Origin of the sequence: Halorientalis pallida, from assembly GCF_049605515.1 — an archaeon.
Lineage (GTDB): Archaea > Halobacteriota > Halobacteria > Halobacteriales > Haloarculaceae > Halorientalis > Halorientalis pallida_A.
This window is the reverse complement of the sequence record NZ_CP187158.1, coordinates 2,361,805-2,415,442: the sequence shown is the minus strand read 5'-3', so window position 1 is coordinate 2,415,442 and position 53,638 is coordinate 2,361,805. Positions and strand designations below refer to the sequence as shown.

Here is a 53,638-nt window from a genome sequence, read left to right as displayed (position 1 = left end):
GCTCGGTCGCCGGCCGGTCCCGGACGGTGAAGCTGATCGCGTACGGTGCGAGGACGGTTCCGAGGCCACCGAGGACGACGGCCACGGCGAGCCGGCCGACCGTCGACTCGGCGGCCGTGACGACCGCCGTCGCCGCCGCCAGCGCCAGCACGGTCGCGGCGTATCGGCTGGTGAACCAGCCCGTCACGTCCCGATAGGTCAGGTCGAGCCGGCGGGACGCTCGGCGGTACCGGAGCGTACCCAACCGGACCGCCAGCACCCCTGCCAGCACCGGCCCGAGCAGGAGCGTGACGGCGGCGAGGACACCGACGAGTTCGGCGGGGAGCGCCGGCGCACCGCGACGGATCGCCGCGGCGGCCAGCGGCACGGTCTCGACTGTCACCGCGAGTGCCAGCGTCACGAGCGTGGCCGCGACGTAGCCGACTTCCCGGAGCGTGCGGAGGCGTTCGGCCGCGCGTGCGGGCCCGGCCGTGATCCGGTGAACGTAGCCGGCCGCGGTCCGCACGGTCAGGAAGACGACCGCCGCCAGCCAGCAGTGGGCGACGACCGTGATCGAAGGGGAGGGCATCGACGCGGACTGCGTTCCTGTCAGTGAAAAATGTTGGCTGCTGCGTCGCCACACTCAAGCCCGCGTCGGCCGAAGGCTCGGCCATGCGCGTCGAATTCGACCGCGACACCTGTATCGGGATGTTCCAGTGTACCGCCGAGTGGGACGGGTTCGAGGAGGACAACGACGCCGGCAAGGCCATCCTCGTCGACGGCGAGGAAGTCGACGCGGACCTGTTCGCCCGCGAGATCCCCGACGACGCCGAACTGGACGCGAAGTTCGCGGCGCGGTCCTGTCCCGTCGATGCCATCGCTATCTACGACGACGACGGCGAGCAGATCATCCCCTGACCGAAACGCCGCTTGTCCGAAACTTTTGTCCGACGGCCGCGAACCCGTAGCCGATGACGGATCTCACCGTCCGGGAGTACCAGCCGGAAGACCAGCGCGCCGTCCGCTCGCTCCACGAGCGGGCGATGATCGACGCCGGAACGTACGATCCGACGGTCGAGGACGCTGATCTGGACGACATCGAGGGGACGTATCTCGACGTGGACGGGACCTTTCTCGTCGGTGTCTGCGATGAGCAGGTGATCGCCATGGGTGCGCTCCGCCCGGTCGACGAATGGTACGCCGCCCAGTTCGAGTCGGTCCGCGACCCGGCCGGTGTCGTCACCCGGATGCGCGTCGACCCCCCGCACCAGCGTCAGGGATACGGCCAGCGACTGCTGGACGGGCTGATCCGTCGCGCACGGAACCTCGGGTATCGGGAACTCCTGCTCGACACCGACCCCGACCAGACGGCGGCACGGGCGTTCTACGAGGCCAACGGGTTCCAGCGCGAGGGGACCGTCGACGTGGAGGGGTTCGACGACCTGACGCTCGTCCTGTACCGGACGCGGTTGGACTAACTGGCGGCTCCGGCGCTGTTGTCCCGACTCCTGGGTCGAAAGCCACAGGGAACTCCGGCCCAAGATGGGTGTAGATGGGTATCCGAGACGCCGTGCGCGCCGCGTTGTTGCGGTTCCCCGCGCTCCTGGCTCGGCTCGGACTGGTCGACCGCGAGAAGGGGACCGAGGCGTTCGATCTGGCCGTCCCCGTCATGGTCACCGGCGGGCTCCGCATCCTCCTGCGGATCGCGGACTTCCTGATGGTCGGCATCGCCATCGGCGACACGGCCATCGCCGCGCTCGAACTGGGGTTTCAGTACTACTTCCTCGGCTTCGGCCTGTCGCTGGCGCTCTCCTCCGGGACGATCAGCGTCGTCTCCCGGCTACAGGGCAGCGGCGAGTCCGAACGCGCCGATCTGGCGGTCAAGCAGTCGCTGTGGCTCTCCCTCTCGATCTCGATCCCGCTCACGGTTCTCACGTGGGTCTACGCCGGGCCGATGCTGGACGTGCTGACCGACGACCCCCGGACCATCGAACTCGGGGCGGTCTACCTCCGGATCGTGATGCTCTCGCTGGCCTTCCGGTTCTGGAGCATGATCGCCGCGCGGGCGCTGGCGGGCAGTGCCGACACGCGAACGCCGATGTACGTCCGCCTGCTGACCCTGCCGACGAACGTCGTCCTCAACGCCGTCCTCATCTTCGGGTGGGGTCCGTTCCCCGAACTCGGGATCGCAGGGGCGGCCTGGGGGACGGCCGCCGCCAACACGCTCGCGGCGGTGGTCTTTCTCGGCCTGCTGGCCTCGGGCCGGTACGCCGTGCGACTCCCGCTCCGCGGTCGGCAACTTGACCTCTCGCTGTGTCGCGAGATCGTCCGCGTCGGCCTGCCGCTGGCCGGCATGCGCCTCCTCCAGACGTTCGGTCGGTTCCCCTTCCTGTTCGTGCTGGGCGTGCTGGGGACGCCCGTCGTCGCGGCCTACGCCATCGGCCGCCGGGTGATGTTGCTGGCGCTGATGCCCGCGTGGGGGTACGCGACGGCCGCCAGCACGCTCGTCGGGCAGTCCGTCGGCGCGGGCGAGGACGCCGACGCGACCGCCTACGGCTGGCAGACGATGCGCATCGCGCTGATCACGCAACTGCTGTTCGGCGCGGTGCTGGTGGCCTTCGCCCGCCCTATCGCGCTCGCGTTCGGGACCGCCTACCCCGACCTGGCGGTGCAGTTCATCCGCGTGTTCGGCGTGATCGTCGCCGGGTTCTCGATCTCGCGGACGATGCGGGGCAGTCTCCGGGGTGCGGGCGACACGCGCTGGCCGCTCTACGGTACCTTCGCGGGGTCGTACCTCGTCCGGTTGCCCATCGCGGCGCTGGCGTTGCCGGCGGGCTACGCGGTCTCGGTCGCCGGGTTCTCGGTCGCGCCGGGGCTGGGCTGGGGCCTGCCGGCCATCTTCGTCGCGCTGATCGCCGACTTCTACGTGAAGGCGGCGGTCAACACCGCGCGCTTCTGGACGGGGAAGTGGCAGGGGGTCGCCCGGAGCGCGGACGTGGGGGCGACCGGGGACGATTGACGGTCGCCCGACCGGAGGGAGGGCGACGAACGTACGAACGGCGACATCGGAGCCGTGAGTCCGCTCGTGCCCGGCCCGTCCGTGTCTTCGGGCCGGGCACGAACTGAAGGTTTTAAACCGTCGCTGGCAGTACTCGCGGGTATGAGCCAGGCAACCAAGATCGTCCTGTTGACACTGGGCCTCACGGCCGTGCTCGCCGTCGCACAGATTCTCGGCGCCGCGCTGGCGTAGATGTTCGAGACGCGTGCGCTCTCCGGGGCCCTCGCGGCCGTCCGCGAGGCTCACGCCCCGGACGCGCTCGTCCTGCAGACCGAACGGGACTTCGAGACGCTGGACCCGGCCGTCGCCGAGGAACTCGGCCTGCTGGTCGACGGCCTCGACCCCGTCTCTTTCCCCGACGAGTGGCTCCCGGCAGACGTACCCGACCCGCTCGCCCAGTACGCCGGCAGTGACTTCACCGTCGGCCTGCCCGGCGACGGCGGCGTCACCTGGACCCGCCAGACCGAGCCACCCGTGGTGTTCGTCAAGCCGCGCCTCCGCACCTCGCCCGACCCCTTCGTGGACTTCCTGCTCGCCGAGGCACTCGTCGAGGTCGGCCTCGACCTGCCCGAGTCCTTCCTCGCCTTCTTCGGGGAGCGCTACGGTGAACTCGCGGCGGCGACGCCGCTGGACCCCGCGGGGGTCTACCAGCTGGCCGCGGCGCTGTACGTCGCGTACTGCGGCCTGCACACCCGCGAAACCTTCGCCGACTGGGAGGACGACTTCCCGGACCTGTTCGACGCGTGGGTCGACGCCGGAGAGCGCCTCGAACCGCGACTCGGCGACCTCTCGACGGAGGTGGCCCGGGGCCAGACGGAGTTCCCGGCCGCGGCGGAACTGGCCTGTAGCGCGATCAAGCACGCCGAAGGCGGGCGGATCGAGATTCCGACGCCGTTCGCCGCGCTGGATTCGAGCGCCTACGCCCGGACGGGTCCCGAGTACGCCGTCGAGTGGGCGCGGAAAACGTTCGAGAAGTTGGACCGCTGACCTTTTTCCAGCTGGCGCGGCACGAGCCGGTATGGTCGCCGCTGTCCCTGCCCTCACGGGTCCGTTCGAGCCCACGTTGAGCCTGACGTTCACTCTCGGACTGGTGTTTCCGATCGCCCTCGCCATCGTGGTTGCGCTCCTCTACGACATCAGGAACGAGACGCGACGCACTGCCGAAGCGGTCGAACGGCTGGCCGAACAGCGCGAAACCGGCGAGTCCGATCCCTGACTCAGAACTCGCTGGTCACGGTGCCGTCCGCGGAGAGTTCGACGACGCCGTCGAACAGCTCGCGGTAGCCGTCGACGATGGCCTCGTCGTGGACCTCCGGCGAGAGGTGAAAGAGGCCGACGGCGTCGTGGTCGGCGAGCAGGGTGAGCAGGTCCTCGACGGCCTCGCGGGTGCGCTCGTCGTCGGCGTAGTAGGCCATCTCGGTGATGGAGTCGACGGTGATGCGGAGTTTCCCGTCGTGGGACTCGATCCACTCGCGGGCGTCCTCGACGATGCCGTCGAGGTCGTCGGGCGAGGAGACGTAGCGGACGTTGTCCGAACGGCGGCGGGTGTAGCCCCGTTCGATGGAGAGGGTGTCGAGGATGGTGGCGCGGGTCTCGTCGACCTCGTAGTACTCCAGTTTCTGCTCGACCTCGCGGGCGGTGGTGCGGGTCGAGATGATGAGCATGTGGTCGGTGTCGGTCGCGAGGAAGTCGGTGTCGATGCGGTCGGTTTCGCCGGTACTCGGGTGCAAGAGGAGTACGCCCGTCCCCCCGGGGATCGTGTCCGGCGTGTTCTCGATGGCGAGTTCGTAGTCCATGCGGGCAACACGGAGAGGGCCGGCGTTAAATTTGCGGGTCCGGGTCCGGGTCAGAACACGCTGTCGGCGGTGGCCGCGCCGACGACGCTGAAGATCGCGCCGACGGCGACGGCCTTGACGGTCGTCAGGGCGACCGCGGTTTCGGTCGGCGCGGACAGAATCCCGCCCTCGACGAGGAACGTGGTGGGTGCGGTCAGCGCGACGGCCAGCACCGCGACCGAGCCGTAGGCCACGCCCATCAGCGAGACGAACCGGACGGGAATCCCGGCGACTTCGGCCTCCTGGTCGGGGTCCCGGTCGTCGTCGGCCTTGTACAGTGCGCCGTACCCGATCCCGAAGACGATGGCCACGACGGCCAGCGTGTGGACCCACGACATCTGCGAGGCCAGCACCCACACCTCCTCGGTCACGACGAACGGACCGGCGAGCAGGAACCCGCCGACCAGCTGCTGGGCGGTGTCAGCGATCTGGTACCGGCGGCGTCGGCGTCCCATACTCCCGAGGGGACACCGAGCCCGAAAAGCCTCCCGGCTTCCACGGACCGAACCCGTTATGCCCGCGCCGCCGCTTCGCCCGGCAATGAGCGTCCGCGAGGAGTTCGACCGGTGGGCCAGCGAGGGCCGCGACAGGGGCATGGAGGAGCGCCACTGGCACACCGCGAAACACGCGCTGGCGCGGATGCCGGTCGAATCCGGGGAGACGGTCCTCGACCTGGGCTGTGGGAGCGGCTACGCCGGTCGCGCGCTCCGGGACACCGCCGACGCCGGCCGGGTCTACGGCCTCGACGCCTCGCCCGAGATGGCCGCCAACGCCCGCTCCTACACCGACGACCCCCGGGTCACGTACCTCGTCGGCGACTTCGAACACCTCCCCGTCGCCGACGGTTCCATCGACCACTGTTTCTCGATGGAAGCGTTCTACTACGCGAGCGACCCCCACGCCGTGCTCTCGGAACTCCGTCGGGTCCTCCGGTCCGGCGGCACGTTCTACTGCGCCGTGAACTTCTACGAGGAGAACGTCCACTCCCACCACTGGCCCGAGATGGTCGGCGTCGAGATGACCCGCTGGTCGGAACGCGAGTACCGGCAGGCGTTCCGCGACGCGGGCCTGCACGTCGCCGGTCAGGACCGCATTCCGGACCGGGAGATCACCATCCCGCCCGCAGACGAATTTCCAACCGAAGACTGGGAGTCACGCGATGCCATGGTCGAGCGCTACCGCACCTACGGCACGCTCCTGACGGTCGGAGTCGCTCCCTGACTCGCCAACCGAACCCCTCTGTTTCACCTGCAAGTACCGACTATTGCGGTGTGATACCGCCTGCCGTGACGTGGTTTTGGACAGTTGACGTGTTCGGTCACGAAAGGTTTAGTCGGGCCGGCCGGAAGTGGGTGCCATGGCGGTAGATCGGCGTCGGCGTCGCGTGTTGCTGGGGGCGTTCGTCGTGCTGGCGATCATGGCGACGCTGGTCCTGTCTCAGGTACTCGCGACGGTGTTTTTCGCGGTGACGGTGGCGTACGTCCTCTATCCGGTGCGGCAGATGGTCCGCCGTCGGGGTCGGGGGCGGCGGGTGTCGGCCGGTGTGGCGACGCTGGTGGGCTTTCTCGCGGCCGTGATCGCGGCGCTACCGATCATCGGCGCGCTGTACGCTCGTCGACTGGCGTTCATCTCGTTCGTCAGTGACCTCCCCGCGGAGATTCCCGTCTCGGCCTTCGGCTTCGAGTTCGCGGTCGACGTGAGCGTGGTGCGCACGCGGGTCCAGTCGGTGCTGACGGACGTGGCGGTCGATCTGGCCGCCGCCGCCCCCGTCATCGCCCTGAAGACGACGCTGTTCGTCCTCCTGGTCTACGCCCTGCTGTGGCGACCACACGAGATCCGGGCGACGACCTTCGAACTCGTCCCATCGGTCTACCACGACATCGTCGAGGGGTTCCACCGCCGGGTGCGGGACACGCTGTACGCGATCTACGTCCTGCAGGCGGCGACGGCCTTTGGCACCTTCTGCATCGCCTACGTCGTCTTCGCGGTGCTGGGCTACGAATCGACGCTCGTGCTGGCCGTCCTGGCCGGTATCCTCCAGTTCATCCCGATTATCGGCCCGAGCGTGCTGGTGGTCGTGCTGGGGGCGTACCAGGTGACGCTGGGCAACCCCGGCGGGGCGGTGCTGGTGGTCGCCTTCGGGCTGGTGCTGATCGGGTTCCTCCCCGACGCGCTGATCCGTCCGCAGCTGGCGTCGTACACCGCCGGGATGCCCGGGAGCCTCTACTTCGTCGGGTTCGTCGGCGGCGTCCTCACCATCGGGGTCGTCGGTTTCATCGCCGGCCCGTTGGCCGTCGCCGTCCTGCTGGAAGCCGGCCAGCAACTCTCGACGGAGATGGGCGTCGATCCCGCGCCGCCGGACGATTAGGCCCCGGTCTCCAGTGGCCGCCCCTCCCGTTCCCACTCGGTGAGGCTCCCCTCGTAGAACTGCAGGCTCGGGTACCCGAGGTGCCGGAGGACGGTGTAGGTGTGGCTGATCCGCCGGGCGGTGTTGCAGTAGAGGACGATCCGTTTCTCGGCCGTGACGCCGCGTGCGTCGAGGATTTCCTCCATCTCCTCGCGCGGTTTCAGCCCGCGGGTCTCGTCGTCGACGAGTTCCCGCCAGTCCAGTCGGACCGCACCGGGGATGTGACCCTCCTCGTACTCCCACTCCTCGCGCGTGTCGACGAGGACGGCCTCGGAGTCGTCGGCGGCCGCGGCCACCGCGTCGGCGTCGACCAGCGGCGTCTCGATCTCGGCCGGGTCGGCGACCTCGTAGGTCGTCGGTTCCACGTCGGCCGCCTCGCTCGTGGTCTCGCGCTCGCGCTGCCAGGCCGAGAAGTCCCCGTCCAGCAGGTGGAGCTTCGCGGGGTCGTGCCCGTACAGTTCGGCGGTCACGAGCAGGCGCGCGGCGAAGACGCCGTGGTGGTCGTCGTAGGCGACCACGTGGTCCTCGCGGGCGATGCCGGCCTCGCCCAGCAGGTCGGCGAAGACCTCGCCGCCGGGGAGCATCCCGGCCTCGCCGCCCTCGCCGTCCGCGGCGTGTTCGCCGGCCCGGAACGAGTCGAACGGGACGTTCACCGCGCCCGGGATGTGGCCGATGCCGTCGAACTCCCAGGCGTCTCGCACGTCGACGAGAGCGATCTCGTCGCGTCGGTCGGCCACCCACGCCGCTGGAACCACAGCCTCGCTCATATGCACAGATACGCGAGCGGCCGTTTCAAGCCTTCTCTCTCGCTCTCTCTCAGATAGGGGCAACACTGGCCGACACTCTCACGCACCGGTCAGCCGCCGACGTGGACGGTGGGCTGTTGACTCCGCTGCGCGTCTCGTGCTGTGTGACCACTAGTCACGGTCTGCAGGGGTCGAAGGGGTAAATACTGCCGGGAGGGGGGAGGAGGGGCCGAATGTGCCGTGAGGTGCAGTACTATATGAGTCGTGGGCGTACAGGGGGACGCATATGAGCGAATACGCCAAAGACGTTCTCGTCTCTGCGGACTGGGTCGAGGACCATCTCGAGGAGTTCCAGAGCGACGATCCCGAGTATCGACTCGCGGAGGTCGACGTGGACACGGAACTGTACGAGGAGGAGGGCCACGCGCCCGGTGCCATCGGCTTCAACTGGGAGACGGACCTGCAGGACCAGACCACCCGTGACATCCTCTCGAAGGAGGACTTCGAGGACCTGCTGGGCAGTCACGGCATCACCGAGGACTCGACGGTCGTCCTCTACGGTGACAACTCCAACTGGTTCGCCGCCTACACCTACTGGCAGTTCAAGTACTACGGCCACGACGACGTGCGCCTGATGGACGGCGGCCGTGACTACTGGGTCGAGAACGACTACCCGCTCACCGACGAGGAGCCGGACTTCTCCGCACAGGACTACGACGCCTCCGGCCCGCGCGAGTCCATCCGCGCCTACCGCGAGGACGTCGAGAACGCCATCGAACGCGGCGTGCCCCTCGTGGACGTTCGCTCGCCCGAGGAGTTCTCCGGCGAGATCCTCGCACCCCCGGGCCTGCAGGAGACCGCCCAGCGCGGCGGCCACATCCCCGGTGCCAGCAACATCTCCTGGGCCGCCGTCACGAACGACGACGGCACGTTCAAGGACGCAGACGAGATCGAGGAACTCTACGCCGAGGAAGGCATCGACGGCGACAGCACGACCGTCGCCTACTGCCGCATCGGCGAGCGTTCGTCCGTGGCGTGGTTCGCGCTTCACGAACTGCTCGGCTACGAGGACACCATCAACTACGACGGGTCCTGGACCGAGTGGGGCAACCTGGTCGGCGCGCCCATCGAGAAAGGCGACTGACGGGAGCGCCGCCGTCTCGTCCGACGGAATCTCCGATTTTTGCGATCACGTTCAGAGGACGACGGCGATGCCGAGACCGACCGCAGCGACGACGCCGAGGACGGCGGTGACGAGTTTTCCGAGTCGACGCGTCCCGATGATCCAGGCCAGCCCGGCCTTGACGAGCGTGTTCGCGGCCGCGGCGATGACGATGCCGGTCGTGGCGACCTCGGGTTCGACCGCCCCCTCGGCGGCGAGTTTGCTCAGCGTGAGCGTCATCGCGTCCACGTCGGCCAGTCCGGAGACGAAGGCGGTCGCGTAGACGCCGGACGTGCCCAGCCACGCGTTCGCGTAGTCAGAGAGGAGCAGGACGGCGGCGAACAGCGCGCCGAAAAACAGAGCGGTCCGCAACTGGAACGGGTTCTCGATGTCGGCATCGACGCTCGTCTCGACGGCGGACCGCCAGTAGACCACGACGGCGACGACGGCGCCGACGGCGGTCATCGCCCCGAGCGGGACGGCGACGAACGGCAGGAGTGCGGGGTTGACGACCGCCACCTCGACGAGCGCGCGCGGGAACATCACGACGGCCGCGACCACTGTCGAGAACGCACACAACTGGTAGAGGTCGGGGGCGTCCCGGGTCTGTTCGGCCATCGAGACCGTCGTCGCCGTCGAGGAGACGAACCCGCCGAGGATGCCGGTGAGCGCGATGCCGCGTTCGGTCCCGACGACGCGGCTCAGCACGTACGCGACGAAACTGAGGCCGGTGACGAACACGACCATCAGCCAGACGAAGCGGGGGTTGAGACCGTACAGGGCGTCCAACTCCCGGTCGGGCAGGACCGGCAGGACGACGAACACGACGAGGACGAACTTCACCGTCGCGCGCTGTTCGGCGTCGTCGATACGGTCCGCGAACCGATGGAGGTCCCCTTTCGCCGAGAGCAGGGCGGTGGCTGCCCCGCCGACGACGATGGTGACGACGGCACCACGGCCCGAGTGGGTGGCCAGCGCACCCAGCAGGACCGTCAGCAACGCCGCCGTCAGCGTGGTGAGACCAATGTCCCCTTCGATCCACACCTTGGCCCCGTACGCGACGGTCAGGGGCACGACGATGGCGGCGATAGCGACCGGGAGCGCATCCGGATAGAACGCGCCGACCAGCGCCCCGTACAGCGCGAACAGCGGGAAAGTGCGACTGCCGGCGAAAGTCCCGCCGGACTCGCTTTGCTCGCGCTCCAGCCCGATCAGGGCCCCCACACCGAAGGCGATTCCCAGCCGGAGGACGAGCGTCGGCAGCGATTCGACGGGTGGCAGGGCCATCTCTCGGACATCTACTCCCGACGCCGAAGTGAAACTTCTGGACGGGGCGTGACAGGGCGGTCGTCCCTGCCAGTGTCGATGCTTACAAGCGCCCGCCTGCCGAACCGCTGACCATGAACGCGGCAGACTTCCTCGACGGCGTCCGCCAGGCACAGCAGACCGAACTCTCCCGACTGGGCTCCTCGAAGTCGCTGTACGCCGACACGGAGGGCGAGATGGACGAAGACACCGTCCTCGCGGCCGTCGCCGACGTGTTCTATCACGCACACGCCACATTCGACATTTGGACCGACGCCGAAGTCGGCGGTCCCGCGGGTGACCTCTTTTACGAGACAGCAGGACTGATCGGCGAGCAGTACGGCACCGTCGCCAGTGAATTCGAAGATCACGATCCAGACGCTCCTTCACCGGTGATCGAGTACCTTCAGGGCCTCGACACCACGCCAGAGCGCGTCGCCGGCGTCATCGGCTGGGCGCTCGTCGTCGAGAACAAGATCTCTCAGGCCGTCGGTTTCTTCGTCGGGCAGGCCTCCCCGCAGACGGCCAGCACCTTCCGCGACGTGCGCGACGCCGTCGAATCGCTCGTCGACGACGCCGCCGACACCCTCGTCGACGTGTGTGACTCCGACGCCGACGAGGATCTGGCCCACGAGGCCGCCGTCGACACCATCCAGGCCGCCTACGACGACTACTTCGACACCCTCGAAGAACTCGGCGTGAACCCGAAACCCGTCTGCTAAACCACCTTTTTACTTCGACGGGTTCGCCGCCGGCGAACCCGTCTCGCAAAAAGCTGGACCAAAAACTCTCTGCTGGCTCCCGTCGGTCGCCAGCAGTGAACCGCGCGCCTGTGGCGCGCGGATGCTGGTGCCCTTCCGTCCCGCGACCGCACCGTTCGACCGCCCTCCCCTGCCAGAGACTACCAAACAATGTTTCGCAACCGCGCCGTAGACTGAACGCTGACTGTCGCTCGACTACGAATGCTTAACAATCAGCGGGGCGGACCGGGACGTGTGCGCATCTGGTCGGACCCGACGAAGCGGCGCTGGATCGCCTGGACAGCGCTCGCGGCGGCGTATGCCCTGGTTAGCGTCCACCGGCTCTCGACGGCCGTGCTGGCCGAGCAGTTGGCGACGGCCTTCGACACGACCGGGGCGGCGCTTGGCACCCTGCACGCCTCGTTTTTCTACATCTACGCGGCGATGCAACTCCCCGCGGGGTTCGTGGCGGATCGGGTGGGGAGTCGCCGCGCCGTCACCGCCGGCACCCTCGTGATGAGCGTCGGCGCGCTCGCCTTCTCGGCCGCGGACTCCTATCCGGTGGCCTTCCTCGCCCGGGCGCTGATCGGCCTCGGCGGGAGCCTGCTCTTTATCGCCATCCTGCGCTTCTGTGCGAACTGGTACCGACCGACCGAATTCGCCCGCATGAGCGGGCTGACCATCGCCGCCGCGGGCTTTGGCGGCGTCCTCGCGACCACACCGCTCGCCGTGGTCGTCGCGGCGACCGACTGGCGGACGACACTGTTCGGGCTCGGCCTCGCCGGGTTCGCACTCGCGACGGTCGCGTACCTGCTCGCCCGCGACTCGCCGGCCGCCGCCGGCCTCGCCGAGATCGAGGGCGTCCCGCTGGCGAAGACGCCATCCCTGTCGGCGGTGGCCGCCAACGCCGCGGACGTCCTCCGCGAACGGGAGACCTGGCTCGTCGGCACCGTCCTGTTCTGTGGCACCGGCGTCAACATCACCGTCTTCGGGCTCTGGGGCGTCCCCTACGTCGTCCAGACCTACGATGGCGTCTCCGTCACCGGCGCGTCGGTGTACACGCTGGCCGGGAGCGCCGGCCTCCTGCTCGGCCCGCCGCTGGTCGGCTGGCTCTCGGATCGGCTGGGCCGCCGGCTGGGTCTGATGATCACCGCCCAGGCCGCCTTCGCCGGGTCGTTCGCCCTGCTCGCGATCACGGGCAAACCGCCCCTCCCCGTCGTCGCCGTCGCCTTCTTCGCCGCGGGCTTTCTCGCCGGCGGGTACGCGCTGGGCTATACGGTCATCAAGGAGCGCCACGAGAGCGGGGCCAGCGGCGTCGCCACCGGGACGGTCAACACGCTGGGTTTCACCGGCGCGGCGCTGTTCCCGACGCTGATGGGCCTCATTCTCGACGCCTACAAAACCGGTGAGACGATCAACGGCGCGCAGGTCTACTCGACGCTTGGCTACCGGATCGCCTTCGGGCTGGCGGCCGCCGCCGGTGTCGTCGCCCTGCTGGCGTCGGTCGCGCTCTACCGGTCTCAGGAGAACCAGTAGTCGGCCACGCGGTCGAGCCAGTCGTCGGCGGCGTCCCTGACCTCGCGAGCCTCGTCACCCGCCGCCGCCTCCAGGGTCGAACGAATCCGCGGGTCCGGCCGTTCGTCGGGTCGTCGGGCTGTCACCGCTAGCCGCCCGAGTGCCGTCACGACCGCCCGGCGGACGCCGGGGTCACCCTCCGCGCGGAACTGGGCCACCAGCCGGTCGACTGCACACTCCCGCCCGCGGTGGCCGAGGTGTGTCGCCGCCTCTCGACGCGCGGCCGGGTCGTCGCTGTCGAGCTGGGACAGGTACGCCTCGTAGGACTTGCCCGTCGGTGACATCCCGGTGACGTGGACGACCGGGTCGGCGAGTTCGAGGAAATCGCCGACGTAGAGCCGCCGGTCGACCGAACTCGTGTCGAACCGGACCGTCCCCGAACCCACGTCGAGTAGCGCCTCCGTCCCCGCCTCGTCGAAAGTGACGACGATGCCGTAGAACGTCACGGCGTCGCCGCCCGCCCGGGAGACGATGCCGACCTCACCCGTGGGACAGGGTTCGACCGAGGGGACCTCCGCCGAGAGTACCACCTCCCGCTCGGTCCCCACCGCGTCGGGTGTGACCACTGTCTGGGGATCGTAGACGGCGATGGTCGCGTCGTCGACCCGTAGACGGACGTGGCGACTGCGTCGCGGCCGACGACGAACCGTTCCCGGTTCGATGGCCTCGATCTGGACGGGGAGGGCGGCGTCCATGTCACCCAGCATGGAACCCACTCAAAAAACTACTGGCCCCGTTTCCGGCGATGACCTCCGCCGAATCCCCCGCTGCGGGACGCCTCGGGCCGCAGTACAGTTTCCCGAATCGACACAACGTTTTTTGAACTGGTGTCGGTGGCTCCAGTGATGGGCGTCTGGTCTGATCCCGTTCGACGGCGCTGGATCGTGTGGACGGCACTGGCGACGGCGTTCCTCCTGGTGAACGTCCACCGGCTCTCGACGGCGGTCCTCTCGGCCGACCTCATGCGAGCGTTCGACACCACCGGGACCGCCCTCGGAACCCTCCACTCGGCGTTTTTCTACGTCTACGCGCCGATGCAGGTGATCGCGGGCGTCCTCGCCGACCGGCTGGGCATCCGCCGGACCGCGACCGCCGGCACCGTCGTGATGAGCGTCGGCGGCCTCGCCTTCGGCCTCGCGGACTCCTACGCCGTCGCCTTCCTCGCGCGCCTCTGTATCGGACTCGGCGGGAGCGTCGTCTTCATCGCCATCCTGCGGTTCTGTGCCAACTGGTTCCGCCCCGGCGAGTTCGCCACCATGAACGGCCTCACCGTCGGCGTCGCCGGTCTCGGCGGCATCCTCGCGACGACGCCGCTGGCCGTGACCGTCGCCGCGCTGGGCGTCCGGACCACCCTGCTGGGTATCGGTCTCGTCGGCCTGCTGATCGCCACCCTCGTCTGGGTGCTGGCCCGGGACACCCCCGAGGACGCCGGCCTCCGGTCGCTGGACAACGTCCCGTCCGCGCCGACGCTCTCGCTCCGCCAGGTCGGCCGGAACGTCCGGGCCGTCTTCGGCCAGCGCGAGACCTGGCTGGCCGGCCTCGCCCTCTTTACCTCGACGGGCATCAACATCACCGTCCTCGGCCTCTGGGGTGTCCCCTACGTCTCGCAGGTGTACGAAGTGTCGATCACGACCGCCTCCACGCTGACCCTGCTGGGCAGCGTCGGCCTGCTCGTCGGCCCGCCCGTCGTCGGCCGCATCTCCGACGGTCTGGGGCGGCGCACGGGCCTGATGATCGTCGGCGCGGGCCTGTACACCGCGACGTTCGCGACCCTCTCGCTGGTCGGCAAACCCCCGTTTCTGGTCGTCGGGCTCCTCTTTTTCACGGTGAGTTTCCTCGCCGGCTCGTACGCGCTGGGCTACACCGTCGTCAAGAACCGCCACGGCGCGGGTGCCTCCGGCGTCGCGACGGGGGCGGTCAACGCCGTCGCCTTCGCCGGTGCCGCCGTCTTCCCGACCGTGATGGGCGCGATCCTGGACGCCTACTGGACCGGCGAGACCCTCGCCGGCGCGCGCGTGTACACCATGTTCGGCTACCGGGTCATGTTCGGCCTCGCCGCCGCGGGCGGCCTCGTCTCCCTGCTCTGTGTGAGCTACCTCCACCTCCGCACTGGCGGGGCGGGGACGGGAGCCGAGGGCGGGGCCGTGGAGGGGTGACCGGGAGCGAGCCACCCAAGTCCTTCCAGCCCTACCACTCCGACAATGAGCGACACCTCCGGGAGCCCTCTCTCGCCCGACCGTCCGGACGTGGACCGCGAGTTCCGCGTCGACGCGCCGTTCGACCCCGCGGGTGACCAGCCCGAGGCCATCGAGCAACTGGCCGACGGCTTCCGGCAGGGCATGGACACGCAGACCCTGCTGGGCGTCACCGGCTCGGGCAAAACAAACACGGTCTCGTGGGTGATCGAGGAGATCCAGAAACCCACGCTGGTGATCGCCCACAACAAGACGCTCGCGGCCCAGCTGTACGAGGAGTTCCGGGAACTGTTCCCCGACAACGCCGTCGAGTACTTCGTCAGCTACTACGACTACTACCAGCCCGAGGCCTACGTCGAGCAGACGGACACCTTCATCGACAAGGACGCCTCGATCAACGACGAGATCGACCGCCTGCGCCACTCCGCCACCCGCTCGCTTTTGACGCGGGACGACGTGATCGTCGTCGCCTCCGTCTCGGCCATCTACGGCCTCGGTGACCCGCGCAACTACGTCGACATGTCCCTCGAACTCCGGCAGGGCCAGGAGATCGAACGCGACGAGTTGCTGGGCCGGCTGGTCGATCTGAACTACGAACGCAACGACGTGGACTTCACGCAGGGCACCTTCCGCGTGCGTGGCGACACCCTCGAAATATACCCGATGTACGGTCGCTACGCCGTCCGCGTCGAGTTCTGGGGTGACGAGATCGACAGGCTGGTCAAGATCGACCCGCTCGAAGGCGAAGTCAAGAGCCGCGAGCCCGCCGTCTTGCTCCACCCCGCAGAGCACTACTCCATCCCCGAACAGCGCCTGGAGGAGGCCATCGCGGAGATCGAGGAGCTGATGGACCAGCGCGTGCGCTACTTCGAGCGCAACGGCGACGCCGTCGCCGCCCAGCGCATCGAGGAACGCACCACCTTCGATCTGGAGATGCTGCGAGAGACCGGCTACTGCTCGGGCATCGAGAACTACTCCGTCCACCTCTCGGACCGCGAGTCCGGGGAAGCGCCCTACACCCTGCTGGATTACTTCCCCGACGACTTCCTGACCGTGATCGACGAGTCCCACCAGACCGTCCCCCAGATCCGCGGGCAGTACGAAGGGGACAAGAGCCGGAAGGAGAGCCTGGTCGAGAACGGCTTCCGCTTGCCGACCGCCTTCGACAACCGCCCGCTGACCTTCGCGGAGTTCACCGAGAAGACCGGGCAGACGCTGTTCGTGAGCGCGACGCCGGGCGACTACGAGCGCGAGGAGAGCCAGCAGGTCGTCGAACAGATCGTCCGGCCCACCCACCTCGTCGACCCCGCCGTCGAGGTCGCCGACGCGACGGGGCAGGTCGACGACCTCATGGACCGGATCGACGAGCGCGTCGCACGCGACGAACGGGTTCTGGTGACGACGCTCACCAAGCGCATGGCCGAGGACCTCACCGAGTACCTCGAAGAAGCCGGCGTCGACGTGGCCTACATGCACGACGAGACCGACACGCTCGAACGCCACGAGCTGATCCGCTCCCTCCGCCTCGGCGAGATCGACGTACTCGTCGGCATCAACCTGCTCCGGGAGGGGCTGGACATCCCGGAGGTCTCGCTGGTCGCCATCCTCGACGCCGACCAGGAGGGCTTTCTCAGGAGCGAGACGACGCTCGTCCAGACGATGGGGCGGGCCGCGCGCAACGTCAACGGCGAGGTGGTGCTGTACGCCGACGAGGTGAGTTCGGCCATGGAGTCGGCCATCGAGGAGACCAACCGTCGCCGCGAGATTCAGCAGGAGTACAACGAGAAACACGGCTTCGAGCCGACGACCATCGACAAGCCCGTCGGCGAGACGAATCTCCCCGGTGCGAAGACCGACACCGGCGGCGTCTCCGGGATGGACCCCAGCGACGAGAGCGAGGCCGAGCAGTTGATCGCCGACCTGCAGGAACGGATGGAAGAAGCCGCCGACAACCTGGAGTTCGAACTGGCGGCGGACATCCGCGACCGCATCCGCGAACTCAGACAGGAGTACGAGCTACAGGGCGAGGAGGACGGGGTCGTCCCGGAGCCGGCCGAGGAGTTCTGAGGCCGGCGGGTGCCGGGGACGGAGTAGCGACTCACGGACGAACGAACGGGAAAAACCGCAAACTGCGACTGCGCCGTGTGGTTATCTCCGAGCCTCGACCCGCATCTCGACGTAGCGGCGCGACCACTCCCGGCTGAACCGCGCCAGCTTTCCGCGGAGCCCGGTCGCCGGGGGCTCCGCTGTCGGGGGGAGAGACTCCGAGTCCATGCGGCGCTGCTCGTTCGCGGACTGCTCGGCCTCCTCCAGAAGTCCCTCCTTAAGGCTCATTACACACGTTAGTTTATTCGGGTCTGTAATAAATATTCGGGGACCTAGGCCATCGGTGGACGTGTCGGCAGTCGTTGCCGCAAATGGTGGCAACGAAATTAACGGTTCGGCACTGTCGCCGGAAGAATTGCCGGTTGTGTCCGGTTCTCGTGGCTCACTGTCCGAGCAAACGACAAGGCCTTTGTAAGGCAATTCCCAAACCGGGAGTCAAGACTCAATGACCGCGCCGACAGCCTCCAGCAGGCTCCAGAAGACGTTCCTGAGGTACCAGCATATCTTCGTGTTCACCGCCCCAGTAGTCTTCGTGGCCGCTGTGCTTCTGTTCGCGCCGACAGAGGGGAGTGGAACGAGCTACTGGCTGGAGTACTGGTGGCTGTTCCCCTTCTTCCTGCTGGGTGCGACCATCGTGAACACGGTCGGAATCAGCGGATCGGCCCTGTTCGTGCCGTTTTTCATCTTCATCTTCCCGCTGTTGGCGTATCCGATCGGTCCCGAAACGCTCGTGAAGGTCGGGCTGATCAGCGAGTCGTTCGGCCTGTCCAGTTCGGCCATCGCGTTCATCCGGTACGGGCTCGTCGACCGTCGACTGGCGCTCACACTCGTCGGCGGCAGCGTCCCGTTCGTCATCGGCGGCGCACTCCTGTCGTTTTTCATCCCGGAGTGGCTCTTCCACGCGGCGCTGGGGGCCGCGCTCATGACGGCCGCGTACCTCATGTTCAAGGCCGATCTGGCCCACGAGGAACCGGCCGACGACGACGCGGAGACGGAGGTGACCGCCGACGGCGGCCCCGAGCGGGACCTCCCCGACGACGCCGGGAAACTCGGGCCCGCCGGCGTCGAGGCGGCCGACGACGGGCAGATCACGCGAGTCGACACGCAGGGTGACACCTACGAGTACTCCTGGTCGGGCTATCTCGAACGCTTCGCCAACTACAGCGTCGGCGGAACCTTCCAGGGACTGGCCGGGTTCGGCATCGGCGAACTCGGTATCATCTCCCAGCTCCGGACGAACGTCCCGACGCGGGTGGCCATCGGCACCAACCACATCGTCGTCGCTACCACGGCGATCCTCGCGTCCATCGTCCACGTGTTCGCCGGGAGCGTCATCCCCGGCATCCACGCGCTGAGCATCGCGTCGACGCCCTGGAACATGGTCGTGTTCACCGTCCCCGCGACCGTCACGGGCGGTCAGATCGCGCCCTACGTCTCCAGCGCGCTCGACACGGAGACGATCCAGACCGGGGTCGGCGTCCTGTTTACCCTCATCTCGATTGCACTGTTCCTGATGGCCAGCGGGGGCTTCTGATCCACGATGTACCAGCACATCCTCCTCCCGACCGACGGCAGCGAGGGGTTCGCCGCGGCCGCCGACCACGCCGCAGCCGTCGCCGAGCGGTTCGACGCCACGGTCCACGTCCTCTCGGTCGCCGACACGCGCAACCGCTTCGAGAGCCCCAGTAGCGGGCTCTCCTCGCAAGCCTGGGACGAGGCCGAACACGAACGCGCCGAGGCCGCCGTCGAGGACGCCGTCGCCGCCCTACCCGATGGCGTGGCCGTGGAGACACACGTCGTCGAGGGCGTCCCGAAAACGGCGATCCTCGACGCTGTCGACGATATCGGGGTCGACCTCGTGATCATGGGCACCCACGGCCGCACCGGTATCGACCACTACCTCATCGGCAGCGTCGCCGAGAAAGTCGTCCGCAAATCCCCGGTCCCCGTGATGACCGTCCGACTCGACGAGTACTGACCTCAGCGTTCGGACGACTGCACGTCCCCGACCGTCACCTCGTCGCCCACCGCGATCTCGGTGCCCCACGACTCCTCGGGCACCACCGTGTTCAGCATGAGCCGGTAGGGGTGGTCGAACCGATCCGAGGGCGTCCACTCCGGGAGGGTCGCCTCCCGGCGTTCGATGAACCGCTCGCGGAAATCCTCGATGGCCTCGCCCGTGTCGGGGTCCCGCGTCGGGACGACACACCGCTGACACGGGTTGACGCCGTGGAAACGACAGTTCCCGACGGTGAACGCCACCACCTCGCCGCGGTCGGCGAACAGCCGATCCTCCCAGAACGGTTCCGGACTGCCGATCTCGATATTGGCCCGCAACCGCCGCCGGACGTTCTCGGGCGGGAGGTCGAACCAGTCCGCGACCGCCCGCACAGTGCCGGTGCTGATCACCGTCGGCCCGTGTAACTCCTCGTCGTCGGGATAGCCGCCCGCGTCGTCGCGCTCGACGGTGACGGGTTCGTCGAAGAAGTCGGTGAGCCACTCGCCACAGGCCGCCCGTCCCGACTCGTCCCCGAGGGCGAAGGTGTGGCGCGCGTCGCCGTCGTACCGGCCGACCGTCAGTTCGTGAGTCGCGGGATCGAACGACGACTGGAGCCGGTGGATTCGCGCGGTGGCCTTCCCGTTGACGTACTCGCCGTCGGCGTCGAAGATCGCGTACTCGCGGTCGAGTTCGAGCGCGCCCCGCCGGCCGACGGTGGCGCTGTCGAGCGCCAGTCCGTCCAGCGATTTGACGGGGAAGACCGTGATCCGGGAGAGTGTGGACATCCTGCCGCACGGTTCGTCGGCCCCCCGCTCAATAGTTGTGATCCCGAACGTGCGACGGCGGCCGGCGCGAATCGGTGGACGTTCGGTCAGTCGTCACCGTCGGCGGCCGCGTCGGCAGTCCCACTCTCGGTAGCCCCGGTCGGCCGTTCGACGTTCGTATCGAGTTCCTCCAGCGTCGCCGCGATGTCGTCGAGGCCGAGCATCTCCCGGGTCTCGGCGTCGAAGTCCAGACTCTCCAGGCTCCCCTCGCCGCCGGTCTGCACGTCGCTGCCGGTGAGGTGCTTGCCGTAGCGGCCGACCAGCGAGGAGAGTTCCTGGGGCAGGACGAAGGTCGTCGACTCGCCCTGGCCGATGCTCGACAGCGTCTCCATCCCCCTGTCGACGATGGCGCGCTCGCCCATCGACTCGGCGGATCGCGCGCGCAACACCGTGGAGACGGCGTCGCCCTGGGCTTCGAGGATCTGGCTCTGCTTTTCGCCCTGGGCGCGGATGATGTCGGACTGTTTGTCTCCCTGGGCGCGCTCGATGGCCGACCGGCGCTCGCCCTGGGCTTCGAGGATCATGGCGCGCCGGCGGCGCTCGGCGGCGGTCTGTTGCTCCATCGCGTCCTCCACGTCCGCGGAGGGCTTCACCTCGCGGACCTCGACGGACTCGACGCGGACGCCCCACTCGTCGGTCGGTTCGTCCAGTTCCCGGCGGATGACGGCGTTGATCTCGTTGCGTTTGCTCAGCGTGTCGTCCAGTTCCATGTCGCCCAGCACCGCCCGCAGCGTCGTCTGGGCGAGGTTCGAGACCGCGCGGTCGTAGTCCTCGACTTCGAGGAAGGCCTTCTTGGCGTCCATCACCTTCACGTAGATGACGGCGTCGGCGGTCACCGGCGAGTTGTCGCGAGTGATCGCCTCCTGCTGGGGCACGTCCAGCGTCTGGGTCCGCATGTCGAAGCTGTAGGTCGTCGAGACGAACGGCGGGACGAAGTTGATCCCCGGCTGGAGGGTCCGCCGATAACTCCCCAGCACCGTCAGCACCTGTTTCTCGTAGGCCTGCACGATGACGACCGCGCTGTTGACCGCCACGATAGCGATGGTCAACAGGAGCATCCCGACGAGTTCCGTCCCGCCGATCACGTCGAAGCCGAACAGGACGACCGCAAAGACCGCGAGCGTGGCCGCGAGGCCGCGCGGCGAGGCCGGTGAGCCGCCGCTCGCGGTCGCTCGCCCGAGCTTGTACGCGAGACTCTCCCGACCCCCGTCTGTCATAGCCGTGGCTTCGACGCCCTGCGGTTTAACTGTTGGTGGGCGTACCGATCCACCCGGATCGCGGGTCCATCGCTCGATTATCCACGGACTCGCCGGCCGTCCGTCCCCTGCTCGCCGCCACCGTCAGTCGTCCGCGGGCTCACCCGCGTCGTCGAGTTCCGCGCTCGGCCCGCCCTCGAAGACGAAGCCGGTCTCGGTCTCCTCGTCGGGGACCGAGCCGTCGCTGTCGAGCGTGATCACGTCCTCGTCGGTCTCGTTGTCGAAGACGAACCCGCCGGCGTCCCCCTCGTGGTCGTCGAAGGTGAACGCCGCGCCCGTGCCGGGCGAGTCGTCGGGGTCGAACGCGCTCTCGCCGAACACGTCGTGTGGTTCCGAACTGTTCTCCTCGGCCATCGTCGACCCGGTACCGGTCGGCTGGGGCAACCCGTCGTCGTCCGATCCGGTCCCGCCGTAGCGGCGATAGACGACCGCACCGGTGCCGGCCGCCAGCACGAGGAGCAACGCCGACCCGGCGGCGACCGGGATGCTGTCGCCGCTCCCGTCGCCACCCCCGTCGTCGCCACCCGGATCGGCGGCTGCCGCCACGTCGCCTTCGTCCTGCACGTCGGGGTCGCGGGGTGCGTAATCGTACGGGTCCGGGACGCCGTCGCCGTCCGAATCGGCGAACTGCACGCTGGCGTCGTTCGGTGCGTGGTCCCGCGCGTTGACGACACCATCACCGTCCGAGTCGAACACCTCGGACTCGGGGTCGCCCATGGGTGTCGACGAGCCGGCAGCGCTCTCCTCGGACCCGGACGACTGTGCGTCGCCGCCGCTCGCCGCGTCCCTCTCGCCCGTCAGTCCGAGTCGCTCGCGAACGTCCGGCGGGAAGCACTCGACGTATTTCTCGGGGACCATCGTCCGGAACTGCGCGGCCGACATCTTCTCGAGCGTCCTGTTCACGTCCTTGCGGACGGTCTCGGCCGGCGGACAGTCCACGCCGCCGTCGGTCGCCGTCGCTGTCTCGGTCCCGGCGTCGCTCTCCGTCGCTGTCGCGGTGTCAGTTGCCGTCGAGTCCGCGGACGCGCTGGCCCCCATGTTCAGGTCGTCTTTCACGTCTGCGGGGAGACAGTCGTCGTACTCGTCGGGGATCTTCTCCCGGACCGTCGCGGCCGACGAGCCCGCGAGCGCCGTCTCGACCGACTCTCGGATCGTCTCGTCCGACGGACAGTCGACGCCGTCCGTACCGTCGCCGGCCGTGCTGTCGGTGCCGTCGGTCGCACTCTCGCTCGCCGACCCGTCGTCCCCGATGTTCAGGTCGTCTTTCACGTCCGCGGGGAGGCAGTCGATCTCCGCGTCGGTGAGTTCCGCCCGCACCTCGGCCCTGGAGTCGTCGGCCAGCGCCGCGTCGACCTCCAGCCGGATCGTCTCCGGCGGCGGACAGTCGCCGGTCGAGTCGGCCTCATCGGACGAATCGGTACCGTCGGATTCGTTCCCGTCGCTCCCCGTGGTCGAGCCGTCCGTCTCGTTCCCGAGATTCAACGTCTCCAGCACGTCCTCGGGGAGACATCTGACGGCCTCGGACGGGATGGTCGACCGGACCTCCTCGATGCTGCGGGTCTCCAGGCCGTCGAACACTTCCTTTCGGAGCGCGTCGGCGGGCGGACACCCGGGGGCGACCGCCTCCGAACCGTTGGTCGTGTTCCAGTCGGTGTCGTTGGACTGCGTGGCGACCGCGGTACCGGCCGGTCCCGCGTTCGAGAGCGCGAGGCCGCCGAGTACGGCCACGGCGAGGAGGACGGCGACGCCGCCGATCACCGGCCAGGGCGTGCCCTCGTCAGGTATCATCACCCGGTCCCCCTCCGGACCGACTCCAGACGTGTCGGCGGCGTCCCCGCCGTGTCCCCCCGGACTGACACGCCCGTTCCTCCCGGCCGGTCCGTCGTCCCGTGGTCTCGTCTCCGAGCGCCGGACCACCCGCGACGCTCGCGCTGTTCACTCCCTCCCCCATGCTCGTGTTCACATCATTCTGCAACGCCTTAGAATTTTCCCACCGGAGAACGAACGAAACGAACCGTGCAGCAGTCCTGAACCGCCACTACCGTCGTGTTAAAATACCATCAGGTTCGTCGTTCGCTCGCGATTACAGTCGCGAGGCGATGGTCTCGGCGGTCTTCTCGCCCACGCCGTCGACCTGCCGGAGCTGGTCGGGGTCGGCCCCCCGGACGTTCTCGACGCTCCCGAACCGTCGGAGGAGTCGCCGGCGGGTCTCGGGGCCGACGCCCGGCACGTCGTCCAGCGCCGTGGACACGTCGTCACGGAGCGACTGGTGGTACTGGACGGCGAAGCGGTGGGCCTCGTCGCGGACGCGCTGACAGAGGTGGAGGTGGGGCGCGTCGTCGTCCCAGTCCAGCGTCCCGGTGGGCGTGACCACCAGTTCTTCTTCCTTGGCCAGCGCGACGGCGGGCCGGTCCCAGCCCGTCTCCGCGAGCGCGTCCCGGGCCGCGCCGAGTTGCCCGTCGCCGCCGTCGATCAGGAGCAGGTCGGGGTCGGGGCGGTCGTCGCGGCCCTCGACGGCGCGCTCGGCCCGCCAGCGAACCAGCGCCCGCATGTTCGCGTAGTCGTCGTTGCGCTCGTCGAGTTTCCGCCGCCGGTAGTCGCCTTTCTCCGGGCTCCCGTCGACGAAGGTGACGTTACTGCCGACGACGGCACTCCCCTGCGCGTGGCTCACGTCGAACCCCTCGATGCGCTCGACGGGCGCGTCCAGCCCCAGCGCCTCGGCCAGCGCCGCCCCCTCGTCGTCCCGGGCACCGGTGCCCCGCCGGGCGTTCTTCAGCGCCAGATCGACCAGCTTGGCCTCCCGGCCCGCGCCGGGCACCCTGAGGTCGACCCCCTCCGCGGCGAGCCAGGCGTCGAGTTCGGGGTCGTCGGGTCGCTCGGACAGCAGGATGGCGTCGGGCAACTCCCGCTCGGCGTAGTACTGCGGGACGAAGGCCGCGAACACCGCGCCGATCCGCGTCTCGCCGCTGTCGCCCTCCGGCGCGGCCAGCGTGTGCCGCTCGCGCTCGACGAGTTGGCCGTCGGCGGCGTGGAGGCGAGCGACCGTCGCCTCGTCGCCCTCGACGGTCGCGCCCAGCACGTCGACGGCCCGCTCGCGGTCGCTCCCCCCCGCGCTGACGGCCTCGCCGCCCTCGCCGTGGAACGCCTCGACGGCCTCCAGCCGATCCCGGAGGTTCGCGGCGCGCTCGAACGCCTCCTCCTGGGCCGCCCGCTCCATCTCCCGTCGGATGGGATCGGCCAGCACGCCCGTTTCGCCCTCGAAGAACCGCCGGACGCTCTCGACGTCCTCGGCGTAGGCCTCCGCGCCGATCTCGCCGGTGCAGGGCGCGGTACAGAGCCCGACCTCGTAGTCGAGACACGGTCGGTCGCGGTTGGCGTACTTGTGATCGGAACACCCCCGCAGGCCGTAGGTCTCCCGCAGCGCCTTGACGACCGTCTCCACGCGGCCCTTGTCCGTGAACGGGCCGTAGACGGTCGCGTCGTCGTCGGGGTCGCGGGTGATCTCGATGCGAGGCACGTCGTGGCCGGTCAACTGGACCAGCGGGTAGGACTTGTCGTCTTTCAGCCGGACGTTGTAGCGGGGCTGGTGGCGCTTGATGAGGTTGGCCTCCAGCAACAGGGCCTGGGTCTCCGTGTCGGTGACGGCCACGTCCAGGTCGGTGGCCCGCTCGACCATCCGGCGGATGCGCTCGCCCCGCGGATCACTGTAGGAGCGCACCCGGTCGCGCAGGTCGACGGCCTTCCCGACGTACAGCACGACCCCCGACTCGTCGAGGAACTGGTAGCTCCCCGGCTCGCGGGGCAGGTCGGCCGCCCGATCACGGACCTCGCTCGGGTCCATCTCGGGGGCCGTACGGGTCCGCGGGGTATGTGGATTACTCTTCGTCGTCGAAGTCGAGAATCTCGTCGGCGACCTCCTCGGCGGGGGCCTCCCGCGCTGACTCGGAGGCCTCCCTGATCTCCTCGGCGGCGTCCGTCGACTCGCCCGTCTCCACCGGGTCCGCCGCGTCGTCCTCGCTCGCCGTGCCGATGGCCGCCGAGACCTCGTCGGGGGACGCCTCCGCGCTCGTCCCGCGGGTCTCGGCGTCCGGGGTCGTGTCGTCCTCGGGCCGGTCGTCGACCGCCGGTTCGGTCGGCTCCTCGGCCGCGTCCGCGTCGTCGCCGGTGAGCGAGTCCACGATCGTCCCGAGCGTTCCGCGGTCGCTCGATTCGGCGGCCTCCGCCAGCGGTTCGCCTGCGGGCGTGCCCGAGAGGTGGCGTCGCAGTCGCGCGACCGCGTCGTCGTCACCGTCCGCGGACGGAACGTGCAGGTCCGCGTCGCCGGCGACTGTGACCTCGACGATCGCCGTCCGGCTCTCGATGTACATCCCGACCGCGCCCAGTGCCGCCGCGAAGCCGAGCAGGCCGCCCACCAGCAGGGCCTCGTCGAGCATCCCCACCGCGTTCGAGATCTGGCCGAGGAGGCCGAGCATACCGCCCATTCCGGTCCGGCCGGCGGCCTGCGGGTCGATCTTGCCGAGGTCGATCAGCGAGTCGAAGTCCACGACGAGACCGACGCCGACGCCGGCCACGCCCGCGATCAGACCCCGGAGCGCGTAGCCGAGCCAGCCGGTCTCGCCGGTGGTCTTGCGGCCGACGCGCTCGACGTTGGGCCGTTCGATGGCCCGGAAGTTCGACCCGTCGCCGTCGGGGGTGAACGCCAGCACGCGCTGGCTGGTGACGACGATCCCGTTCTCGCCGATCGGCACCGTCGTCTCGATCCGTTCGCCGTCCCTGAGGCGACGACTGGCCTGCTCGCTCCACCGCTGCATGCCCTGCCGGTTGTCGGTCGGCACACATGAACCTGACGCGCGATGAGTGGATACAAGCCGACCGGCCCGCAACCCCCGGTATGACCGACGGGACCGAACGGGTCTGGCTCGTCGAGCGCGAGTACAGCGACAAGGGACTGCTCACGCTCGTCTACGCCACGCCCGACGGCGAACGCTACATGCAGAGCAACCGCTCATCGAACATGCTCCAGGGCAGCGGCGTCACCGCCGCCAAGGAGGCCACCGCCGACCAGCTGAAACCGGTCGACGACCCGGACCTCCGGGAGCGCTACGCCAGCGAGGCCGACCGCGTCGCCGAGAACAACGACCCCGACGACGAGATCTGATGTCCGACGATACCGTTCGCGTCTGGCTGGTCGCCCGCGAGTACGAACACGAGGACATGGTGACGCTCGTCTACGCGACGCCGGACGGCCAGCGGGCGGTGTTCCAGCAACGCTCGACGCAGATGCTGTTCGACTCGACCGTCACGGCGGGGCTGGACGTGGAACCGGATCGGCTGGAAGCCGTCGACGACGAGGACCGCGAGCGCTACGCGAACGAGGCCGAGCGGATGGCCGAGCGACACGATCCCGACGACGAGGTGTGAGCCGGATGGCCCGACCGCAGGGAGGGGCAATCGAACGAGAGAGCGGCGACGGAGGGGCCGAGCCGTCTCGGACAGACTCAGGCGCTCGCTTCGTCGTCGCTCTGGTTCGCCGCCGTCCCGCCCTGTCGGCGCTTGATGACGTAGTACGCGAGCGCCGCGAGGCCGACGAAGACCGCGGTGATCCCGTCGACGCCGCCGCTGGCGAGATAGCTCTCGATGCCGGTCCCGAGGCCGACGGCGACGAGCAAGAGACCGACCGCGAGGATCCACGCCCGGCTGTCCTCGGCGGCTTCCGCGTAGGCCCCTTCCTCGATCAGCCGCATCTCCTTGCGGTGGTCCATGTAGGCGATGGCGAGGACGAGCGCCAGACCGAGGCCGACCACGGCGATTACGAACGCGAACGCGAGCAACCCCTCGAAGCCGCCGAGTTGGAGGAACATACGTTTCACTACGACGCGCCGGGACATAAACCCGACAGCGACCCGGGGTATCCCGGGTCACGGTTCGGAGCCGCCGCCGCTCTCACCCGACGTACTCCCGGTGAACCTGCGCCAGGTCGACGTTGTTCGGGAAGAAGTTCAGTGCGGGCGTCACGCCCCAGATCGACGTGGTCACCAGTTCCTCGGCCGACTGGAGTGCCTCGCGCTTGTCGTCGTCCATCCCGTCGAGCGACCCCCACTCCTCGACAGTGACCGGGAACACCAGCGTGCCGCGCCCCCGCCAGTAGGGATCGCGGAGGCCGGCCGGCGTCAGGTAGTGCGGTGACTCGGGCGTCGAGCGCGTCTGGATGATGGCGTGGAAGACGCCGCCCTCCTCGTCGGTCTCGGGCGTTTCCAGCCGCTCCCGGATATCGGGGTCGAGGTCGGGACCCGCCACGTCCGGCGCTTCGTCGGCGACGAGCGTGACGTACGCCTGTTCCTCGCCGTCCTGCTGGAGGCCGTTGTCGATGGCGCGGTCGGCGGCCGGATGGAGGTACGCGTGCCCGCCGGTCAACCGGACCGAGGGCCGGCCGAGCGCGCTGGTCGCACCGAGCGTCAGGAGACTCCCCGCGCCGGCGGCGAGCAGGTCGCGTCTGGAGAGCGAACGGAGGGCGTCGAACCTGGAGGGCATACTCGCGGGTACACGAGCCCCCGAAAAATCACTTGGGCTACAGCACGCCCCGCTCGTCCAGCAGGGCTAGGAACTCCGCCTCGTCGATCTCGGGTACGTCTTCGGCCGCGGCGTCCTCGCGTTTGTTCGTTCCCGGGTTCTCGCCGACGACCAGATAGTCCGTGTTCCCCGAGACGCTGCTGGTGGCCGACCCGCCGTGCTGTTCCACGAGGTCCTGGGCCGCCGAGCGCGTGAACTCGTCCAGCGAGCCGGTGAACACGAACGTCAGGTCCTCCAGTTCGTCGCTCCCCTCTACCTCGACCGGCTGGGGGTCGACGCCCCGCTCGCGCAACTGCTCGATCACCTCGCGGTTGCGCTCGGAGTCGAAAAACTCCCGGATCTCGCGGGCGACGGTCGGCCCCACGTCGGCGACGGACTGGAGTTCGTCGGCGTCGGCACCCAGCACGGCGTCGAGGTCGCCGAACTCCCGGGCCAGTGCCTTCGCGGTGCTGGGGCCGACCTCGGGGACGCCGATGGCCGCCAGGAAGTCCGGGAGGGGCGGTTCGCGGGCCGCCTCGATCTCGGCGAGCAGGTTCTCGGCGCTTTTCTCGCCCCACCCCTCCAGGTCGGCCACCGCCTCGCGGTCGAGGGCGTAGAGGTCGGGCAGGCGCTCGACCAGTCCGGCGTCCATGAGCTGTTCGATGCGTTCGGGGCCCAGCCCCTCGATGTCCAGCCCCGTGCGGCTGGCGTAGTGTTCGATGGCCCGCTCCAGCTGGGCGGGACAGGCCAGCCCGCCGGTGCAGTAGGCCATCGGCCCGTCGCGCTCGACGGCGCTGTCACAGGCCGGACAGTGATCCGGGAACTCGAAGTGGCTCTCGGTGCGGTCCTCGACGACTTCCTCCACGTCGGGGATCACGTCCCCGGCGCGTTTGACCCGCACCGAGTCGTCGACCCCCACGCCCAGCCGCTCGATCTCCTCGGGGTTGTGGAGACTGGCCCGCGAGACCGTCACGCCGGAGACCTCGACCGGGTCGAGCAGAGCGACGGGAGTCAGTCGCCCCGTTCGACCGACCTGGACGACGATGTCGGTGACCCGCGTCACCTCTTTTCGGGCGGGGAACTTGTATGCGAAAGCCCACCGCGGGTGGCGGCTGGTCGCCCCCAGCAGGTCGCGAGCCTCGCGGTCGTCGACCTTGATCACGACGCCGTCGATCTCGTAGGGCAGGTCCTCGCGCCGGTCGAGCATCGCGTCCCGGTAGTCGATGGCGGCCTCGATGTCGTCGACCACCTCGACCTCGTCGGCCACCCGGAGGCCCCACTCCCGGAACGCACGGAGGTCGGCCTGCTGGCTGTCCGTGTGCTCGCTGGCGTCCAGCACGCCGAAAAAGAAGATCGAGAGCGGGCGCTCGGCCGTGATCGAGGGGTCGAGTTGCCGGAGCGTGCCCGCGGCGGCGTTGCGCGGGTTGGCGAACGCGTCCTCGCCGCGCTCGACGCGTTCCTTGTTGTACTCTCGGAATGCGTCCTTGGGCATGTACACCTCGCCCCGCACGGCGAGGAAGTCGGGGTAGTCCCCGCGGAGCCGCTGGGGCACGCTCGGGATGGTCCGGACGTTCTCGGTCACGTCGTCGCCCTCCACGCCGTCGCCGCGGGTCGCCGCCCGTTCGTACTGTCCGTCCTCGTAGACGATCTCGACCGAGAGCCCGTCGAACTTGGGCTCACAGACGTACTGCAGGTCCCCTTCCCAGTCGGCGTCGTCCAGTCCGTCCCGGACGCGCTCGTCGAACGCCCGGACCGCCTCGGCCTCGCCGCTCTGGTCGATCGAGAGCATCTCCGCGACGTGTTCGACCGAATCGAGTTCGTCGACGGGTTCGCCGCCGACGCGTCGGGTCGGGCTGTCCTCGGTCGCGAGGTCGAACTCGGCTTCCAGGTCCTGCAACCGCGAGAACAGGGCGTCGTAGGTCCGGTCGCCGATCACCGGGTCGGTCTCGACGTAGTAGCGGTAGTCGTGATAGCGGATGGCCTCCCGTAGCTCGCTGGCCTGCTCGCGGGCCCGGTCCTCGTCGAGGTCCGCGACTGGCGCGAAGTCGGTGTCCGGGTCCGTGACGTAGGGGTTGTCGGCCGGTGCGTCCGCGTCCATACCGGCCCCTGGATCGGGGCCGTATAGAGTCCCGTGGTCTCCCGTCAGAGCCCGGCCACGTCTTCGATGGCGTCGGTGAGTTCCTTGATGCTCTCGGAACCGCTCTGGACGGCCACGTGGACCCACCAGCAGGTTTTTGCAAACAGCAGCACAACTGTCCTGTATGAGCCTCACGACGGATGATTTCGAGGATTTCATGGCCTCGGACCCGGCAGACGACGAGACGGTGCCGCTCGGTGATGCGCTCGAGGAACTGGCGGTCGACATCGAAGTCGATTCCGTCGAGGCGGTTCGGGACGTTCGCGAGCGGCTATGAAGTTACTTCTCGATACGAACGTCCTCGTGGCCGCAGTGACGAACGATACCGAACGATCCGATCTGGCTATCGACCTCCTCAACGAAGCCGACGAACCGTACGTCTCGGTGCTGAATCTGATGGAACTCCGGAGTGTCCTCTCGAAGAAAAAACAGTTCGAACGGGATCGGATCGACCGGATCGAGAACCGTATTACCGCTCGGACGACAGTCACGTTTCCGGACGCATCGGATATGCTCGAAGCGAACCGACTCCAGTCCGAAACGCTTCTCTACCCGATGGACGCGCTCGTCCTCGCAGCAGCCGAGGCCGTCGACGCGACGCTGGTATCGTTCGACAGCGAACTACTCGACCACGGTGCAAAACAGCCGACTGACGTAGTGTAACGATCTTCCCGCTCAGAGCCCGGCCACGTCTTCGATGGCGTCGGTGAGTTCCTTGATGCTCTCGACGGTGTGTTCGCCCATGTGGCCGATGCGGAAGCTCTCCTCGGAGATGTCGCCGTAGCCGCTGGAGAAGACCATGTCGTACTCCTCGGACACCTGTTCGACGGTCTCGGCCACGTCGATGCCCTGCGTGTTCTCGACGCAGGTCACGGTCTGGGACTCGTAGCCCTCCTCGGGGTACAGACCGAAGTGTTCGCGGGCCCACTCGCGGGTGTACTCGGCCATCTCGCGGTGGCGCTGGTCGCGGGCGTCGTGGCCCTCCTCCAGCATGTGTTTCATCTGCTTGCGGTAGGCGAGCATGATCGGGATCGCCGGGGTCGAGTGGGTCTGGCCCTTCCGGTCGTAGTAGTCCAGACAGCGCCGGAAGCCGCCGTACCACGAGGAGTCGTCCTTCTCGACCTCGCGCTCGTAGGCGGCGTCGCTGACGGTACAGACGGCCAGGCCCGGCGGCATGGCGAAGGCCTTCTGCGTGGAGGTGAAGATGCAGTCGATGTTGTGGGCCTCGATGTCGATCTGATCGCCCCCGAGACAGGAGATGGCGTCGACGACGAAGTACGTGTCCGGGTAGTCACCCAGCAGGTCGCCGATCTCCTCGACGGGGTTGCGCACGCCCGTGGAGGTCTCGTTCATGACGACGCCGACGGCGTCGTACTCGGCCCCGGATTCGAGGGCGTCGCGGATGTCCTCGGGCTTGACCGCCTGCCCCCAGTCGTACTCGATGCGGTCGACCTCCTTGCCGAGGCGCTCGGCGACGTTGGCCTGGCGCTCGCTGAAACTGCCGGAGGTCGGCACCAGCATGCGGTCCTCGACGAGGTTGAGCGTCGTGGCCTCCCAGAACTCGGTCCCCGAGGCTGTGAGGACGATCACTTCGTTGTCGGTGCCGAGGAACTCCTTGGTGTCCTCCACGATGGTCGTGTAGAGGTCCGTCATCCGGTCCATGCGGTGGCCGAACATCGGTTCCGCCATCGCCTCGATCACGTCCTCGCGGACCTCCGTCGGACCCGGGAGATACAGCGTCTTGTCGGGATAGTCGCCCGTGTATTCCTGTTTCTTGGTCACCGAAACCACCTGATACCCCCTACTCCTCGGCCGGGGGGCATGGTAGTTTTGATACCGTCGCGGTCACTCCGTCAGTCGCTCGGCCAGCGGATCGAGGTGACCCCGCCCGACGACGGCCACTACGTCGCCCTCCGCCCGCAGATCGGCGAGCCGGGCGGCCATACACTCGTCCCGCACGTCGTCGCGCACCCGGATCGGTTCGGGCGGATCGGCACAGCGCAACAGCGTCAGACTCCGGGACAGCTGTGACCGTTCCTCGGCGGCCTGCCGCTCGGGAGGGTCGGCCAGCGTCGTCCCGTGGGTCACCGGGTCGTCGACCTCCAGTTGGAGCCCGGTCGCGGCGGCCACGGTTGCGCCGAGTCGGCAGGTCGCGGCGCTGCGGACGACGCCGAGGACGCTCCCGACCAGGCGCGCGAGCGTCGCGGGGTCGGGGCGCTCGGCGAGGACGCGGCGGGCGAGCGTCCGCAGGAAGTCGCCGTCCACGCCGTCGATCCCGACGACGCGGGCGTCCTCGGCGGCGGCGATGGCGGCGCTGACCTCGCCGCCCATGGGCGGGAGGTCGCGGCCGTCGGCGGCGTAGCCCTCGAACAGCGGGAGGGCCAGCGGTGCGACCTCCACCGCGAGGACGGTCGGATCGAGCGCGCCGACGAGTTCGCCGACCCGATAGCGGCTCGCGGGGTGGTCGTGGACGACGCCGACGAGCGTGACGGCGGACTCGTCGTCGCCCGCCAGGTGGCGGACGTGGTCGGTGTGCAGGCGGGGATCGTCACCGGTGTCGACAGGTAACTCGGCGGACATCGCGACTGCACCGACACTCCCGTCGATCCGAAATCAATCTTCTCGTTTCGAGCGCGACCCCTCGACGGCACCGGTTCCATCCCGGCGGACCGTAAATTCCAAATAGGAAATGCAAGAACACAAACTCGAACGCTCCCGGCGTGACTCGCTGTGGGAGCCCTCCGACACCGATGGTCCGAAAACGTACACTCGTGATGGCGGTACTCGCCGTCCTCGCCGGGACCGGAATCGCGGTGGCGTCCGGCGCGGTCGATTCGAGCCAGTGTGAACCCGTCGACAAGACCGAGAACATCTCGAAAGAGCGGCTGCAGAACCGGACGAACGCGTCCGACTACGAGGAGTCCCGGACGAACGTGAGCGAGGACGACGGCTTCGTCCTCACCGGCCGGAAACTCGCCGAACTGGCCATCGACGAGATCCTCGAAGAGGAACCCTGTGGGAACGAGACCGCGCCGAACGGCTCGACGACCCCGACCACGCCGACCGGCAACGCGACCGCCACCCCGACCGACGACTCGGACGGCTGAGTTCCCTTTTCGGCGACGCCGGTCCCGATTTCACGGCCACTCCTACCCTGTGTGTCACGAACACTCACAGAAATATTGCCGTAACTCTCGGTTATAGATGTCTTGAGATATATGAGTGTGATACATGACCGACGACACGCGACGGTTCGGGACGCGGTGTGTCCACGCCGGCCAGGAGGAGCCTGATCCGGCGACGGGGGCACGCGCGCCGCCGATCTATCAGACCACGTCCTACGTCTTCGAGGACGCGGACCACGCGGCGGACCTGTTCGCGCTGGAGGGCGAGGGTAACATCTACTCGCGGTTTCACAACCCGACGGTCCGGATGCTGGAGGAGCGACTGGCCGCGCTGGAGAACGGGGTCGACGCCGTCGCCACGGGTGCCGGGATGGCGGCGCTGGACGCCGCCACGTCGGTGCTGGCCGAAGCCGGTGACAACGTGGTCTCCGCCGCCTCTATCTACGGCGGGACCCACACCTATCTCTCACACAACGCCCGCCGGCGCGGTGTCGAGGCCCGCTTCGTCGACACGCTGGACTACGCGGCCTACGACGACGCCATCGACGAGTCGACCGCCTACGTCCACTGCGAGACCATCGGCAACCCCGCCCTCGTCACGCCGGACTTCGACGAACTCGCGGCCGTCTGCGAGGCAAACGACGTGCCGCTGTTCGTCGACAACACCTTCGGGACGCCCGCGCTCTGTAACCCCCTCGACCACGGCGCGGACATCGTCTGGGAGTCGACGACGAAGTGGATCCACGGATCGGGCACCACCGTCGGCGGCGTCCTCGTCGACGGCGGTTCGTTCCCCTGGGGCGAGTTCCCCGAGAGGTACCCCGAGATCGGTGCGCCGAACCCTGTATTCGACGGGACGACTTTCAGCGACCGCTTCGGCGACCGCGCGTTCGCCGCCGCCGCGCGCTACCGCGCCCTCCGCGTCCTCGGCGACGGACAGAAACCCTTCGACGCCTGGCAGACCCTCCAGGGTTCGGAGACGCTCGACGTTCGGATGGAGCGCCACTGCGAGAACGCGATGGCCGTCGCGGAGTACCTCTCCGACCACCCCGAGGTCTCGTGGGTCACCTACCCCGGCCTGGAGAGTCACGAGACCCACGACAACGCCAGCGAGTATCTGGCGGGGGGCTACGGCGGCATGATCGCCTTCGGCCTGGAGGACGGTTACGAGGCCGGGCGCGACGTGTGCGAGGCCGTCGAACTCGGGCAGTTCCTCGCCAACGTCGGCGACGCCAAGACGCTGGTCGTCCACCCCGCAAGCACCACCCACGCCCAGTTGACCGAGGAAGAACAGCGCAAAAGCGGCGTCACGCCCGATCTCCTTCGGCTCTCGGTCGGTATCGAGGACGTCGAAGACATCAAGGCCGACCTGGACCAAGCCATCGGGACGGCCACGAGGACGTAGTATGGAGGTCGAACGCGACACGGTCTCGGTCGGCGAGTTCGAGTTCGAGTGCGGGGAGTCGATCCCCGAGCTGGAGATCGCCTACGAGGCCTACGGCGAGTTCACCGGCGAGAACGCGGTGCTGGTCTGTCACGCCCTGACCGGCAGTTCACACGTCGCCGGCCACCGCACCGAACAGGGAACCAGCGGCCAGGCCCGCGCGTGGTGGGACGACATCGTCGGCCCGGGGAAGGCCATCGACACCACCGAGTACTACGTGGTCTGTGCCAACGTCCCCGGCTCCTGTTACGGCACCACGGGCCCGGCCAGCGAGAACCCCGAGACCGGCGAGCCCTACGGCACCGACTTCCCCGCCGTCACGGTCGGCGACTGGACGGAAGCCCAGCGCCGCCTGCTGGACGAACTCGGGATTCCCGCGCTCCACGCCGTCGTCGGCGGGAGCGTCGGCGGCATGAACGCCCTGGACTGGGCGAAACGCCACCCCGACCACGTCGAGCGCGTGGTGTCCATCGCCGCCGCCGCCCGACTGGACCCGCAGTGTCTCGCGCTCGATGCGGTCGCCCGCCGGGCCATCACCACCGACGACGACTGGCAGGGCGGCGACTACTACGGCACCGACGCCGAACCGAACGACGGCCTGGCGCTGGCCCGCCAGATCGGCCACATCATGTACCTCTCGAAGGCCTCGATGGAGCAGAAGTTCGGTCGCCGTGCGGCGGGCCGGGACGCCATGCGGACCTTCCCCGTCGACCCCGCGGGAACGTTCTTCCCCTACCGGGACGTGGAGTCCTATCTGGACTACCAGGCCGAGAAGTTCGTCGAGCGGTTCGACGCCAACGCTTACCTCTATCTCACCCGGTCGATGGACAACTACGACCTCGCCGCCGGCTTCGAGGACGACGCCGACGCCCTCAGCGCCTTCGAGGGCGAGGCCCTGCTGATGTCCTTTACCGGCGACTGGCACTTCACGACCGAGCAGTCCGAACAGGTCGCGGAGGCCTTCCGCGACCTCGACACGCCGGTCGCCCACCACGTCATCGAGTCCGACCACGGCCACGACGCCTTCCTCGTCGAACCCGAGAAGGTGGGGCCGCCCCTCGCGGACTTCATCGATTCGGGCGTCGACGGGAAGGCGATCACCGACACCGCCGAGGACGACGAACCCGAGAGTCAGTTCGCGCCCGTCCACACGAGTCTGTTCTCCTGAGCAGGTGTGAGCCGCTCCGCTCACCGCGCGTAGACGGCGGCGACCACGCCCACCAGAAACGCCGCGACGTAGGCCGGTTGCGCGACCGCGACGGCCGGGACGGCCGCAAGGACCGTCGTCGCCTGCGCGGGATCGGTCAGCGCCGCCCCGCTCCGTTCGCTGGCCGTCGCGAGGACGATCACGGCGGCCCCGAGGGCGGCGACGAACCCCGCCACCGCCAGCGGATTGTCACTGAGCCGTTCCAGCACGACGCTTCCGGTCCGACCGACGCGACCACTCATCGCCCACCACTTCTCACCGGAGAAATATGAACCCATCCACACCGGGGAGACGGCCCCGATCCGAACGTATTCGGTCGCTGTCACCGTCGAGTGGACAGCTATTTCTCCGGGGCGTGTGAATCCCCCGCAGCCATGACGGACGAAGACGACCAGATCGAGACGAAGTCGCTCCACGTCGGCCAGGAAGACCCGGATCCGGCCACGGGGGCGCGCGCACCGCCGATCTACCAGACCACGAGCTACGTGTTCGAGGACGCCGAGGACGCGGCCGACCAGTTCGCGCTGGCGAAACCGGGGTACATCTACTCGCGGCTGATGAACCCGACCGTCGAGACCCTGCAGGAACGCATCGCCGCGCTCGAAGGCGGCGTCGGCGCGGTCGCCACGTCCTCGGGTATGGCGGCGCTCAATCTGACGGACTTCGTGCTGGCCGACGCCGGCGACAACATCGTCACCGCCTCCTCGCTGTACGGCGGGACCTACACCTACTACACCCACACGCTCCCCCGACAGGGCGTGGAAGCGCGGTTCGTCGACACCCTCGATTACGAGGCCTACGAGGAGGCCATCGACGAGAACACGAAGTACATCCACTGCGAGACCATCGGCAACCCCGCGCTGGTCACGCCCGATTTCGACCGCCTCGCGGAGATCGCCGACGACCACGGCATCCCGCTGTTCGTCGACAACACCTTCGCGACGCCGTACCTGTGCAACCCCATCGAACACGGCGCAAACCTGGTCTGGAACTCCACGACGAAGTGGATCCACGGCCACGGCACGACCGTCGGCGGCGTCGTCGTCGACGGGGGTAACTTCGACTGGAGCGCCCACGCCGACGACTACCCCGAGATCGCGAAGGACAACCCCGCCTACCACGGCGTCAACTTCGCCGAGGCCATGGGCGAGCAGGCCTTCACATACACCGCCATCGCCCGCGGCCTGCGTGACCTGGGCAACCAGCAGTCCCCCTTCGACGCCTGGCAGACCCTCCAGGGCGTCGAGACCCTGCCCCAGCGCATGAGCGCCCACTGTGAGAACGCGATGGCCGTCGCGGAGTTCCTCTCCGACCACCCCGAAGTCTCGTGGGTCACCTACCCCGGTCTCGAAGATCACGAGACTCACGACAACGCCTCGAAGTACCTCGACGGCGGCTACGGCGGCATGATCACGTTCGGCCTGGAGCAGGGCTACGACGCCGCCCGGGGCACCGTCGAGTCCACCGAGGTCGCCAGCCTGCTGGCCAACGTCGGCGACGCCAAGACGCTGATCATCCACCCTGCCAGCACGACCCACCAGCAACTCACCGACGAGGAACAGGAAGCCGCCGGCGTCACCGACGACATGATCCGGCTCTCGGTCGGACTGGAAGGCGTCGAGGACATCAAGGCCGACCTCGATCAGGCCATCGCCCAGTCGACCTAGAACAGGCTGAACAGCCGACTCGTCAGCGCGGCCTGCCGGTAGGCCAGTTTCTGGAACGCGGCCGGTTGCCGGACGGTCTCGTCGAGGACCAGATCCGGCATCGACCGGCGTGGCTGTTCGAACAGGAACGTCGTCTCCACGTCGGCGGCCACGTCGCCGAGCAACTGTAACATCGTCAGCGTCTGTGGTCCCAGCGGCCCATCGGTCTCGACCGACAGGTCTCCGCCCAGGACTGCCGAGGTGGCCGGCCGACCGTCGATGATCGCCTGCCAGACGTTCCAGGGCGCTTCGAGGACGGCGTTTACCTCCCGCTCGTCGCGACTCGCCAGGATGTCGACCTCGGGACACTTGCCGTTCTCCAGCCCGATGTAACAGTAGATGTTCCCGTCGACGACACACCCTTCGAGTTGATCGAGCAGATCCTGGGACACCGGCGGGAAGTGTTCGCGGACCCCGTCGTCGATCAGTTCGGGTGCCGCGTCGAGTGTCACGTCGTCGAGATCGTTCCGGACTTTCTCCGGAACGCCCTCGAACACCACCTCCGGCAGATCGCCGATCCGGGTCTCCGCGAGCGGCAGATCCTCCACCACGATCAGCACGTCACCGTTCGATCCCACCCCCCAGCCGACGCCGACATCGTCGAGCGCAGCGCTCTCGTTGATCTCGCGCTGGTACGCGTCGAGCCACTGTGACGTGGGAAACAGACTCACACTCAAGACACTACCTGTATACGCCGCCTACATAAAAGGCCAACGGCTAATATGACGTAAATTAAAGTCGGGGGTGGTATGAAATCATCCTCGCCGACGTACCACGACGCCGTGTTCTCGGGCGGGGACTTCGTCGTTAGAGGACGCCTTCGGCTTCGAGCAGGCCGTGGAGTTCGGCCATCGAGAGGACGATGGTGTCACACGCCGGCTCGACGGCCGGTTTCGGGTCGAACCCGACCGACAGGCCCGCGACCTCAAGCATCGGCATGTCGTTGGCCCCGTCGCCGACGGCGATGGTGTCGGCCATGTCGACGCCGACCGTGCCGGCGAGGTCCTCGAGGGCGTCGTCCTTGGTCCCCTCGATGAGCGGGCCCTCGACCTCGCCGGTGAGTTCGCCCGCTTCCATCGGAAGCCGGTTGGCGACGATGGAGTCGATGGTGACGCCGGCCTTCTCCAGGGCACGCTCGACGCCGCGCTCGAACCCACCGGTCAGGATGGCGGTGTGGACGCCGGCCTCGTTGAGGTTCTCGATGACCATGGCGGCGTCTTCCCGGAGGACGACCTGGTCGAAGGCGGCTTCGGCCTTGTCCTGGGCGAGGCCGTCCAGCAGTTCACACCGACTGCGGAGGCTCTCGGCGTAGCCGATCTCGTCGTTCATCGCCCGCTGAGTGATCTCCTCCATCTGGTCGGCGACCCCGCACTGCTCGCCCAGCAGGACGGTCATCTCCGAGTCAGAGAGCGTGCCGTCGAAGTCGAAGGCCACGAGTGTCATATCCTCCCGTTCGCGGCCGGGGGCTTCAAACGCAGTGGTTTCCGTCGGTCGGCGTCGGCGACCCTGAACCGTCCCCTGCGCTTATGTCCGCGCGTGACCACGTACGCGGCATGGCCGACACCCCGCCGGACGACCTCGACGCCCCCTCGGACGAGATGGCGGCGATCGACGACGACGAACTCGACGACGTGGACGAGCAGGTTCGGGACCTCATCGACGACCTGCGAGACGAGTCCGACGCCTCCCTGCGCTCGGCGATCCGGTACACCGCCGACGACTACGACGTACTCTTTCTCCGTGAAGACGTGGCCGATACCCTCTCGATCCCCGAACGCGAGGAGCGCGCCGAGACGCTCATCATGAAGGGGCTGAGCGATCCGCCACAGGAAGGCGCACTGTTCGATTTCGGCACGCTCGACGCGACGATGCGGTTCTACGACAACGTCCTCGTGGCCCACTTCCCCTACCGCGAGTGGTCGGGGATCGTGTTCACCTTCGACCGGACGGAAGCGCCGCTGGTCGATCTCGTCCACGAACACATAGAGTAGTTCCTCAGAACGTCGTCCACGTCCGGGGGCCGAAGTCGCCGCCTCTGACTTTGAGTTCGGGGCCGTCCCCCTCGTCACGCACCTCGACCAGCGCGTCGAACACCTGGGTCAACACGTCCAGTGACTCGGTGTCGCGCGCAGTCGTGTCGAGCGTGAACGCGCCGGCGAAGCCCGAGGACTCGATGCGCCCGGTCAGGACGTGGGCGAACTGGTAGACCCGTCGGAGGTCGGCGTACATCAACATCGTCGACAGCGAGTGCAGGCCGATACGGGCCTCGCGGCCGGCGTGGTAGAACTCCCGCAGAAAGCCCGAGGTGGCGATGCCCACGCCCGTGAGGTCGCCGGCGCTGGTCACGTAGCGAACGTCGTCGGTGTCCCGGTGCTGGGTGAACCCGCGGCTCCGGGAGACACAGTCGACCGACCGGATGTCCCAGTCGTCGGCGTCCCGGCCCGTCAGAAAGCTCTCCCGAAAGCGGTCGACACCGCGTTTGGTCGTGACGAGGAGGGCGGTCCCGTCCGGACTGGCCCCCACCAGGTCGAACAACAGCCGGCGCTTGCCCGTCATCGCTGGTCCGGCGATCAGCACGCTCTCCCCCGTCGGGAGCGCCTCCGGGTCGAGCGGCGTTTCGGTCCCGTCGCTCACACCACCGCTCAGGGCCGCCCGCTATATCAACCCTCTCCCAGCGTCGGGACGTGACCGGCGGCTCGGCCGCCTGCGCTCGGGCGACCGTGTGGACGAATCCCACGCGAGGCGGACGCTCGCTCCCGATACGGCGCGAGCCGATGAAGAAAGGGTTATGCCGGCAGGCTGGAATGGATCGATCATGAAGGTACTCGTCACGGACCCGATAGCCGACGCGGGGATCCAACGCCTGCGCGCGGCGGGCCACGACGTGGAGACGGCCTACGACGTGGAGGGCGACGCATTGCTCGACGCCGTCGCCGACGCGAACGCGCTGATCGTCCGCTCGGGCACCGAGGTCACCGACGAAGTGCTCGACGCCGCGAACGACCTCGTCATCGTCGGCCGCGCCGGCATCGGCGTGGACAACATCGACATCGACGCCGCGACCGAACACGGCGTCATCGTCGCCAACGCACCCGAGGGCAACGTCCGCGCGGCCGCCGAACACACGGTCGCGATGACCTTCGCCACCGCCCGCTCGATCCCGCAGGCCCACGCCCGCCTCCGGGGCGGCGAGTGGGCCAAAGGCGAGTTCCTGGGTACGGAACTCAACGGCAAGACCCTGGGCATCGTCGGCCTCGGCCGCGTCGGCCAGGAGGTCGCCAAGCGCCTGGGCGGTCTGGGCATGAACCTCGTCGCGTTCGACCCCTACATCTCCGAGGAACGGGCCGACCAGCTCGGTGCCGACCTCGCGGACGACCTCGAGGAGTGTCTCGACCGCGCCGACCTCATCACGATTCACACGCCGCTGACGCCCGAGACCGAGAACATGATCGGCGAGGACGAACTCGCCACGCTCGGCGGCGGCTACGTCGTCAACTGCGCCCGCGGTGGCATCATCGACGAACCCGCACTCGCCGACGCCGTCGAGAGCGGCCAGCTGAAAGGGGCCGCCATCGACGTGTTCGCCGAGGAACCGGTCGACCCGGACAATCCACTGCTCGACGTGGACGACGTGATCGTCACGCCCCACCTCGGCGCGAGTACGGAGGCCGCCCAGGAGAACGTCGCGACCGCGACGGCCGATCAGGTGCTGGCCGCGTTCCGCGGCGAGCCAGTCATGAACGCGCTGAACGCCCCGTCGATGGACGAGTCGGCGTTCCCCCGCGTGCGACCGTACATCGACCTCGCGGAGACGGCCGGCAAGATCGCCGTCCAGCTGTTCGACGACCGCGTCGAGGAGGTCGAGATCTCCTACGAAGGCGACATCGCCGAGGAGGACCTCGACCTCGTGACCGCCAGCGCCCTCAAGGGCTGTTTCGAGCCCCTGGAGTGGCAGGTCAACGCCGTCAACGCGCCCCGGATCGCCGAGGAACGCGGCATCGACGTGACCGAGACCAAGAGCCGCTCCTCCGAGGACTTCCAGAGTCTCGTCACCGTCACCGTCCGCAACGGCGACGACGAGGTCAGCGTCTGTGGCACCCAGTTCGCCGGCGAAGACCCGCGGATCGTCCGGATCGACGGCTACCGGGTCGACGCCATCCCGCACGGCCACATGCTCGTCGCGCGCAACGACGACGTGCCCGGCGTCATCGGGTTCATCGGCTCGACGCTCGGCGACCACGACGTGAACATCGCGGCGATGTTCAACGCCCGCGAGACCATCGGCGGCGAAGCGCTCTCGGTCTACAACCTCGACGACCCGCCGAGCGACGAGGTGTTCGACGCGATCCTCGACGACGAGCGGATCATCGACGTGAGCTACATCAGCCTCAACGGCGCGGCCGAAGACGACGAGTAACAGCCCGACGACTTCCCGTCCGATTTTCCCGCATCCCTCGTTCACTGCATCTCCTCCGCGATTTCGTTCGAAGACGATCCCCGGCGGAAAATAGTATCTGTCTGCTTATGTGTCTCCGGCGCTGAGTGTTCGGTACCCACCCACCCCCATCCCGGACTGCGGTCTCCGGGTTCGGTGTAGTATATTCACAGCCCCCACCAGTGATACCGCCCGCGTCGTTCCCCCCGGTAGCCGTCACACTCTCTCTGCTAGCGATGCCGCTGCAACTCCCGGTCGTGTCGCCGAACCCAGCCATCACGTTCCTCGCGCTCCTGTTTGGCGCGATCTGGACGCTGGCGAACTTCTACGCCTTCTACCCGCTCGTCCAGTCCGGCGTCGAAGTACTCGTCGAGCGACTCCGCGGGCCGCCCGCCGATCCGGAGGGCGACCCGGACCCGCTGTCCGACGGCGGTCGGCCCACGGTCGACGTGTTGCTGGCGGCCTACGACGAGGCGGACGTGATCGAGCAGGCTATCACGTCGGTCCTCGACGCGGAGTATCCCGACACCCACCGTACGCTGACGGTCCTGCTCGAACCGGGCGACGACCCGACCCGCGCGGTCGTCGACCGCCTCCGCGAGTCCTACGCCTTCGACGTGCTGACCGTCCCGGCGTCGTACCCGGGCGACCCCAACAAACCGCGCGCGCTCAACTACGGGTTCGAACACACGGATGGCGACATCGTGGGTGTCGTCGACGCCGAGGACATCGTCGCCGACGGCCTCCTCGAGGAGGTGGCCACGGCGGTCATGGGCGGGGCGGACTTCGCCCAGGGCCGACTCGACATGGCCAACGAGGACGACGGCTGGCTCAACCTGCTCTTTCGCGCCGAGTACGGCTACTGGTACAACGTCGTGACGCCGGCGTTCGCGCGGGTCGACTACCCCATTCCGATGGCCGGCACGACCTGTTTTTTCCGCCGGTCGGTTCTGGAGACTGCCAGTAAAAAGCGACTGGCCCAGCGGGGCGACCCCTGGACCGACGACGAGTGGGCCTGGATCGACGCGCACGGCCTCGCCGGCGTCCGGCCGTGGGACCCCCGGAACGTCACCGAGGACTTCGAACTCGGCCTGTTCCTCTGGGAACTGGACTACGACTTCACCTACCTCGATTCGGTGACCACCGAGGAGTCACCGCCGACGCTTGCGGGCTGGCTCGACCAGCGGACGCGCTGGAAGAAAGGCAAGGTGTACACCCTGCTCGACCGGCGCGAACACCCACCCGCCGACCGCCGGGACCGCGCCCACGTCTACTGGCAGTCGCTGCTCCCCCACCTCGGACCGCTCAACGTCGCCGGGCTGGTCGTGCTGTTCCTGATCGCCAATCTCGCGACCTACCGGCCCTCGACGCTGGTCGGGGCGGTCTTGAGTCTCGGGGGCGCGTTTGCGGTCGTCACGTCCGTGCTGTTCGCCGTCGGGTACTGGACGGCCTCGGACGCGCCGCTCCCGACCCGGCTCAGACGCGCGCTCCTCTCGACCGTCACGCTCCCGCTGTACTGGTTCGTCCAGTGGGGCGCCGACATCCGCGCCCTGGTTCGCGTCTACGGCGGCGACCTCCAGTGGGAACACACCGAGCACTTCGGCCGTGGGGCGATAGACGCCGACGGACACGACCCCGACGCCCTCGGCCGCCGGACGGGACGGCTGACCCTGCCCCGATACCAGCGGCTCCTCGCGCTCGCGGGCGTCCTCGTCGTCGCCGGCATCCTCCGGGTGTTCGTCCTCGGGGGCTGGAGCCTCTGGACCGACGAGATCTACTCCGTCGCCGTCCGGGGTGCGCTCCCCGTCGCGGACCTGCTCGTCCTGCCCAACGACCCGCACCCGCCGCTGTACTACCTCCTGCTCCACTGGTGGATGGACGCCTTCGGGACCGGACGGGTGGCCGTGCGGTCGCTATCGGTGCTGGCCGGCGTCGGCGCGACGGCCGGCGTCTACCTGCTCGGGACGGAACTGTTCGACGACCGGACCGGCCTGCTCGCGGCGGCGCTGGTCGCCGTGTCCGCCTTCCACGTCCACTTCTCGCGGGTCGCCCGGATGTACGCGATCTTTACTATGCTGACGGCCCTGTCGTGGTACTATTACGCCCGGTTGCGTGATGGCACCCGGACGAGCGCGGTCGGCTACGTGCTGGCCTCGACGTTGCTGGTCTACACGCACGTCTACGGCCTGTTCGTCGTCCTCGCCCAGCACGCCTACACCGCGCTCTCGGAGGTCGACGGGGGCATCGGCCGTCGCCGCTGGGTGCGGGTTTCGGCCGCGCTCGGCCTCCTGTCAGCACCCTGGGCCGCCCTCCTCGGGCTTCGCGTCGTCGCCATCGTCACCGGCACCGGCGGGGCCAACATCGAGTGGATCCCCGAGCCCTCGTCGGTGTTGCTGACTCAGACGGCCATCTCGTTCGTCGGGTTTCCGGACTTCTACCCGCTGACCGCGGGGACGGTCGGGCTCTACGTGCTGGCCGCGGTCGTCCTGTTCGTCTACGTCGGGCAGTTGCTGGCGTCGGTCGTCCGCGTCGGCCCGGACGGGCTCACGCTCGAAGACCCGAGTTCCGTCGGCCAGCTCGCCGCCCTGCTGTTCGTGCCGACGCTGGTCCCCATCATCGTCTCGCTGGTCGTCCCCATCTACGTCCCCCGGTACGCGGCCCCGGCCAGCGTCGCCTTCGTCGTGCTGGCCGCCCGCGGCCTCCGGAACGTCCCGGTCCGTCGGGTCCGGGCCGGCCTGCTGGCGGTCGTGCTGGTGAGTTCGCTCGTCTTCATCGGCGTCTACTACACCGCAGACTCCGCGGAACCGTGGGCACAGGTCGCCGGGACCATCACCGCCAACGCCGACACCGACGACGTGGTCGTCCACCAGCCCGGCAACATGGGCGGGTACGAACGGCAGTACTACGACGACGCGGAATTCGCGACCGCGACGCTCTCCCAGGCGGGTCGCCTCGGCGTCGACGACCTCCAGTACCTGCGGGACCTCTCGACGCGCCACGGGACCGTCTATCTCGTCCAGTACTACGGGAGCCGTGACGCCGCGGTCCGGTATCTCGACGCCTGTCACGACGGGTCGAACTCGAACCGCCTCGGCGTCATCACGGTCCGGGAGTACTCGCGGGACACCGGGTGTCCCGACCCGGCGGCGTTCCTCGACGGCGGGCAAGCCGCCTCTTGACCGTCAAAACAGTCGCGACAGCGCGTCGCGGAGCCGTGTGCCCACACCCGATTCTGATTCGTCGCTCTCGAACTCGATCTCGACGGCCCCGTCGTCGACGTGTGTCCGGGGGTTCTCTGCGTCCAGAAGTGTCTCGTAGCGGTCGATCACTGCGTCCAGTTCGCGCTCTTTCCGGGCGACCTGCCGTTCGAGCAGAGCGACCCGCGTCCGCAGAATCTCGCGTTCGGTCGCTCGCAAGCGCGCGGTGTCGGCGCGCGGGAACCGGCCGGTGGTGGCACGCGTCCCGAGATCGGGCGGCGGCGGGGCCGGAATCCCGTCCTCGGCCCGCTCGTCGGCCGATCCCCCAGGGGCGGCGTGTGTCGTGTCGGAAGTCATCTCGCGGGCGTACAACTGTGTCATCGACTCACGTAAAGACCAGTCAGACGCTCGGCACACGGGCGGCCGACGGCGCGCTGTCGGGTGGTTAGCGGACGTAGCCGAGCACCTTCCCGAGCAGGCCGTCGCCGTCGAGACTGACGCGCTTGCCCTGGAGGTGTTTGAGTACCTTGTCCGTGTCGTTGGGAACGGGTTCGGGGTCGGCACCGGCCTCGGCGGCGGCCTCGGGGTCCTTGAGGAGGTGGCCGGTGGTCAGACAGACCACGTCCTCGCCGGGGTCGACCTCGCCGGAGAGACGGAGTTTGCGCAGGCCGGCGACGGAGGCGGCGGAGGCGGGTTCGACGCCGACACCCTGTTCGGCGAGGTCGCGCTGGGCCTCGGTGATGCGCTCGTCGGAGACGGCGACCGCGGTGCCGCCCGTGTTCCGGATGCCGGGCAGGGCCTTCGGCGCGTTGACCGGGTTGCCGATGCGGATGGCGGTCGCGCGGGTCTCGACCTCGTCCCAGCGGCGGGTGTCCTCCCGGCCCTCCTCGATGGCCTCGACCATCGGCGCGGCTCCCTCGGCCTGCACGCCGGTGAGTTTGGGCACGTCGCCGGGCGCGAGTGCGCCGCTACGAACGAGTTCGCGGAAAGCCTTGTACAGCGCCGCGGTGTTGCCCGCGTTCCCGACGGGGAGGACGATCCGGTCGGGGAACCGGCCCTCGTCCTCGTAGAACCGTTCGAGGATCTCGAAGCCGATGGTCTTCTGGCCCTCCAGGCGGAACGGATTGAGGGAGTTCAGCAGGTAGGCCTCGCCCCGACTCGCCAGGTCCTGCACGATGTCGAGACACGAGTCGAAGTTGCCGTCGACTTCGAGGATGCGCGCGCCATGCAAACTCGCCTGGGCCACCTTCCCGGCGGCGACCTTCCCGGCGGGCAGGAGGACGAGGGTTTCGAGGTTGGCGCGGGCACCGTAGGCCGACAGCGCGGCGCTGGTGTTACCCGTCGAGGCACAGGCCAGGCGGTCGACGCCGACTTCCTGGGCGACCCGGACGCCGACGGTCATGCCCCGGTCCTTGAACGAGCCGGTGGGGTTCATCCCCTCGTGTTTGATCCGGAGGTTGCGGACGCCGATGTCGTCCTCTAGGTCGGGGACGTAGTGCAGCGGCGTGTCGCCCTCGGGGAGGGTCACGCCCTCGTCGAAGGGCAGGGCCTCGCTGTAGCGCCAGACGCCCCGGCCCTCGAAGTCGTCGAAGGTGGGCGCGTCGGCGTAGCGGGCCTCCAGCAGGCCGTCGCAGTCGTCACAGGTGTAGCGCACGTCGTCGAAGGGAGCGAAGGTCTCGCCGCACTCGATGCAGGTCAGCCAGACGCCGTCGTCGGCGGCTTCGGGCACCGTCTGCGGGCCGCCGAGTTTGAGATCGAGGGTTGCCATTACCTGACACGACGGCGCGCCGGCGCAAAAGTGGGGTGGTTTCGCTCCGGGACTCGCGGGGCCGTCAGGCCCCGTCTTCGCCGAACTCGTCGATGCGCTCGTGGACGTAGGCTGCCCACTCGTCGAGGGTCTCGTGCATCAACTCGCGCGCCTCCGGGACCGGCGTCGCCGTGTACTGGTAGACGTGCCCGCCGTCGTCCAGCAGTCGCCGGTTGCGACTGGCCAGCCCCTTCTCCCGGAGCGTCGACAGCGACCGGTTGACGTTCGAGCGGTCCCGGTCCAGCACGTCCGACAGTTCCGCGACGGTACTCTCGGGCCGCTCGGCGAGTTCCAGATACGTCCGCGCCTCGTGGCGCTGGACGTCGAACACACAGGTCAGCACGTCCTCGAACCCCGGCTCGTCGTCGAGCATCAGTTCGCGAAACCGGTCCGGTTGCGGGTCGACCGTTGGCATCACTCCCGAGTTTGACGGCCCGCCGAATAAAACGAGGAGTTACCCCAGACTCACCGCCCGACGGCACTCAGTTCCCGGCCAGTCCGTCCGCGCGCACCCGGACCCGACCACCCGCCGCTCCCTCCTCGACCGCCACGTCACAGCCAAAGCGCGCCAGCAGGTCGACTCCGGACGCGACGTGCTCGGTCTCCGCCGGTACGGTCACCGCCCCGCCCACCATCGCCAGGAACGGCAACAGCTGATCCGCCAGGTGTCGGTCCACCGCAGCTCCGGTGCCTTCGAAGGTATCGATCGCGTCGACCGGCTCGCGTCCGACTTCCTCGGCCGGCTTGCCCTTCTCGCCCAGCGCGTCCAGCCCCGCGATTCCGTTCGCGTAGTCGGCCCGGACGGTGCAGACCGACCCCGGCGAGTCGCTCTCGACGTAGCCGACCAGCCGCTCCTTGACCGTCCGGCCCGCCCCGTCCAGTCGGTCGACCGCGGCGTCGGCCTGGCGCTCGGCCACGTCGGCGTCGGCCAGGTCCGCACTCGCCAGCGAGTACACCCGAACGCCCTCGGGATCGCCTCGCTCGGTCAGTGCCAGCGGTGCCGGATCGGCCGGCCCGAGCGTGAGCGTCGCCCGCCCGCCGCCGACGGGGTAGAAGCCGCGTCGAGTGGCGTCGACGGCGACCGGGACGCCCAGTCGGCGCAGGAGTGGGAGCTTGACGCGGCGGTACGTCGTGAGCGGGGGCGACCACGCCACGTCCGTCCCGCCGGTCGCCGACAGGCGGATCGGTTCGTCCGCCGCCAGCGCCAGTGGCAATACGGTATCGAACACGAGCGTGACGCTCCCGGCGGTCCCCACCGTGACCGACGCCGACCCGCCCGACCGGTCGCCGGGCTCGAAGGTGACCGTCTCCGACCCCAGGTCGGTCCCGGTGACGGTCGCGTCACAGACCGCCGCCACCGCCTCGACGGCCGCGGCGTGCTGGGGCTTCAGTCCCGGTTCCGGCCGGTCGCCCCGGACGTTCTCGACGCGAACGGCCCGGTCGGTCAGGACCGCCAGCGCGAGCGCGGTCCGGAGGAATCCCCCGCCCGCGTCCCCGCCGTCGAGTTCGAGCATGCCACCCGGTAACGTACTGTTACGGAAAAACACCTCGTTACTGCACCTGGGACCGCGACCTTGCGAAATTTATAATTGAGCGACACGATTTTCCGAACTCGCCGTCCACGGCGCGGCGGGAAACGGCGGCACACGGTTCGTAATCCGCGATGGTTTCAAATAATAGTACTCGAAAACAACTCGTGAAGATGTCTCAGGGGGCTGATGATGCGGGGGAGTGGCAGTGTCTGCTGGAGGACCTGCCGGTGATGTACGTCCACACGCGCACCGAGGACGGGCAGGCGGTGATCGACGTGTGCAACGAGCGGTTCGTCGAGACGCTGGGCTACGACCGCGAGTCGCTGGAGGGCCGTCCGCTCGCGGACGTGTATACGCCAGAGTCGGCGGCGGCGCTCGAAGCCGGCGACGCGCGGCCGCCGGCCGACGCCGATCCGGCGACCGAGCGGCGCAAACTGGTGTGTGCCGACGGCACTGTCGTCCACACACTCGTGCGTGCAGTGCCGCGAACGGACGGCGACGGCGTCGTCGGTACCCGGTTCCTGTTCGTCGACATCACGATGCGCGAGCAGCGCCGCCGGCAGGCGACCGTCCTCAACCGCCTGCTCCGGCACAACCTCCGCAACGACATGACCGTCGTGTTGAGCCACGCCCGCCTGCTCGCCGACGCCCTCGACGAGACCGAACAGGACTCCGCGCGGAAGGTCCGGGACATCGCCGAACGCTGGGACCGCCTCGTCGAGAAGGTCCAGCGCATCCGGCAGGTCCTCTCACCGGAGGACGACTGGCGACCGACCGACCTCGCGACCGTCCTCGAACGCGTCGAGAGCGACCTCAACGACCGCCACCCCGACGCCCACGTCCACATGTTGCGCCCCTCCGAGGGCGCGGCCACCATCCGCCCCGAGGTCGAACTCGCCCTGACGGAACTCTGTGAGAACGCCATCCAGCACGCCGACGCCGACGACCCCGAGGTCGTCGTCACCGTCGGGGTCCCCCCGGACGAACCCTGGGTCAAACTCACCGTCACCGACGACGGCCCGCCCATTCCCGAGAGTGAACTGCTGGCCCTGCGCGACGACGAGACCACCCCGCTCGTCCACGGCACCGGACTCGGCCTGTGGATGGTCCGCCTGGCCGTCGAACGCGTCGGCGGCCACGTCGCCGTCGTCGAGAACGACGACGAGGGCACCGCGGTCACCATCCGCTATCCGTGCCAGGACTGACCGGAAAACCAGCGCCGGGCCGCTCAGTCGTCGTCTTCGGTCGTGGTCTTGTCCACGTCCAACTCGCCGAAGTAGATGTCGCGCCTAAATTTTACCTCCTCGGGTTCCCTCGCTCGCAGTGCTCACTTCGGGAACCTCTCGTCGCAAAATTTAGTATAAAACTGCTTCTCGCGGGCCATCGTCTGCTCGCTATGCTCGCAGACTCGTCCGCGAGAAGGTGCTGTGCTCGTTCCTCGCGGCTTCGCCGCTCGGCTCCCCGAGGCCTCCCGCTGGTCGGCCTCGCACCCCTCAGTCGTCGTCTTCGGTCGTGGTCTTGTCCACGTCCAACTCGCCGAAGTAGATGTCCGCGCCGTCCTGAGCCACTTTCTCGGCCAGCACGGCGCACTTGATCCGCATCGGTGAGATGTCGACGCCGAGCATGTCGACCACGTCGTCACGGTCCAGTTCGTGGAGTTCCTCCACGGTCATCCCCTGGAGCTTTTCGGAGAGCATCGACGCCGAGGCCTGCGAGATCGCACAGCCGTCGCCCTGGAAGGCGACGTACTCGATCTCCTCGTCGTCCTCGTCGAGTTTCACCTGCATCTCGATGGTGTCGCCACACATCGGGTTCTCGCCGACGTGTGTGAACGTGGGATCCTCCATCTCCCCGTAGTTGCGCGGGCTCTTGTAGTGATCGAGGATCTGCTGCCGGTACATATCGGAGCCGCCGACCATTGTTACTGATTGATAGACGAGTGCGACGCAAAAGGCTTCCGAGCCACCTTTTTACTGCAGGGGGATTCGCGCAGAGCGCGAACCCCCTTTGCAAAAACGTGGGCGAAAAACCGCTCGGCGCTCAGCCTTCGGCTTCGCGCCGAGTGAACCGCCTCGCTTCGCTCGGCGGATGCTCGTCCGACACCGCACCGCCGACCGCACCCCGGCCGCTCGCTTCGGCTCAACTGTTTTTGCCGACCCCGTCGTAGCCGACTACATGGCACTCCAACTCCCGCTGGCCCTGCTGGGTCTGGCCGAACTGCTCGCCCCGCGCAAAGTCGTCGACTTCTGGATGGACCTCGCCGTCACCGACGACAGCGAGGTCGAACTCCGCCCCTGGGTCTACACCGCGGCCCGCATCGAAGGCATCCTCATCCTCCTGTGGGTGGTCTCGCGCCGCGGTGGCGACGCCGACGACTGACTCCGCTCGGCCGCCCCGGCGAGGATAGTCACGCGTAAACACGCCCAGATACATCCCCAGCCATGAACCGCGCAGACTTCCGTCGCGGCGTTCGCGACGTGGCTCCCCTCCTGCTCGGCGTCGCCCCCTTCGGTCTCGTCGCGGGCATCGCGGCCGCGAACGCCGGCCTCGACCTCACGCAGGCCGTCGGGATGTCGGTGATCGTCTTCGCCGGTGCCTCCCAGCTGGCCGCGCTGGATCTGATCGGCCGGGACGCGCCGCTCTCGGTGATCGTCCTCACCGCCGTCGTCATCAACCTCCGCATGTTGATGTACTCGGCCTCCATCGCCCCCCACTTCCGGACGTTCGCCGCCCGGGTCAAGGCCGGTCTGGCCTACCTGCTGACCGACCAGGCCTACGCCCTCTCCATCGCCAGCTACCGGGCCGAGGAGTCGGTCGACCGCGTCGCCTACTACCTCGGCGTCGCCGTCACGCTGTGGGTCGTCTGGCAGGTCACCACCGCCGCCGGCGTCCTCCTCGGGACGGGCGTCCCCGACGCCTGGGGTCTGGAGTTCGCCGTCCCGCTGGTCTTCCTCGCCCTCCTCGTTCCCGCGATGGAGGACGGCCCGACCACGGTCGCGGGGCTCGCGGGCGGCACCGTCGCCGTCGTGGGTGCCGGTCTCCCGCTCAACCTCGGCCTGCTCGTCGGCGCGTCGGTCGGCATCGTCGCGGGACTGCTCGCCGAGCGACCCATGGAGGTGAACGCCACCGATGGCCACTAGCTACGCCGACCCGCTGGTGTGGGGTGTCATCCTCGTCATCGGCGTCCTGACCTTCGCCATCCGCCTCTCCTTTATCGGACTGTTCGGCTACCTCGACGAGATTCCGCCGCGACTCGAACGCCCGCTCCGGTACGTCCCCGCCGCGGTCCTCGCGGCGCTGGTCCTCCCGGCCTTTGTCACGCTCGACGCCAGCGGCCTCGCGGTCGACAAACTCGTCGCCGGCGGCCTCGCCGCCGTCGTCGCCTGGCGCACGGAGAACGTCTTCGCCACCATGGCCGCCGGGATGGGCGCGCTCTGGCTCGTCCGATTCCTGGTCCTCCCGGCGCTCTGACCGACCGACTTATGCCGGATGGTGTCATCGACCCGAACGATGCTCGGTCGCTCGGTCGCCGACGACTCCGGCGTTCGCTGGGCGATGGCGGCAGTCGTGTTCGTCCTCGGTGTCGGACTGCTGGCCTACGGTGTCGGCCGGTCGACCGGCGCTATCGACTGGCGACTGCCACCGATCGCGTACTTCGCGGTGGCCGTCGTGTTGTTCGCCCACGCGGCGTTCCAGTTCCGGCGGCTGTGACGCGATTCACGAGTCGGACAGCCGCGACCAGAGTGTCGTCTCCGTCTTCGGTCCCTGGTGTCCGTCCTCGTAGCGTCGTCGGACCGCCGCTCGGTCCATTCCGTGTGCCCGGAGCCGCTCGACGACCTGACCGATCGGGTCCGCCAGCAGGCCGAGGAGGGCCGGTGTCGGGCCGTGTATCGTCGGCCCGGTGCGGTGGGGGACCCACTCGCCGTCGGGGTCGCCGTCCCGGGTCGTCCACGTCGTCAGGTCGAGTCGCCGATTCGCTCCCGATTGGAGCTCGGTCCGAACGTGGTACCCCATGTGAACCACGACGCTGCCGGCCACGCCGAATTCGACCAGCGCGTACAGGGAGACGAGTTCCCAGAGCGAGGTCTCCAGTGCCCACTCCGTCCCGTCCGGGAGCGAACACCGGATCACGACTCCCTCCCGGTCGTGCAGGAGCGTCTCCCGGACACCAGCGTCGTCCATCCAGTCGTGTGTGTTACAGTCGGCGGTGGCGTGGACTTCGTCGGCCGCGTAGCGCCCGGACATACCTCTATCCCTGCCGCCGGGGTTCAGGCGAACAGCTCCCGTGCGTCCTCCAGTGCCTCGACCAGTTTGTCCACTTCCTCCCGGGTGTTGTAGATGTAGAAGGACGCCCGGGCGGAGGCGGGGACGCCGAGTTTGTCGTGGAGCGGCTGGGTGCAGTGGTCGCCGGCCCGGACCGCCACGCCGTGGGCGTTCAGGATCTCGGACACGTCGTGGGCGTGGACGGTGTCGAGGTTGAACGAGACCAGGGCGGCGCGGTCGTCGCCCGGCGGACCGAGGATCTCGATGTCCTCGAACTCCGAGAGCCGGTCGTAGGCGTACTCGGCCAGGGCCTCGCCGTGGCGGTGGACGTTCTCCATCCCGATGTCGTCGAGGTAGTCACACGCCTCCGCGAGGGCGATGCCCTGCGCGATGACGGGCGTTCCGGCCTCGAACTTCCAGGGGAGTTCGTGCCACGTCGAGTCCTCGAAGGTGACCTTCTCGATCATCATGCCGCCGTAGAGGTACGGCTGCATCTCCTCCAGCAGGTGCTGCTTGCCGTAGAGGACGCCCACACCGGTCGGGCCGCACATCTTGTGGCCCGAGAAGGCGAAGAAGTCGGCGTCGATGGCCTCCACGTCGACGGGCATGTGCGGGACCGACTGGGCCCCGTCCACGAAGATCAGGGCGTCCTGTTCGTGGGCCAGATCCGCGAGTTCCGAGACGGGGTTGATCGTACCGAGCGTGTTCGAGACGTGGACGACGCTGACCATCGCGGTGTCGGGCCCGATCAACTCGCGGGCGTGGTCCATGTCGAGGTAGCCATCCTCGTCGACCTCGATGAACCGAACCGTGGCACCTGTCTTCTTGGCGATCTGTTGCCAGGTCACGAGCGCCGCGTGGTGTTCCATCTCGGTCAGGACGATCTCGTCGCCCGGCCCCAGTTCTTCGAGGCCCCACGCGTACGCGACGGTGTTCATCGACTCCGTGGTGTTTTTCGTGAAGACGATCTCCTCGCGCTCGCCGGAGGCCCCGATGAACTCCGCGACGCGGTCGTGGGCGTCCTCGTAGGCGATCGAGGCCTCCTGTGA

The 53,638-nt window shown here is 68.5% G+C and carries 58 protein-coding genes (2 of these 58 running past the window's edge); 30 read left to right on the top strand and 28 right to left on the bottom strand.

Features of this window, described 5'->3' with window-relative positions; genetic code table 11:
* Positions 1-568, bottom strand: the 5' portion of a protein-coding gene (locus ACOZ4N_RS13995; protein ID WP_424016983.1) for a M48 family metallopeptidase. The gene continues 551 nt to the left of window position 1, outside the view; only the first 568 of its 1,119 coding nucleotides appear in the window; its start codon is at positions 566-568; its stop codon lies off the left edge, out of view.
* Positions 569-651: 83 nt separating this feature from the next.
* On the opposite strand from ACOZ4N_RS13995, the gene ACOZ4N_RS13990 reads away from it, so the two are divergent.
* From ACOZ4N_RS13990 to ACOZ4N_RS13970, 5 genes are all read left to right on the top strand, one after another.
* A complete protein-coding gene (locus tag ACOZ4N_RS13990) occupies positions 652-897 on the top strand; it encodes a ferredoxin (RefSeq protein WP_424016982.1) in 246 nt (81 codons plus the stop codon).
* A gap of 53 nt (positions 898-950) precedes the next feature.
* On the top strand, positions 951-1,457 hold the full coding sequence (locus ACOZ4N_RS13985; RefSeq protein WP_424016981.1) for an N-acetyltransferase family protein: 507 nt from the start codon (positions 951-953) through the stop codon (positions 1,455-1,457).
* Between the two features lie 74 nt (positions 1,458-1,531).
* Positions 1,532-2,998 carry an MATE family efflux transporter gene (locus ACOZ4N_RS13980; RefSeq protein WP_424016980.1) on the top strand — a complete coding sequence of 489 codons (1,467 nt, stop codon included), beginning with the start codon at positions 1,532-1,534 and terminating at the stop codon, positions 2,996-2,998.
* Positions 2,999-3,229: 231 nt separating this feature from the next.
* A complete protein-coding gene (locus ACOZ4N_RS13975; protein WP_424016979.1) occupies positions 3,230-4,024 on the top strand; it encodes a DUF7089 family protein in 795 nt (264 codons plus the stop codon).
* Between the two features lie 31 nt (positions 4,025-4,055).
* A complete protein-coding gene (locus ACOZ4N_RS13970) occupies positions 4,056-4,253 on the top strand; it encodes a hypothetical protein (protein WP_424016978.1) in 198 nt (65 codons plus the stop codon).
* 1 nt (position 4,254) lies between these two features.
* Here the strand turns inward: ACOZ4N_RS13970 and ACOZ4N_RS13965 are convergent, their stop codons facing one another.
* On the bottom strand, positions 4,255-4,833 hold the full coding sequence (locus tag ACOZ4N_RS13965; RefSeq protein ID WP_424016977.1) for a DUF7090 family protein: 579 nt from the start codon (positions 4,831-4,833) through the stop codon (positions 4,255-4,257).
* A 50-nt stretch (positions 4,834-4,883) separates the two neighbouring features.
* Complete coding sequence (locus tag ACOZ4N_RS13960; protein WP_424016976.1) at positions 4,884-5,327, bottom strand: DUF2391 family protein; 444 nt, start codon at positions 5,325-5,327, stop codon at positions 4,884-4,886.
* An 85-nt stretch (positions 5,328-5,412) separates the two neighbouring features.
* Here ACOZ4N_RS13960 and ACOZ4N_RS13955 point away from each other — a divergent pair, with 85 nt between their 5' ends.
* On the top strand, positions 5,413-6,093 hold the full coding sequence (locus ACOZ4N_RS13955; RefSeq protein ID WP_424016975.1) for a class I SAM-dependent methyltransferase: 681 nt from the start codon (positions 5,413-5,415) through the stop codon (positions 6,091-6,093).
* 136 nt (positions 6,094-6,229) lie between these two features.
* A complete protein-coding gene (locus ACOZ4N_RS13950; protein WP_424016974.1) occupies positions 6,230-7,240 on the top strand; it encodes an AI-2E family transporter in 1,011 nt (336 codons plus the stop codon).
* On the opposite strand, the gene ACOZ4N_RS13945 is transcribed toward ACOZ4N_RS13950, so the two are convergent.
* Positions 7,237-8,046, bottom strand: a complete 810-nt coding sequence (locus tag ACOZ4N_RS13945) for a sulfurtransferase (RefSeq protein ID WP_424016973.1) — start codon at positions 8,044-8,046, stop codon at positions 7,237-7,239. The two genes, ACOZ4N_RS13950 and ACOZ4N_RS13945, sit on opposite strands and share 4 nt — an antisense overlap.
* 265 nt (positions 8,047-8,311) lie before the next feature.
* Here ACOZ4N_RS13945 and ACOZ4N_RS13940 point away from each other — a divergent pair, with 265 nt between their 5' ends.
* Entirely contained in the window at positions 8,312-9,169 is an 858-nt protein-coding gene (locus ACOZ4N_RS13940; RefSeq protein WP_424016972.1) for a sulfurtransferase, read from the top strand.
* A gap of 51 nt (positions 9,170-9,220) precedes the next feature.
* Here ACOZ4N_RS13940 and ACOZ4N_RS13935 read toward each other — a convergent pair whose 3' ends face one another.
* Positions 9,221-10,474, bottom strand: coding sequence for an MgtC/SapB family protein (locus ACOZ4N_RS13935; RefSeq protein ID WP_424016971.1), 1,254 nt, complete (start codon positions 10,472-10,474; stop codon positions 9,221-9,223).
* 113 nt (positions 10,475-10,587) lie between these two features.
* Here ACOZ4N_RS13935 and ACOZ4N_RS13930 point away from each other — a divergent pair, with 113 nt between their 5' ends.
* Both ACOZ4N_RS13930 and ACOZ4N_RS13925 read left to right on the top strand, forming a co-directional pair.
* Positions 10,588-11,214: a rubrerythrin family protein gene (locus ACOZ4N_RS13930; protein WP_424016970.1), complete on the top strand. Its 627-nt coding sequence runs from the start codon at positions 10,588-10,590 to the stop codon at positions 11,212-11,214.
* A gap of 273 nt (positions 11,215-11,487) precedes the next feature.
* On the top strand, positions 11,488-12,768 hold the full coding sequence (locus tag ACOZ4N_RS13925; RefSeq protein WP_424016969.1) for an MFS transporter: 1,281 nt from the start codon (positions 11,488-11,490) through the stop codon (positions 12,766-12,768).
* Here the strand turns inward: ACOZ4N_RS13925 and ACOZ4N_RS13920 are convergent.
* A complete protein-coding gene (locus ACOZ4N_RS13920) occupies positions 12,753-13,502 on the bottom strand; it encodes a HEAT repeat domain-containing protein (protein ID WP_424016968.1) in 750 nt (249 codons plus the stop codon). The two genes, ACOZ4N_RS13925 and ACOZ4N_RS13920, sit on opposite strands and share 16 nt — an antisense overlap.
* A gap of 150 nt (positions 13,503-13,652) precedes the next feature.
* Between ACOZ4N_RS13920 and ACOZ4N_RS13915 the strand changes: the two genes are divergently transcribed.
* Positions 13,653-14,963 carry an MFS transporter gene (locus ACOZ4N_RS13915; protein ID WP_424016967.1) on the top strand — a complete coding sequence of 437 codons (1,311 nt, stop codon included), beginning with the start codon at positions 13,653-13,655 and terminating at the stop codon, positions 14,961-14,963.
* 45 nt (positions 14,964-15,008) lie between these two features.
* Positions 15,009-17,069 (top strand): excinuclease ABC subunit UvrB, encoded by a 2,061-nt coding sequence (uvrB, locus tag ACOZ4N_RS13910; protein ID WP_424016966.1) that lies wholly within the window; start codon positions 15,009-15,011, stop codon positions 17,067-17,069.
* Positions 17,070-17,150: 81 nt separating this feature from the next.
* On the opposite strand, the gene ACOZ4N_RS13905 is transcribed toward uvrB, so the two are convergent.
* Positions 17,151-17,336, bottom strand: a complete 186-nt coding sequence (locus tag ACOZ4N_RS13905) for a hypothetical protein (RefSeq protein WP_424016965.1) — start codon at positions 17,334-17,336, stop codon at positions 17,151-17,153.
* A gap of 217 nt (positions 17,337-17,553) precedes the next feature.
* Between ACOZ4N_RS13905 and ACOZ4N_RS13900 the strand changes: the two genes are divergently transcribed.
* Complete coding sequence (locus ACOZ4N_RS13900) at positions 17,554-18,642, top strand: sulfite exporter TauE/SafE family protein (RefSeq protein ID WP_424016964.1); 1,089 nt, start codon at positions 17,554-17,556, stop codon at positions 18,640-18,642.
* 6 nt (positions 18,643-18,648) lie between these two features.
* Positions 18,649-19,086 (top strand): universal stress protein, encoded by a 438-nt coding sequence (locus ACOZ4N_RS13895; RefSeq protein WP_424016963.1) that lies wholly within the window; start codon positions 18,649-18,651, stop codon positions 19,084-19,086.
* Between the two features lie 2 nt (positions 19,087-19,088).
* On the opposite strand, the gene ACOZ4N_RS13890 is transcribed toward ACOZ4N_RS13895, so the two are convergent.
* From ACOZ4N_RS13890 to ACOZ4N_RS13870, 5 genes are all read right to left on the bottom strand, one after another.
* A complete protein-coding gene (locus ACOZ4N_RS13890) occupies positions 19,089-19,892 on the bottom strand; it encodes an MOSC domain-containing protein (protein ID WP_424016962.1) in 804 nt (267 codons plus the stop codon).
* 86 nt (positions 19,893-19,978) lie between these two features.
* Positions 19,979-20,989 carry an SPFH domain-containing protein gene (locus tag ACOZ4N_RS13885; protein WP_424019957.1) on the bottom strand — a complete coding sequence of 337 codons (1,011 nt, stop codon included), beginning with the start codon at positions 20,987-20,989 and terminating at the stop codon, positions 19,979-19,981.
* Positions 20,990-21,271: 282 nt separating this feature from the next.
* The gene (locus ACOZ4N_RS13880) at positions 21,272-22,975 is read right to left on the bottom strand and encodes a hypothetical protein (RefSeq protein ID WP_424016961.1); all 1,704 of its coding nucleotides are present in this window, start codon (positions 22,973-22,975) and stop codon (positions 21,272-21,274) included.
* A 295-nt stretch (positions 22,976-23,270) separates the two neighbouring features.
* On the bottom strand, positions 23,271-25,028 hold the full coding sequence (locus ACOZ4N_RS13875) for an excinuclease ABC subunit C (RefSeq protein ID WP_424016960.1): 1,758 nt from the start codon (positions 25,026-25,028) through the stop codon (positions 23,271-23,273).
* Positions 25,029-25,062: 34 nt separating this feature from the next.
* Positions 25,063-25,998 carry a hypothetical protein gene (locus tag ACOZ4N_RS13870; RefSeq protein WP_424016959.1) on the bottom strand — a complete coding sequence of 312 codons (936 nt, stop codon included), beginning with the start codon at positions 25,996-25,998 and terminating at the stop codon, positions 25,063-25,065.
* A gap of 80 nt (positions 25,999-26,078) precedes the next feature.
* Here ACOZ4N_RS13870 and ACOZ4N_RS13865 point away from each other — a divergent pair, with 80 nt between their 5' ends.
* A complete protein-coding gene (locus ACOZ4N_RS13865; RefSeq protein WP_424016958.1) occupies positions 26,079-26,345 on the top strand; it encodes a hypothetical protein in 267 nt (88 codons plus the stop codon).
* A complete protein-coding gene (locus ACOZ4N_RS13860; RefSeq protein ID WP_424016957.1) occupies positions 26,345-26,608 on the top strand; it encodes a hypothetical protein in 264 nt (87 codons plus the stop codon). The genes ACOZ4N_RS13865 and ACOZ4N_RS13860 overlap by 1 nt, the downstream gene beginning before the upstream one ends.
* 77 nt (positions 26,609-26,685) lie before the next feature.
* Here ACOZ4N_RS13860 and ACOZ4N_RS13855 read toward each other — a convergent pair whose 3' ends face one another.
* The 3 genes from ACOZ4N_RS13855 to ligA form a co-directional block, all read right to left on the bottom strand.
* A complete protein-coding gene (locus ACOZ4N_RS13855; protein ID WP_424016956.1) occupies positions 26,686-27,048 on the bottom strand; it encodes a hypothetical protein in 363 nt (120 codons plus the stop codon).
* Positions 27,049-27,130: 82 nt separating this feature from the next.
* Positions 27,131-27,718 (bottom strand): hypothetical protein, encoded by a 588-nt coding sequence (locus ACOZ4N_RS13850; RefSeq protein ID WP_424016955.1) that lies wholly within the window; start codon positions 27,716-27,718, stop codon positions 27,131-27,133.
* Between the two features lie 37 nt (positions 27,719-27,755).
* Positions 27,756-29,834, bottom strand: coding sequence for an NAD-dependent DNA ligase LigA (ligA, locus tag ACOZ4N_RS13845; protein ID WP_424016954.1), 2,079 nt, complete (start codon positions 29,832-29,834; stop codon positions 27,756-27,758).
* A gap of 163 nt (positions 29,835-29,997) precedes the next feature.
* On the opposite strand from ligA, the gene ACOZ4N_RS13840 reads away from it, so the two are divergent.
* The gene (locus tag ACOZ4N_RS13840; RefSeq protein ID WP_424016953.1) at positions 29,998-30,150 is read left to right on the top strand and encodes a hypothetical protein; all 153 of its coding nucleotides are present in this window, start codon (positions 29,998-30,000) and stop codon (positions 30,148-30,150) included.
* Positions 30,147-30,536 (top strand): type II toxin-antitoxin system VapC family toxin, encoded by a 390-nt coding sequence (locus ACOZ4N_RS13835; protein WP_424016952.1) that lies wholly within the window; start codon positions 30,147-30,149, stop codon positions 30,534-30,536. The genes ACOZ4N_RS13840 and ACOZ4N_RS13835 overlap by 4 nt, the downstream gene beginning before the upstream one ends.
* A 12-nt stretch (positions 30,537-30,548) precedes the next feature.
* Here ACOZ4N_RS13835 and ACOZ4N_RS13830 read toward each other — a convergent pair whose 3' ends face one another.
* Complete coding sequence (locus ACOZ4N_RS13830; RefSeq protein ID WP_424016951.1) at positions 30,549-31,655, bottom strand: pyridoxal-phosphate-dependent aminotransferase family protein; 1,107 nt, start codon at positions 31,653-31,655, stop codon at positions 30,549-30,551.
* Positions 31,656-31,718: 63 nt separating this feature from the next.
* A complete protein-coding gene (locus ACOZ4N_RS13825) occupies positions 31,719-32,453 on the bottom strand; it encodes a hypothetical protein (protein WP_424016950.1) in 735 nt (244 codons plus the stop codon).
* Between the two features lie 170 nt (positions 32,454-32,623).
* Between ACOZ4N_RS13825 and ACOZ4N_RS13820 the strand changes: the two genes are divergently transcribed.
* From ACOZ4N_RS13820 to metX, 3 genes are all read left to right on the top strand, one after another.
* A complete protein-coding gene (locus tag ACOZ4N_RS13820) occupies positions 32,624-32,980 on the top strand; it encodes a hypothetical protein (protein WP_424016949.1) in 357 nt (118 codons plus the stop codon).
* A 124-nt stretch (positions 32,981-33,104) separates the two neighbouring features.
* Entirely contained in the window at positions 33,105-34,403 is a 1,299-nt protein-coding gene (locus tag ACOZ4N_RS13815; RefSeq protein ID WP_424016948.1) for an O-acetylhomoserine aminocarboxypropyltransferase/cysteine synthase family protein, read from the top strand.
* Between the two features lies 1 nt (position 34,404).
* Positions 34,405-35,610: a homoserine O-acetyltransferase MetX gene (gene metX, locus ACOZ4N_RS13810; RefSeq protein ID WP_424016947.1), complete on the top strand. Its 1,206-nt coding sequence runs from the start codon at positions 34,405-34,407 to the stop codon at positions 35,608-35,610.
* A 20-nt stretch (positions 35,611-35,630) separates the two neighbouring features.
* Here metX and ACOZ4N_RS13805 read toward each other — a convergent pair whose 3' ends face one another.
* On the bottom strand, positions 35,631-35,891 hold the full coding sequence (locus ACOZ4N_RS13805) for a hypothetical protein (RefSeq protein WP_424016946.1): 261 nt from the start codon (positions 35,889-35,891) through the stop codon (positions 35,631-35,633).
* A 132-nt stretch (positions 35,892-36,023) separates the two neighbouring features.
* Between ACOZ4N_RS13805 and ACOZ4N_RS13800 the strand changes: the two genes are divergently transcribed.
* Positions 36,024-37,316, top strand: a complete 1,293-nt coding sequence (locus ACOZ4N_RS13800) for an O-acetylhomoserine aminocarboxypropyltransferase/cysteine synthase family protein (protein ID WP_424016945.1) — start codon at positions 36,024-36,026, stop codon at positions 37,314-37,316.
* Here the strand turns inward: ACOZ4N_RS13800 and ACOZ4N_RS13795 are convergent.
* Both ACOZ4N_RS13795 and serB read right to left on the bottom strand, forming a co-directional pair.
* Positions 37,313-38,026 carry a sterol carrier protein gene (locus tag ACOZ4N_RS13795; protein ID WP_424016944.1) on the bottom strand — a complete coding sequence of 238 codons (714 nt, stop codon included), beginning with the start codon at positions 38,024-38,026 and terminating at the stop codon, positions 37,313-37,315. The two genes, ACOZ4N_RS13800 and ACOZ4N_RS13795, sit on opposite strands and share 4 nt — an antisense overlap.
* A gap of 136 nt (positions 38,027-38,162) precedes the next feature.
* Positions 38,163-38,798: a phosphoserine phosphatase SerB gene (serB, locus tag ACOZ4N_RS13790; RefSeq protein WP_424016943.1), complete on the bottom strand. Its 636-nt coding sequence runs from the start codon at positions 38,796-38,798 to the stop codon at positions 38,163-38,165.
* 110 nt (positions 38,799-38,908) lie between these two features.
* Here serB and ACOZ4N_RS13785 point away from each other — a divergent pair, with 110 nt between their 5' ends.
* Positions 38,909-39,346 carry a hypothetical protein gene (locus ACOZ4N_RS13785; RefSeq protein ID WP_424016942.1) on the top strand — a complete coding sequence of 146 codons (438 nt, stop codon included), beginning with the start codon at positions 38,909-38,911 and terminating at the stop codon, positions 39,344-39,346.
* Between the two features lie 4 nt (positions 39,347-39,350).
* On the opposite strand, the gene ACOZ4N_RS13780 is transcribed toward ACOZ4N_RS13785, so the two are convergent.
* Positions 39,351-39,989: a DUF7504 family protein gene (locus ACOZ4N_RS13780; protein ID WP_424016941.1), complete on the bottom strand. Its 639-nt coding sequence runs from the start codon at positions 39,987-39,989 to the stop codon at positions 39,351-39,353.
* A gap of 181 nt (positions 39,990-40,170) precedes the next feature.
* Here ACOZ4N_RS13780 and serA point away from each other — a divergent pair, with 181 nt between their 5' ends.
* A complete protein-coding gene (serA, locus tag ACOZ4N_RS13775) occupies positions 40,171-41,772 on the top strand; it encodes a phosphoglycerate dehydrogenase (RefSeq protein ID WP_424016940.1) in 1,602 nt (533 codons plus the stop codon).
* Between the two features lie 254 nt (positions 41,773-42,026).
* The gene (locus ACOZ4N_RS13770; RefSeq protein ID WP_424016939.1) at positions 42,027-44,969 is read left to right on the top strand and encodes a glycosyltransferase; all 2,943 of its coding nucleotides are present in this window, start codon (positions 42,027-42,029) and stop codon (positions 44,967-44,969) included.
* Positions 44,970-44,972: 3 nt separating this feature from the next.
* On the opposite strand, the gene ACOZ4N_RS13765 is transcribed toward ACOZ4N_RS13770, so the two are convergent.
* From ACOZ4N_RS13765 to rtcA, 4 genes are all read right to left on the bottom strand, one after another.
* Positions 44,973-45,368 (bottom strand): hypothetical protein, encoded by a 396-nt coding sequence (locus ACOZ4N_RS13765; protein WP_424016938.1) that lies wholly within the window; start codon positions 45,366-45,368, stop codon positions 44,973-44,975.
* 64 nt (positions 45,369-45,432) lie between these two features.
* Positions 45,433-46,755 (bottom strand): threonine synthase, encoded by a 1,323-nt coding sequence (gene thrC / locus ACOZ4N_RS13760; RefSeq protein ID WP_424016937.1) that lies wholly within the window; start codon positions 46,753-46,755, stop codon positions 45,433-45,435.
* Between the two features lie 64 nt (positions 46,756-46,819).
* On the bottom strand, positions 46,820-47,209 hold the full coding sequence (locus tag ACOZ4N_RS13755) for a helix-turn-helix domain-containing protein (RefSeq protein WP_424016936.1): 390 nt from the start codon (positions 47,207-47,209) through the stop codon (positions 46,820-46,822).
* 67 nt (positions 47,210-47,276) lie between these two features.
* Entirely contained in the window at positions 47,277-48,308 is a 1,032-nt protein-coding gene (rtcA, locus tag ACOZ4N_RS13750; protein WP_424016935.1) for an RNA 3'-terminal phosphate cyclase, read from the bottom strand.
* 188 nt (positions 48,309-48,496) lie between these two features.
* Here rtcA and ACOZ4N_RS13745 point away from each other — a divergent pair, with 188 nt between their 5' ends.
* Positions 48,497-49,531: an ATP-binding protein gene (locus ACOZ4N_RS13745; RefSeq protein WP_424016934.1), complete on the top strand. Its 1,035-nt coding sequence runs from the start codon at positions 48,497-48,499 to the stop codon at positions 49,529-49,531.
* 288 nt (positions 49,532-49,819) lie between these two features.
* On the opposite strand, the gene sufU is transcribed toward ACOZ4N_RS13745, so the two are convergent.
* Positions 49,820-50,245 (bottom strand): Fe-S cluster assembly sulfur transfer protein SufU, encoded by a 426-nt coding sequence (sufU, locus tag ACOZ4N_RS13740; RefSeq protein ID WP_424016933.1) that lies wholly within the window; start codon positions 50,243-50,245, stop codon positions 49,820-49,822.
* A gap of 256 nt (positions 50,246-50,501) precedes the next feature.
* On the opposite strand from sufU, the gene ACOZ4N_RS13735 reads away from it, so the two are divergent.
* From ACOZ4N_RS13735 to ACOZ4N_RS13720, 4 genes are all read left to right on the top strand, one after another.
* Entirely contained in the window at positions 50,502-50,705 is a 204-nt protein-coding gene (locus tag ACOZ4N_RS13735; RefSeq protein ID WP_424016932.1) for a hypothetical protein, read from the top strand.
* Positions 50,706-50,767: 62 nt separating this feature from the next.
* Positions 50,768-51,466 carry an AzlC family ABC transporter permease gene (locus tag ACOZ4N_RS13730; RefSeq protein WP_424016931.1) on the top strand — a complete coding sequence of 233 codons (699 nt, stop codon included), beginning with the start codon at positions 50,768-50,770 and terminating at the stop codon, positions 51,464-51,466.
* Positions 51,456-51,797 (top strand): AzlD domain-containing protein, encoded by a 342-nt coding sequence (locus ACOZ4N_RS13725; protein WP_424016930.1) that lies wholly within the window; start codon positions 51,456-51,458, stop codon positions 51,795-51,797. The genes ACOZ4N_RS13730 and ACOZ4N_RS13725 overlap by 11 nt, the downstream gene beginning before the upstream one ends.
* 39 nt (positions 51,798-51,836) lie before the next feature.
* A complete protein-coding gene (locus tag ACOZ4N_RS13720) occupies positions 51,837-52,037 on the top strand; it encodes a hypothetical protein (RefSeq protein ID WP_424016929.1) in 201 nt (66 codons plus the stop codon).
* A gap of 6 nt (positions 52,038-52,043) precedes the next feature.
* Here ACOZ4N_RS13720 and ACOZ4N_RS13715 read toward each other — a convergent pair whose 3' ends face one another.
* Positions 52,044-52,571 carry a hypothetical protein gene (locus ACOZ4N_RS13715; RefSeq protein ID WP_424016928.1) on the bottom strand — a complete coding sequence of 176 codons (528 nt, stop codon included), beginning with the start codon at positions 52,569-52,571 and terminating at the stop codon, positions 52,044-52,046.
* A gap of 23 nt (positions 52,572-52,594) precedes the next feature.
* A protein-coding gene (locus ACOZ4N_RS13710; RefSeq protein WP_424016927.1) for an aminotransferase class V-fold PLP-dependent enzyme crosses the window boundary here: on the bottom strand, positions 52,595-53,638 show its 3' portion. Its footprint extends 201 nt past the window's final position; 1,044 of the gene's 1,245 nt are visible here — the last part of the coding sequence; the start codon falls outside the window, past its right edge; its stop codon occupies positions 52,595-52,597.

Coding starts and splice junctions, on each gene's coding strand:
- ACOZ4N_RS13990 (WP_424016982.1), top strand. CDS start 652: ATGCGCGTCGAATTCGACCGCGACACCTGTATCGGGATGTTCCAGTGT.
- ACOZ4N_RS13985 (WP_424016981.1), top strand. CDS start 951: ATGACGGATCTCACCGTCCGGGAGTACCAGCCGGAAGACCAGCGCGCC.
- ACOZ4N_RS13980 (WP_424016980.1), top strand. CDS start 1,532: ATGGGTATCCGAGACGCCGTGCGCGCCGCGTTGTTGCGGTTCCCCGCG.
- ACOZ4N_RS13975 (WP_424016979.1), top strand. CDS start 3,230: ATGTTCGAGACGCGTGCGCTCTCCGGGGCCCTCGCGGCCGTCCGCGAG.
- ACOZ4N_RS13970 (WP_424016978.1), top strand. CDS start 4,056: ATGGTCGCCGCTGTCCCTGCCCTCACGGGTCCGTTCGAGCCCACGTTG.
- ACOZ4N_RS13965 (WP_424016977.1), bottom strand. CDS start 4,833: ATGGACTACGAACTCGCCATCGAGAACACGCCGGACACGATCCCCGGG.
- ACOZ4N_RS13960 (WP_424016976.1), bottom strand. CDS start 5,327: ATGGGACGCCGACGCCGCCGGTACCAGATCGCTGACACCGCCCAGCAG.
- ACOZ4N_RS13955 (WP_424016975.1), top strand. CDS start 5,413: ATGAGCGTCCGCGAGGAGTTCGACCGGTGGGCCAGCGAGGGCCGCGAC.
- ACOZ4N_RS13950 (WP_424016974.1), top strand. CDS start 6,230: ATGGCGGTAGATCGGCGTCGGCGTCGCGTGTTGCTGGGGGCGTTCGTC.
- ACOZ4N_RS13945 (WP_424016973.1), bottom strand. CDS start 8,046: ATGAGCGAGGCTGTGGTTCCAGCGGCGTGGGTGGCCGACCGACGCGAC.
- ACOZ4N_RS13940 (WP_424016972.1), top strand. CDS start 8,312: ATGAGCGAATACGCCAAAGACGTTCTCGTCTCTGCGGACTGGGTCGAG.
- ACOZ4N_RS13935 (WP_424016971.1), bottom strand. CDS start 10,474: ATGGCCCTGCCACCCGTCGAATCGCTGCCGACGCTCGTCCTCCGGCTG.
- ACOZ4N_RS13930 (WP_424016970.1), top strand. CDS start 10,588: ATGAACGCGGCAGACTTCCTCGACGGCGTCCGCCAGGCACAGCAGACC.
- ACOZ4N_RS13920 (WP_424016968.1), bottom strand. CDS start 13,502: ATGGACGCCGCCCTCCCCGTCCAGATCGAGGCCATCGAACCGGGAACG.
- ACOZ4N_RS13915 (WP_424016967.1), top strand. CDS start 13,653: ATGGGCGTCTGGTCTGATCCCGTTCGACGGCGCTGGATCGTGTGGACG.
- uvrB (WP_424016966.1), top strand. CDS start 15,009: ATGAGCGACACCTCCGGGAGCCCTCTCTCGCCCGACCGTCCGGACGTG.
- ACOZ4N_RS13905 (WP_424016965.1), bottom strand. CDS start 17,336: ATGAGCCTTAAGGAGGGACTTCTGGAGGAGGCCGAGCAGTCCGCGAAC.
- ACOZ4N_RS13900 (WP_424016964.1), top strand. CDS start 17,554: ATGACCGCGCCGACAGCCTCCAGCAGGCTCCAGAAGACGTTCCTGAGG.
- ACOZ4N_RS13895 (WP_424016963.1), top strand. CDS start 18,649: ATGTACCAGCACATCCTCCTCCCGACCGACGGCAGCGAGGGGTTCGCC.
- ACOZ4N_RS13890 (WP_424016962.1), bottom strand. CDS start 19,892: ATGTCCACACTCTCCCGGATCACGGTCTTCCCCGTCAAATCGCTGGAC.
- ACOZ4N_RS13885 (WP_424019957.1), bottom strand. CDS start 20,989: ATGCTCCTGTTGACCATCGCTATCGTGGCGGTCAACAGCGCGGTCGTC.
- ACOZ4N_RS13880 (WP_424016961.1), bottom strand. CDS start 22,975: ATGATACCTGACGAGGGCACGCCCTGGCCGGTGATCGGCGGCGTCGCC.
- ACOZ4N_RS13875 (WP_424016960.1), bottom strand. CDS start 25,028: ATGGACCCGAGCGAGGTCCGTGATCGGGCGGCCGACCTGCCCCGCGAG.
- ACOZ4N_RS13870 (WP_424016959.1), bottom strand. CDS start 25,998: ATGCAGCGGTGGAGCGAGCAGGCCAGTCGTCGCCTCAGGGACGGCGAA.
- ACOZ4N_RS13865 (WP_424016958.1), top strand. CDS start 26,079: ATGACCGACGGGACCGAACGGGTCTGGCTCGTCGAGCGCGAGTACAGC.
- ACOZ4N_RS13860 (WP_424016957.1), top strand. CDS start 26,345: ATGTCCGACGATACCGTTCGCGTCTGGCTGGTCGCCCGCGAGTACGAA.
- ACOZ4N_RS13855 (WP_424016956.1), bottom strand. CDS start 27,048: ATGTTCCTCCAACTCGGCGGCTTCGAGGGGTTGCTCGCGTTCGCGTTC.
- ACOZ4N_RS13850 (WP_424016955.1), bottom strand. CDS start 27,718: ATGCCCTCCAGGTTCGACGCCCTCCGTTCGCTCTCCAGACGCGACCTG.
- ligA (WP_424016954.1), bottom strand. CDS start 29,834: ATGGACGCGGACGCACCGGCCGACAACCCCTACGTCACGGACCCGGAC.
- ACOZ4N_RS13840 (WP_424016953.1), top strand. CDS start 29,998: ATGAGCCTCACGACGGATGATTTCGAGGATTTCATGGCCTCGGACCCG.
- ACOZ4N_RS13835 (WP_424016952.1), top strand. CDS start 30,147: ATGAAGTTACTTCTCGATACGAACGTCCTCGTGGCCGCAGTGACGAAC.
- ACOZ4N_RS13825 (WP_424016950.1), bottom strand. CDS start 32,453: ATGTCCGCCGAGTTACCTGTCGACACCGGTGACGATCCCCGCCTGCAC.
- ACOZ4N_RS13820 (WP_424016949.1), top strand. CDS start 32,624: ATGGTCCGAAAACGTACACTCGTGATGGCGGTACTCGCCGTCCTCGCC.
- ACOZ4N_RS13815 (WP_424016948.1), top strand. CDS start 33,105: ATGACCGACGACACGCGACGGTTCGGGACGCGGTGTGTCCACGCCGGC.
- metX (WP_424016947.1), top strand. CDS start 34,405: ATGGAGGTCGAACGCGACACGGTCTCGGTCGGCGAGTTCGAGTTCGAG.
- ACOZ4N_RS13805 (WP_424016946.1), bottom strand. CDS start 35,891: ATGAGTGGTCGCGTCGGTCGGACCGGAAGCGTCGTGCTGGAACGGCTC.
- ACOZ4N_RS13800 (WP_424016945.1), top strand. CDS start 36,024: ATGACGGACGAAGACGACCAGATCGAGACGAAGTCGCTCCACGTCGGC.
- serB (WP_424016943.1), bottom strand. CDS start 38,798: ATGACACTCGTGGCCTTCGACTTCGACGGCACGCTCTCTGACTCGGAG.
- ACOZ4N_RS13785 (WP_424016942.1), top strand. CDS start 38,909: ATGGCCGACACCCCGCCGGACGACCTCGACGCCCCCTCGGACGAGATG.
- serA (WP_424016940.1), top strand. CDS start 40,171: ATGAAGGTACTCGTCACGGACCCGATAGCCGACGCGGGGATCCAACGC.
- ACOZ4N_RS13770 (WP_424016939.1), top strand. CDS start 42,027: ATGCCGCTGCAACTCCCGGTCGTGTCGCCGAACCCAGCCATCACGTTC.
- ACOZ4N_RS13765 (WP_424016938.1), bottom strand. CDS start 45,368: ATGACACAGTTGTACGCCCGCGAGATGACTTCCGACACGACACACGCC.
- thrC (WP_424016937.1), bottom strand. CDS start 46,755: ATGGCAACCCTCGATCTCAAACTCGGCGGCCCGCAGACGGTGCCCGAA.
- ACOZ4N_RS13755 (WP_424016936.1), bottom strand. CDS start 47,209: ATGCCAACGGTCGACCCGCAACCGGACCGGTTTCGCGAACTGATGCTC.
- rtcA (WP_424016935.1), bottom strand. CDS start 48,308: ATGCTCGAACTCGACGGCGGGGACGCGGGCGGGGGATTCCTCCGGACC.
- ACOZ4N_RS13745 (WP_424016934.1), top strand. CDS start 48,497: ATGTCTCAGGGGGCTGATGATGCGGGGGAGTGGCAGTGTCTGCTGGAG.
- sufU (WP_424016933.1), bottom strand. CDS start 50,245: ATGGTCGGCGGCTCCGATATGTACCGGCAGCAGATCCTCGATCACTAC.
- ACOZ4N_RS13735 (WP_424016932.1), top strand. CDS start 50,502: ATGGCACTCCAACTCCCGCTGGCCCTGCTGGGTCTGGCCGAACTGCTC.
- ACOZ4N_RS13730 (WP_424016931.1), top strand. CDS start 50,768: ATGAACCGCGCAGACTTCCGTCGCGGCGTTCGCGACGTGGCTCCCCTC.
- ACOZ4N_RS13725 (WP_424016930.1), top strand. CDS start 51,456: ATGGCCACTAGCTACGCCGACCCGCTGGTGTGGGGTGTCATCCTCGTC.
- ACOZ4N_RS13720 (WP_424016929.1), top strand. CDS start 51,837: ATGCTCGGTCGCTCGGTCGCCGACGACTCCGGCGTTCGCTGGGCGATG.
- ACOZ4N_RS13715 (WP_424016928.1), bottom strand. CDS start 52,571: ATGTCCGGGCGCTACGCGGCCGACGAAGTCCACGCCACCGCCGACTGT.